The sequence below is a fragment of the Brucella anthropi genome (genome assembly GCF_046630315.1).
In the GTDB taxonomy this organism is placed as follows: domain Bacteria; phylum Pseudomonadota; class Alphaproteobacteria; order Rhizobiales; family Rhizobiaceae; genus Brucella; species Brucella anthropi_A.
The window spans coordinates 172,229-229,899 of the sequence record NZ_LQBD01000033.1 but is presented as its reverse complement, the minus strand read 5'-3'; the positions used below and the strand labels follow the sequence as shown (position 1 = coordinate 229,899).

The window sequence follows — 57,671 nt, the reverse complement described above, 5'->3', positions numbered from 1 at the left end:
GCTGTGCAAGGGGGATTCGCTCGGTGTCTTTCAGGTGGAAAGCCGGGCGCAGATGAACATGCTGCCGCGTTTGCAACCGCGTGAGTTCTACGATCTCGTCATCGAGGTCGCCATTGTGCGCCCCGGCCCCATTCAGGGCGACATGGTGCATCCTTATCTCAGGCGGCGAAACGGACAGGAGCCCGGCACCCTGCCGTCGCCTTCGCCGGAGCATGGACCGGCTGACGAATTGCAGCAGATACTCGGCAAGACCAGGGGCGTGCCGCTGTTTCAGGAACAGGCGATGCGCATTGCCATGGAGGCCGCAAAATTCACGCCCGAGGAAGCCAACCAGTTGCGCCGCGCCATGGCCACTTTCCGCAAGATGGGCACCATCCATACGATGGAGAAGAAGATGATCGACGGCATGGTCAATCGTGGCTACGACCGGACCTTTGCCGAAAACTGCTTCAACCAGATCAAGGGGTTCGGCGAATATGGCTTTCCCGAAAGCCATGCGGCAAGCTTCGCGCATCTGGTCTATATTTCCGCGTGGATCAAGTGCCATCACCCGGAAGTGTTTGCAGCAGCCCTTCTCAATTCCCAGCCCATGGGTTTTTACGCGCCCGCCCAGATCGTGCGCGATGCCCGCGACCATGGCGTGACGGTGCTGCCCGTCGATGTGAACTGCAGCCACTGGGATAATATTCTGGAGGATACGCTCGATATCCGACCAGCGCTGCGGCTCGGTTTCCGCCAGATCGACGGCTTTTCCAAACGGGACGCCGAGCTTCTGATTGCCGACCGGCAGGAGCCCTACCGCACCATCGAGGACATGCACCGGCGGCTGCGGCTCGACCGGCGCGCCTTCACGCTTCTGGCCGATGCCGATGCTTTCGGCTCGCTCGATATCGACCGCCGCGCCGCATTATGGGCGGTGCGCCGCCTGCCCAATGACGAAACGCTGCCGCTTTTCCGCGCCGCCGCAACCAGCGAACTGGCGGAAGAGCCGCGCACGAAACTGCCTGAAATGGCCGCATCCGAGCATGTGATTGCCGATTACGAGACGACGCGGCTTTCGCTGAAAGGGCATCCGCTGCAATATCTGCGCGAGGGGTTGGCGGCGGAAGGCGTTTCCACCTGCCGCGCCGTGCAGGAAGGTGCGGACGGACGCCGCATGAAAGTGGCGGGCGTCGTCACCGTGCGCCAGCGCCCCGGCAGCGCCAAGGGCGTGGTGTTTCTCACCATCGAGGATGAGACCGGCATCGCCAATATTGTCGTCTGGCCGAAGATCATGAAGGTGTTTCGCCGCGAAGTGATGGGCGCACGGCTGATCCATATCGAAGGCCGCATCCAGCGCAGCCCGGAAGGGGTGGTGCATCTGGTGGCGTCAAAATTGCAGGACCGTTCGGCGGCCTTGATCGAAATGAGCGGACGCGAAGCACAGCGCCTCGTCGCTCCATCCCAGATGGCGCATCATCCGCGAAATGTAAAAATCATGCCGAACTCACGCGACTTTCATTAGGATTCAGTTTCTGACGGCCTGCAAATGGCGTTTTGCAGGCCGTCAGAGCCGAAATAGACCGGGCTTCAGCTCCAGGCGCCGACAAAAAACACCGCACAATAATGCAGCGCCGCGCCCACCACGACAAAGCCGTGCCAGATGGCGTTCTGAAACCGCAGCCGCTCCCAGACATGGAAGATCACGCCCAGCGAATAGACCATGCCGCCAGCCGCAATCAGCCAGAAGACGGCGGGCGGCAGTGATTGCACCATCGTGTCATAGACCATGACGCCGCTCCAGCCGAGCGCCAGATAAAGCAGGATCGACAGCCGGTCGAAACGCCCCGGCATGAACAGTTTGAGCATGATGCCGACGAAAGCCACGCTCCAGACGAAGAGAAGCAGCGGCAGAGCGCGGTCGCCCATATGCATGGCGAAGGGCGTGTAGGTTCCGGCGATCAGAAGATAGATCGCCGAATGGTCGAACCGGCGCAAAAACCATTTGGTCGGGGAAACCGGCCAGATATTGTAAACCGCCGAAATGCCGAGCGCCGCCAGAAGGCTCGCGAGATAGACGCCGGATGAGATCAAGGTCGCTGCCGGCATGTTCGGCAGGAAATAGAACAGCATGGCAATCGCGCCGGCAAGCGCCAGCCCGACACCCAGCACATGGATGACGCCATCGGCCCACAATTCGGCCCGGTCATATTTCCATTTGACCGGGTAAGGCAGCCTTGCATTCATGAAATTTCCCTGTCGTCGGTTCCAGAGCGCCGCTCTGGTCCTTTGTTTTAACGCGCATCTTTTCCGAAAACCGTTTCACACTTTTCGGGATGCGCTCTCAACAGGAAACTGCCATCGCTTTGCAGCGTCAAGATGGCAGTTGGTCGATAGGAAATTTACTGCCCTGCCGGGGCGTAGGAAGCCTGGATCGGCGCAACGCCGGGGAGCGGCACGGAAGAGCCGGTCGGCAAGGATGCCTGCTCGATTGACGCAGCCGCCGCATCACGGGTCGGGCCGCTGCGCTTCCAGCTTCCGTCGAGGCCGGTTTCCTGCAACAGCCCCTTGCGCTTGGCATCGTAATAATAGCCGCGCGCATAATAGCGGACGGCCTGGCTCTCATCGCCGCCTGCGACCTTATAGGCGCCGGACAGATAACGAACCGCATATTTCAGATTGGTTTCCGCATCGAGCAGGCCCTTGGCCGAGCCCGTATAGCCCATGCCGCGCGCGGTCGGATGGCTGATCTGCATCAGGCCCCAATAGGGTCCGTTACGCGCACCCGGATTGAACCGGCTTTCGCGATGCACGACCCGGCGCACCAGGCGCTCCGGCACGTCATAGGCGACGGAATATTTGGTAATCAGCGCATCGAGATCTTCCGGCGCGTGATCCGGCGTCTCGAAGGCCATGTTGGCGGCAACGGAAGCAGGCGATGCGGCAGCCTGCGCACCGGCATAGGCCATCATCGGTTCGGACTGGCCGCGAATGCCGGGAATGGGAACGTTTGCCGGCAGGACCGGATCGGACGGATCGGTCACGGCGGCAATGGCCTGCGTTCCGGCAACTGCGCCCGCATCGGCGGTTGCGGTGCCTGCGGCCCCTGCCGTTGCGCCGGCGGCATTGCCTGTGGCGGCTGCGGCCTGGCCGGATGTATCGGCCTGCGTGATCAGCGCCGTCTTCACGGTCTTGCCGTCATTGGTGGTGTTGCAGGCGCTCAGCGCCACGGCGCAGCCAAGAAGCAGAAGGCCCTTGCGGGCAAAAGCGGCGGATGAAGAAGAAAGCGCGTAACGCATGACCGGACCCGTTCTCAGGAATCGAAATCTTGTTCGATGCGTTTTTCAAGCTCGACCAGATCATCCGGCAGCGGCAAACCACTGGCCCGCAGCGCATTGAGCTTTTCGCGAACCGTTTCGCGGATTTCATGAGCGTCTTGCGGCTGATTCACCATTTGCTCGAAAAGCAGCGCAATTTCCGCCTTGATGTCCTCGAATGCCATCCAGATCCTCTTGGCTTACACGGGCCTTGGCGGCCCGGCTCAGTCAGTCTTCTTTCGGTCGATGACAATCGTGTACCATGCAAAAGACGGCAAACGGAAGCGCTAAACGTCAGGCTGCCGCCAAAATGAATATTTCAAATGGTAACAAAAAGATTAACATGCTCACGAAGCACGCGGCAGCAGCATATCCATCGCATTGAAATCAAAAGCGAAAATCCCAAGATCGTCGAAGTCCAGACCGCCATTGGGATCGAAGAGATAAATGCTCATCCAGACGAGCGCGATCACAAGCAGGATTGCCACAATCATCAGAATCAAAAGGCGTCGCCCGAGCGCGGTCTTGCGACCCGCCCCTTCCGGCGGCTGTTTGGCCATAGTCAATTGCTGCCTTGTTCAATCGTCATTGGTCGCGTTCAGTTCTTCCGGCGGCGTGCCGTGTTCGGGTTCCGCCGACAGATAGCCCTCATGCACCAGCCATTTGCGCAGGATCAGCGTCATCGCCTCGGTCTGGTTGAGACCGGGATATTTTTCGGCGACAAAGCGCTCCAGAGCGTCGTGTACATCATCGGGAAGATAGGTGCTCATCGGGTCTCCTCCGCTTGTTTCAAACCACGGTTACGGACAGTTCCCCCACGCCCTCCACCTTGCCCTCCAGGCGGTCGCCGCGCTTCACCGGGCCGACGCCCGCAGGCGTACCCGTAAAGATAAGATCGCCGGGGCGCAGCTCAAAGAGCGACGACAGGTATGAAATGGTTTCCGCCACCTTCCAGATCATCTGGTTGAGGTCGCCCGACTGGCGCGTCTCGCCATTGACGGCAAGCGAGATCGCAGCCTTTTCCGGGTGGCCGATTTCCGACACCGGCACGATGGCCGAACAGGGCGCGGAATGGTCGAACGCCTTTGCGACTTCCCACGGGCGTCCGGCCTTCTTGGCCACCGCCTGCAAATCGCGGCGCGTCATGTCGATGCCGACCGCATAGCCATAGACATGGTCCAGCGCCGTTTCGACGGCAATGTCGCTGCCGCCGGTCTTCAGCGCCACCACAAGCTCGATCTCGTGATGCACGTCCTCGGTCTTCGGCGGATAGGGAAAATCGCCGCCTTCGATGACAAGGCAGTCCGGGTTTTTCTGGAAGAAAAACGGCGGATTGCGGGTCGGGTCGCCGCCCATTTCGATGGCGTGATCGGCATAATTCTGGCCGACGCAATAGATGCGGTGCACGGGAAAGCGCGCATCCGTTCCCTTCACAGGCAGAAAAGGCTGCGGGGGCGGCGCGAAAACATAAGTCGTCATGGGGAACTATTCCGGTCGGAAACTGATGAAGCGATTTTTGCCATCATGCAGACGCAGGCGCATCGCCGCAACCCTTGAAAGGCGCAATTCCCTATCTAACGACAAAATCCGCCTTGCGCGACCGCGCCTCCACGAGTTCGGCATTGGGAATATCGTTGGAAAGGGCGCGGTTCCGGGCCGTTTCCGCATCGAAGCCGAAGCTGAGCCAGCGATCGGTCAGGCGGCGCTCCAGTTCGGCAAAAGGCACGTCCAGATAGAGCGTCATGTCGAAGAAAGGAGCAAGCCGCGCCCATGGCTCCCCATCGAGCAGCAGGTAATTGCCCTCGACCAGAAGCACGCGATGTTCAAGGCCAACCACCGATGCGGCAGCGCGCGAAAGCTCCAGCGAGCGGTCGAAGACCGGGATGAAGACTTCGTCCTCGGCCTGTTTCAGACGCTGAAGCAAGGCCGCAAATCCGGCGCAGTCAAAGGTGGGGGGCGACCCCTTGCGGCTCCGCAATCCGCGCTTGTCGAGAATGGCATCGTCGAGGTGAAACCCGTCCATGGGCACGATGATGGAGGGCGTTTCGCCGCCCTTGTTGATGGCGCGGCGCAGATCGTCGGACAGGGTGGATTTGCCCGCGCCCGGCGGGCCGGCAATGGCCACGATCAGGCGTCCGCCGGTTTGCGCCAGCCGCGCAAGAATTTCCGAAGGCAGGGCTTCGCGCTCGATGGGCGTCATGTCCGGTTTCCGTGATTCGTCCTGTCAGCTTACCAGAAGCTCAAGCCGCTTCCTTCGGCCGCATCGCGCCGGTCATCAGGGCGACCGCATCCGACATGGAATATTCCTTCGGGTCGATGACCGTCAGGCGACGTCCGAGCCGGTGAATGTGGATGCGGTCGGCAACCTCGAACACATGCGGCATGTTGTGTGAAATCAGCACAATCGGCATGCCCCGCCGCTTCACGTCCTGGATGAGCTCCAGCACGCGGCGCGATTCCTTCACGCCCAGCGCCGCCGTCGGCTCGTCCATGATGACCACCTTGGAGCCGAAGGCGGCGGCGCGCGCCACCGCGACGCCCTGGCGCTGGCCGCCCGAAAGGGTTTCCACCGCCTGACCGATGTTCTGGATGGTCATCAGGCCCAGTTCGGACAGTTTTTCGCGGGCGATCTTTTCCATCGCGCCGCGATCCAGCATGCGGAAAAGCGAGCCGAGCGGTCCCTTGCGGCGGATTTCGCGGCCCAGAAACAGATTGTCGGCAATGGAAAGCGCAGGCGACAAAGCAAGGTTCTGATAGACCGTCTCGATGCCCGCCTGCCGCGCCTCCATCGGCGAATGGAAGCTGACGGGCTGGCCGTCGAGCAGGATTTCGCCCTCGTCGGGCCTGATCGCGCCGGAGAGCGCCTTGATGAGCGAGGATTTGCCCGCGCCATTGTCGCCGATGACCGCGAGGATTTCGCCCGGATAAAGGTCGAAATCGGCATGGTCGAGCGCGGTAACGCGACCATAGCGCTTGACCAGCCCCTTGGCCGACAGAACAGGCGTGGTGTTCGTTTTCATGCGGCAGCCTTTCTGATCCACTGGTCGATGGCGACGGCGGCGATGATGAGAACGCCGATCAGGAGATAGGTCCATTGCGGGTCGGTGCCCCACAGGCGCAGGCCCAGCGAAAACACGCCGACGATCAGCGCGCCGAACATGGTGCCCAGAATGGAACCGCGCCCGCCGAAGAGCGATATGCCGCCAATCACCACGGCAGTAATCGATTCGATATTGGCGAACTGGCCAGCGGTCGGCGACACGGAGCCAAGACGGCCAATCATCGCCCAGCCCGCAAGCGCGCAGATGATGCCGGCCAGCACATAGACCGACATGAGGATCGGCTTGACCGATACGCCGGAAAGCTGCGCCGCCTCCGGGTCGTCGCCGATGGCATATACATGCCGCCCCCAGGCGGTGTGGTTCAGCACATACCAGAGCAGCAGGACCAGAAGCACCATGGCGATGACGCCATAGGTGAAGACCGCGCCGCCGATGCGGATGCTCTCGCCGAAGAATTGCAGGATCGGCGCTTCCGCCGTGATTTCCTGCGCGCGGATCGTCTCATTGGCCGAATAGAGGAAGTTGGTGGCGAGGATCACCTGCCACATGCCAAGCGTCACGATGAAGGGCGGCAGGCGCACATAGGCCACCAGAAAGCCGTTGATGAAGCCGCAGAGCGCGCCGGTGGCAAAGCCGCAGAGAACGGAAAGTTCGGCGGGAAGCCCATAGCGGAAGGTGAACTGGCCCATCACCACCGATGACAGGACCATGATGGCGCCGACCGAAAGATCGATACCGGCGGTGAGGATCACCAGCGTCTGCGCCACGGCGATGATGCCGGTAATGGCGACCTGTTGCAGAATGAGCGTCAGCGCAAAGGCGGAAAAGAACTTGCCGCCAAGCGTGATGCCGAACACCAAAAGCGACAGGACGAGCACGATCAGCGGCACGGCGGCGGGATTGTGATGCAGGAAAGTCCGCATCCGGTAAAGCAGCGACCGGTCGCCTGCATCGAAGGAGGCGACATCGGCAGCGCTTTGCGACAACGTCTTTTCATAGTCCTGCATGGACTGTTTTTGTGCAGCGGAAGCCGCCTGTGGCTCACTCATCTCTGTCTCCTGCCCGCAGAAAGGGTCGGCAAATCATCCAATCTGCCGAGCCCGGATTTTGGAAAGGGGATCAGCCCCAGCACTTGTCGAGCGCGGTCTTGGTGTCGATGGACGGAACGCCTTCCACCGGCTTGTCGGTGACAAGCGACACGCCCGTATCGACAAAATCCTTGCCTTCGGTCGGCTTCGGCTTTTCACCCGTATCGGCAAATTTCTTGATCGCCTCGATGCCGAGTGCGGCCATCTGGAGCGGATATTGCTGCGATGTCGCGCCGATAATGCCTTCCTGCACGTTCTTGACGCCGGGGCAGCCGCCATCGATGGAAACGATCAGCACGTCCTTTTCGCGCCCCACGGCCTTCAGCGCCTCATAGGCACCGGCGGCGGCAGGTTCGTTGATGGTGTGGACGACATTGATGTTCGGGTCCTTCTGGAGAAGGTTTTCCATCGCGCGGCGTCCGCCTTCCTCATTGCCGTCGGTCAGGTCGCGGCCGGCAATGCGCGGATCGTCCTCGTCGCCCAGCCTGGTCTTGTCCTTCGGATCGATGCCGAAACCAGTGGCAAAGCCCTGGTCGCGCAGAACATCGACGCTCGGCTGCGATGCGGTGAGGTTGAGGAAGGCCACATGCGCGTCCTTGGCCTTGTCGCCAAGCGTTGCCGCCGCCCATTTGCCGACCAGCTCACCGGCGAGGAAATTGTCGGTGGCAAAGGTTGCGTCCGCCGCGTCGGCAGGCTCCAGCGGCGTGTCGAGCGCGATGATGAGCATGCCCGCATCGCGCGCCTTTTGCAGCGACGGCACAATGCCCTTGGTGTCGGAAGCGGTGATGAGAATGCCCTTCGCCCCATCAGCGATGCAGGTTTCAATCGCCGCGACCTGACTTTCCGAATCGCCGTCGATCTTGCCCGCATAGGTCTTGAGATTGACGCCAAGCTCCTTGGCCTTGGCGATGGCGCCTTCCTTCATCTTGACGAAGAACGGGTTGGTGTCGGTCTTGGTGATGAGGCACGCGCCGACATCGGCGGCATTGGCTGGTAGTGCGGCAGCGCCAAGCGCGAGGGCAGCAAAGGCTGCCGACAGAACTGTCTTCTTCATGAACTCCTCCCAGATTGAGCCGGTCCTCTTCCCCCGGCAGGGGAGAAGCAAAACACGGCTTCTAAACAGAGTCAATTAATAAATCCACTTGATTTATTAATATGCTGTGTCACTCTGGCAGCCAGAGGAGAGAAGCGAAAGAAGCTGGCGACAAGCCGCGAGCTTCATCCGTACCTGTCTTAAGCGATTGTTTTTATTTCATATCCCTGCAATGAGGGCTTTTTCTCCTTCGAGGATTGGTTTAGGAATTCCCGCACGCCATGGCCGCAATCCGATTGCATTCCATGGGCCGGAATCTGGGAGAGGCTATGGTCAGGCATAAAATTGAAGGCGAGCCGGTCAGCGGGTCTGCCGATATGCTTTCCGGAACGCCGGGTCCTGCCATGCTGCAATTTGCCGGGCCGGGCGCGAGCGTCAATCGCGGCTCCAACCAGATCGGCGTGCGCGCCTATAATGAGCGGCTGGTTCTGGCGCTGGTGCGCAGGCACGGCCAGCTTGCCCGCGCCGACATTGCCCGCCTCACCGGACTTTCGGCGCAGACCGTTTCCGTCATCATCCGCGCGCTGGAAAAAGACGGCCTCATCACGCAGGGCGAGCGCGTGCGCGGCCGTGTCGGCCAGCCATCCATGCCGATGCGCCTTGCCGCCGACGGGGTTTTTTCCTTCGGCCTCAAGATCGGGCGGCGCAGCGCGGAAATCATCCTGATGGATTTTCTGGGCACGATCCGCGAGCGGCGGCACATCACCTATCGCTGGCCGGTGCCCGATGACATCCGCAGCTTTACCCTCGACAGCGTCAACGCTTTCACCGCCGCGCTCGAACCGGCCAGGCGCGACCGCATTGCCGGGCTTGGCATTGCCCTCCCCTTCGAACTGTGGAACTGGGTCGAGGAAGTGGGCGCACCGGCTGAGGATCTGGATGCATGGCTCGGCGCCGATCTGGTCAGCGATTTCACCAGGGCGTTTTCGTTTCCGGTCTTCATCCAGAACGATTGCACGGCGGCCTGCGGCGCGGAACTGACCTTTGGCCGCGGACCCGAATTCACCGATTTCGTCTATTTCTTCATCGGATCGTTCATCGGCGGCGGCGTGGTGCTGAACAACACGCTCTATCCCGGCCGCACCGGCAATGCGGGCGCGCTCGGCTCCATGCCGATGCGGATGCGCAGCGCAGACGACAAGCGCGGCACAATGCAGCTTATCGATACGGCTTCGCTTTTCGTGCTGGAACGCATGTTGCAGGAAAAGAACATCTCATCCGACGATCTTTGGCTTTCGCCGGAGAATTGGCACAATTTCGGCGCACCGCTCGACGAATGGGTGGCGCTTGCCGCACGCGGGCTGGCCCATGCGGCGGTGGCGGCTGCTTCCGTGATCGACTTTCCCGCCGCCGTCATCGACGGCTGGCTGCCGGGCAATGTGCGCCACCGCATCGTGGAAGCGACCCGCGTGGAGCTTTCCTGTCTCGATTTGCAGGGCCTGCGCGCGCCGGAGATCATCGAAGGCAAGGTCGGCGTCCATGCCAAGGCGATGGGCGCGGCAAGCCTGCCGCTTTCCAACCGCTATCTGTTCGACCAGAGCGTGCTGTTCAAGGACGCGGGCTAGGCAAATTCGTGATGCCGGGCTGCAAAGAGCAATTTGTCTCACGTTCCGGTGCTCACCAGCATTCTCAGGTGCATAGCCTTATCCGAAAAGTCTGCAACTTTTCGGGGCTATGCTTGGAAGTACGCTGCGCTCCGGTACTCGAAAATCACTCTTTTCGCCACGGCCTGACGAATTTGCAACTGTAGTGCCAGCGCCCCTTCTGCACGACAAACACACAGTTTGTTATTTTCAATCAACAAGTTTGATATAGAACGGTCTCAAAACCGTTCTATCTGTTTATTTCTACGCAGTTTCGCACGGAAAACCGCTTCGCACTTTTCCTGAAACTGCTTATGTTGTCTTGCAATTACCGCAAATGCCAACACATTGACTGCTTCATTCATTGAACCGAACGGGAAGAACATGACCGTCAAGACGATTGCGACCACGCCATACCAGGACCAGCAGCCGGGCACTTCGGGCCTGCGCAAGAAGGTTCCGGTTTTCCAGCAGCCCAATTATGCGGAAAATTTCATCCAGTCGGTTTTCGACGTTCTGGAAGGTTTTGCGGGCAAGACGCTCGTGGTCGGCGGCGACGGACGTTTTTATAACCGCGAAGTGATCCAGAAGCTCATCAAGATCGCCGCCGCCAACGGTTTTGGCCGCATCATGGTGGGTCAGGGCGGCATTCTTTCCACGCCCGCCGCCTCCAACATGATCCGCAAATACAAGGCTTTCGGCGGCATGATCCTCTCGGCAAGCCATAATCCCGGCGGGCCGAAGGAGGATTTCGGCATCAAATACAATATCGGCAATGGCGGACCGGCGCCGGAAAAGATCACCGAGGCGATCTTCGCCCGCTCCAAGGTGATCGACCAATACAGGATTGCCGATGCGGCGGATGTCGATATCGACACGATCGGCACCACCCGGATCGGCGATACCGAGGTCGTGATTTTCGATCCCGTCACCGATTATGCGGAACTGATGGAAAGCCTGTTCGACTTCGACGCCATCCGCGCCATGATAAAAGCCGGTTTCCGCATGAAGTTCGATGCCATGCATGCCGTGACCGGACCTTACGCCAAGGAAATTTTTGAGCGCCGTCTCGGCGCACCGGAAGGCAGCGTGGTCAATTTCGTGCCGCTGCCGGATTTCGGCGGCCATCACCCGGACCCGAATCTCGTCTATGCCAAGGATCTCTATGATCTGCTGATGTCCGATCATGCGCCGGATTTCGGCGCGGCTTCCGATGGCGACGGCGACCGCAACCTCATCATCGGGCGCGGCATCTTCGTCACGCCATCCGATTCGCTTGCGATGCTGGCCGCAAACGCGCATCTGGCGCCGGGCTACAAGGACGGCATCAAGGGCATTGCGCGCTCCATGCCGACCAGTGCCGCCGCCGACCGCGTGGCCGACAAGCTCGGCATCGGCATGTTTGAAACGCCGACGGGCTGGAAGTTCTTCGGCAATCTGCTCGACAACGGCAAGGTGACGATCTGCGGCGAGGAAAGCTCCGGCACCGGCTCGGATCATGTGCGCGAGAAGGACGGCCTTTGGGCCGTGCTGCTGTGGCTTAACATTCTCGCCGTGCGCAAGCAAAGCGTGAAGGATATCGTCGAGGAACATTGGGCGCGTTTCGGGCGCAACTATTACACCCGCCACGACTATGAAGCGGTCGATTCCGACATCGCCAAAAAGCTGGTGGCCGACCTGCGCGCCGCGCTTGCGGGCCTGCCCGGCACGACCGTCAATGGCCTCACGATCGAAAAGGCCGACGACTTCGCCTATCACGATCCGGTCGACGGCTCGATCAGCGAGCATCAGGGCATCCGCATCTATTTCGAAGGCGGCGCGCGCGTCGTGCTGCGCCTGTCCGGCACGGGCACATCCGGCGCAACCATCCGCATCTATATCGAACGCTATGAGGCCGATACCGCCAACCACAATCTCGACACGCAGGAAACGCTGGCCCCGCTCATCGATGCCGCCGAACAGATCACGCAGGTGAAGAAGCGCAGCGGGCGGGCGGAACCGTCGGTGGTGACTTAGGGGAATAGGGGAATAAAAAAGAATCGGATAAGCTAAAGCAAGTTATTTTTAGCTTACTCCCTTACTCCCTTACTCCCTTACTCCCTTAATCAAAAACAATCTCCGGCGCTGCACGAGCGCCCTTGCCGCCCTTCATATTGCCCCAGACTTTCCGGGCGATCTCGCGATAGATTTTCGCGTGTTCGCTGTCGGGGTCCTTGACGGTGATCGGGGTTCCCGCGTCCGAATAGGCGCGCACATCCATATGCAGCGGCACTTCGCCCAGGAACGGCACGTCGAGACGTTCGGCTTCCCGGCGCGCGCCGCCATTGCCGAAAATGTCGTAGCGCGCGCCCGTGTCGGGCGCGATGAAATAGCTCATGTTTTCGACGATGCCGAGAAGCGGCACGTCCACCTTGCGGAACATGTTCAAGCCCTTGCGCGCGTCGATCAGCGCCAGGTCCTGCGGCGTCGAAACGACCACGGCACCCGCCAGCGGCACCTGCTGCGCCATGGTCAGCTGCGCGTCGCCGGTGCCGGGCGGCATGTCCACCACCAGAACGTCGAGTTCGCCCCAGGCCACTTCGCGCAGCATCTGCGTCAGCGCCGACATGACCATCGGCCCGCGCCAGATCATCGGCGTTTCCTCATCGACCATGAAGCCCATGGACATGACCTTGATGCCGTAGTTTTCCATCGGCTTCAGGATGCGGCCCTCAACCGTTTCCGGGCGGCCCGAAAGGCCAAGCAGGCGCGGCATGGACGGCCCGTAAATATCGGCATCCAGAATGCCGACCTTCAGCCCGTTGGCGGCAAGACCAAGCGCCAGATTGACCGCCGTGGTGGACTTGCCCACCCCGCCCTTGCCGGAAGCAACGGCGATGATCGCGCCGACACCCGGAATGCCGGGTTTTGCAGCCGGCCGCGGCGGCGCGGGATGGCGGTGCTGCGCCGGTGCGGCTGTAGGGCGCGGCTGCGGTTTGGGTGGCGGCGGCGCATCGTCGCTGGTGCGGCCGCCCTTCTTTTCCGCCGTGAGTGTCACCAGCGCGCCGGTGACGCCCGGAATTTCCTTCACGGTCTTTTCAGCGGCAAGGCGCATCGGCTCCAGCGCATCGGCGCGTTCCGCCGGAACCGTGATGGAGAAGAAAACCTTACCGTCGGCAATGAAGATATCCGATACCAGTCCGAGCGACACAACGTCGCTTTCGAAGTCCGGCCCGGTCACGGCCTTCAGCCGCTCCAGAACCTGTTCGCGTGTTACGCTTGCCATTTCACAGCGCCAGGAGGGTAAGGAAACGGCGAAACAAGGCCATCCATGGGGAGCAAGACGTCCTTGCCCCACAGCCTTATCGCCCCCTTGCCTTACCGCCCTGCTCCTTCATTGTTGCCTCATATCCAGTCCTGACATAATCAGCTTTCCAACCAAACGCCAAGAGTGCCTGCATATTTATTCCAAAGATTGGAGCAAACCATGGCCAAAGCCATTCACACGATGATCCGCGTTCTCGATGAGGAAAAATCCGTTTCCTTCTATAGCCGGGCTTTCGGCCTCGATATTGCCGAGCGCATCGATTTCGAAACCTTCACGCTGATCTATCTGCGCAATGCGGAAGCCGACTTCGAGGTCGAGCTCACGGTCAACAAGGGCCGCACGGAGCCGTACAATCCGGGCGACGGCTATGGTCATCTTGCGGTTGCGGTCGATGACGTGGATGCCGAACATGCCCGCTTCACGGACCTTGGCTTCAAGGTCGGAAAGCTCGTCGATTTCAAGAACAACGGCGTGCAGCTTGCCCGCTTCTTCTTTGCCGAAGACCCGGACGGCTACAAGATCGAGGTTTTGCAGCGCGGCGGACGCTATGTGTAGGGCGCCATTTCAAGCCCATCCTGAAAAGGGGAAATGCAGGAGGGGAAATCAGTCGGCGAGACTGATTTCCCTGTCAAGATTGCTCCCGCTTCCGCGAGACATGGTTTAGAAAAGCGGTTGCCCGGTCATTTCGTCCGGCCGGTCAATTTTCATAAGGGCCAGAAGAGTGGGAGCGACATCGGCAAGGATGCCATCGCGCAGCGATATACCCTCGGGAGCGCCAGACAGGATCGCCGGAACCGGATTGAGCGTATGCGCCGTATGCGGCGCGCCACTTTCAGGATCGATCATCGTTTCGCAATTGCCATGATCCGCGATCACCAGAAGCATTCCTCCGGCCCGGGCGACACTGGCCTGAACTGCGCCCAATGCCTTGTCAACCGTTTCCACGGCTTCGATAGCGGCCTCCAGATTGCCCGTATGCCCCACCATATCCGGGTTGGCATAATTAACCACCACAAGATCATATTCCCGACTGTCGATCGCCGCCGTCAGCTGTTCGGTGAGTTTTGGCGCAGACATCGAAGGTTGCAAATCATAAGTGGCGACCTTGGGAGACGGCACGATGGAGCGTGTCTCACCTTCAAAGGGGGGCTCACGCCCGCCATTGAGGAAGAAAGTCACATGCGGATATTTCTCTGTCTCGGCAAGGTGGATCTGCGTTTTTCCGGCCCTGGCCACAGTCTCACTCAAGCCGTTTCCCAGCGACTGTTTCGGGAACAGCGTGTGCATCACGACGTCAAGTTCAGCGCTGTAGGGCACCATCCCGATCGCCAGTGCAACGTCCGGCTTACGGGAAGGCTCAAAACCCCGGAAGTCCGGCAGAAGGAGAGCTGCCAGAATTTCCCGTACCCGGTCAGAACGGAAATTGGCACACAGAACAGCATCGCCGTCGCAAACGCCCTGATAATCACCGATAACCGTTGGTGTCACAAATTCGTCGGTTTCTCCGCGCTCCGCAGACTTAGCGATAGCATCTCCAAAGGACGCGGCCTGCTTTCCCTCTCCATCAACAATGGCGTCATAGGCCAGCCTGACACGCTCCCAACGATTGTCCCGGTCCATGGCATAATAACGCCCGCTCACTGTGACGATGGAAACCCCTTCGGGAAGGGCATCGTCGAGCTCTGAAAGAAAGGCTTCGGCCTGACCGGGCTGGGTATCGCGCCCATCGGTGATCGCGTGGATGACGGCTTGGATGCCGAGCCCATGCAGGGTCTTGGCCAATGCGGCAATATGATTCATATGCGCGTGCACGCCGCCAGGCGAGACCAGTCCCAGAATGTGGCAAACACCGCCGGTGCGCGAAAGCGTTTCGGGCAAGCCGCTTTCGGCGAGCAATCGGGACAGCCCTCCATTCGCCACCGCTGCATCGATGCGCGGCAGGTCCTGCATGACGATGCGCCCCGCGCCGATATTGAGATGGCCGACTTCCGAATTGCCGATCTGTCCCTCTGGCAATCCCACCGCAGGACCATGTGTTGTCAGAAATGCATGTGGGCAATTTTTCCACAAACGATCGAAGTTGGGCGTATTGGCTTGCAGCACGGCATTGCCATGCGCTTCTTCACGCCAGCCCCACCCGTCCATGATCATCAAGACCGTCGGTTTCCTGCCATTCACAATGGTCTGCATCAGATTATAACCATATCCCTGGAGCGGTTTTCCAGTATTTCGAGAAAAGCGCGCAGCTTGCGCGGCACGAAGCGGCTGCGCGGATAGAACGCTTTGATGACGCGCCGTGAAACGATTTCTTCCTCAAACAATGAAAGAAGCGCACCGGACTTCAACGCGGGACTGACACTATAAAGCGGCAGCCGCGCAATACCCACGCCCTTCAGCACCGCCATGACGATCGCGCTTTCAAAATTGGAATGCAAAATGCCATCGACCTGTACGGTCACGCTCCTGTCGCCTTCGCGGGCGCTCCATAAACGCGGATCGGGCTTCTGCGTCGTATGAATGAGACAATTATGTTGAACCAGATCCTGCGGCGCAGACGGTCGCGGATGGGTGGCAAAATAAGAGGGAGCCGCACAGATGACGTAGGGCGCAGGCCCGATCTTGCGTTCAAAAAGCCCGGTATGGAAGGATTCATCATCATCGAAATCACGACTGGCAACGACAATATCGACCCCACGCTCCATGGGATTGATCGAATTGGCCGAAATGGTCAGTTCAACCTTCACGGTCGGATATTGCGCATTGAAATCGAGAAGCGCCGAAGTGACGAGCGTCTGGCCGACACCAGGCGTCGAATGGACGCGCAATGTTCCAACCAGTTCGCCAGCCTGTCCGCTTGCATCGGCCTTGGCTGAATCGATTTCGGCCAGAATGCGAACGCAATGTTCAAAGAAAACCCGCCCGGCATCGGTCAGGAATACATGATGCGTCGAACGGTTGAGCAGCGATAGTTTCAACGCATTTTCGAGCTGCGTGACGTGCTTGCTCATATATGAGGGAGATTTGCCAAATAATTTTGCCGCCATCGTGAAGCTGCCATGCTGCACAACACGGGTGAAGATCACAATATCATTGAGATCAAGCCCATCAAAACTTGATCGCGTCGCATCAGAATCGTTAAGCATCTCCTGTCTATTGGCACAACTCTCCATGTCAGGCAATTCAGGAAAACAACAGCGATTTGATGACAACTGGAATGACCCCCGGCGGGGTGATGAACTCGCCCAGATCGACAAAATCAAGATCCTTCAGACGGACGCCGTCAATGGAAATCAGCGGGGCATTCAAGTCGACTTCCTTATCGAGAATCCGGCCGATCGTCTGCCCGACATCACCGTCAATCATCAGGACAAGCGGCTCTTCACGCACCCCATCCGATGCGGCAACCATCTTGATCGCTTTTGCCATTGCCAGCAGACGTGGATAGTCGGGCATACCGCTCCAGGAAAAGGCAAGCGCCAGCGTCCCGGAAAAGTCATGGCCCTGCCGCGCCGCCTTCTCCCTGAAGGCCGCCGCTATCGCCTCCGGGTCTATCTCCTCCGGCAGGGTCCGGCCCAAATGAATGACGGGAATATTATGCCGCGGCAATATGTCGGGGCAGTTCATATAAAGGGTCTTGCCGCTCACCTGAATGGTGAACTGCGAGGCACCGATCACGGTCGCGCGGATACGCTGGCCCGCATCCACAATCGGCACATCGATACGCGGCATCAATTGCGCGATGATTTGCCTGGCGAGAAGATGGGCAATATCGCCGTGATCGTTTTGCTCATACCCGAAAATATACTCCGACACACCGCCGGAGAAAGTGATGTAATCGGGCTGTATGGAACGTTCGAGCGGTTCGGTCAAAAGAAAACGTTCGCCCATTGCATCAAGCGGCGCACCGGTGATCTGGTCAACCACAAGCGATGCGAGGCGCTTCACGATGGCGATCTGGTTCTCGGCGCGGGCCATATTCGCACCCGTTGCCTCAATGCCCAGTTCTTCCGCCACCATACGGGCGGAATCGTCGATCCGCGTCCATGCACCTTCGTCGTCTTTTGCCAGCAGCCTGCCGCCGACCGCAAAGGCGGCGACATTGACGATTTCGCCCTTGTCGATAAGCGCCAGCTTGGTCGTGCCGCCGCCTATATCGACATGCAGCCCGCAACCATTGCGCTGGATGGAAAGTTCCGTCGCACCGGAGCCGTGGGCTGCCAGCATGCTTTCCAGCTTGTGGCCAGCCGTCGCGCAGACGAATCGTCCCGATTCACTGGCGAAGATTTCATCAATGGCCCGGGCATTGTTTTTCTTGATCGCCTCACCCGTCAGAATGACCGCGCCGGTATCGACCTGGTTTCTGGTATAGCCGGCGTCTTCATAGCAATGGCCGAAGAAATGGCGCAATTCACGCGCGTCGATCGTGCCATCCGGCAGGAAGGGCGTAAACAGGATAGGAGAGCGCCAGAGCACTTCCCGGTTGATGACCACGAAACTGCTGGACAGATCGTCCGTCCGGCGACGAAGCGTAATACGCGCAAACAACAGATGCGACGTAGAACTGCCTATGTCGATGCCGACCGTCAGCAATTCAACCGTTTCCTGTTTCCACAGCCAGTCGGAGAAACCCTGCTGGTCTTCTTCCGACCAGCCCGCATGTTCATGTTCAAAATCAAGGTCGTGCACGGGCCGCTCTCATCCTCCAAAACAATATATCGATCTCGAATAGGCGTCCCTGTCGGGATCAGCTTATATCAGCTTGCCGGACCGACCAGTAACGGCGTCCGGATTACGCCCTCCAGGGTTTTCGGATCAAGCGCCATGATTGCCGCCTCATCGAAAATATCGCCCATTGCGGAAGCAATGCCGGTCTTTTGCAGTTCCTCCAGAAATTTACGATGAACGCGCGGATCCTGATCCTCATACTCGATCTGACGGCCGCCATCCTTCACGGATGTCGCCCCTCCGCCTTCCGCGCTCTTCCGGCGCAGCGAGATGAACGGGTAGCGCCGGCTGCCAAGCGAACAGGCGACATAACGCGCCGGCTGATCGCAGGTATTGAAATGCTGATGGTACATCCAGAAGGGGGGCGTATACATATATCCGTGACGCCATGGAATTTCCTTGAATTCGGAATCGCCATCGTACCACATCAATGAATAACCTTCGCCGTCGACCGCATGAACATGGGTGCCGGCAGCGTGACGGTGTGCTTTCTTGTAACGTCCGACCGGCATTTGTGAAACATGCGAATGCATGGTGCCGTCTGCCAGGACGAAATTGACGTTGAGCGATCCCTTGCCGCGCCCTTCAAACTCGTAAAGCTTGAAACTGGTCAGATCGTGGACGAAATTGGTTTCCCAGATATTCTGGACCTTGCGCGCGGATTCAAGCCCATAGGAATAGAGCGCGCCTTCCCCGTCGAAATGCTTCTCGCCGCCGATGCGCTCTGCAAAAACGAAATCATTGGCGAAGACGAAATCGAGATTGTGATACAGATTGATGGTCAGCGGTGCATCGTTGGTGCACGAAAGGCGGACCGTCTCCTGGCCAGAACCGTTGTGGAACTGATACTGGCAATTCAGCGGAATGGCGAACAGAGCCTTGGGACCCCATTCAAAGGTACGTTGCGAACCATCAGGCAGCCAGACGGTCGTGGAACCATAGCCGGACAGAACATATACAAACATTTCATAGAGATGCTTGACCGGGCGGGTCTTCTTGCCGGGCAAGATCTCAATGACATAATTTGCCATGAAATCGCCCATGCCATGCGTATGGGCAAAGCAGCCTCGCGCCTCGTAGCGATCCCAGTCTCCGGTTTCCAGGCCGAGCAGATCATGTCCCAGGTCGAAATGGATGGGGATGCCCTCGCCCTGCGCCCAACTCTTGTAGGGATCGAGAAGGAATTTGGTGTGTCCGGGATCTGGCGTTGCGACCACATCGCCGGTCAGGGGCGAATTATTGGCTGTGCTGTTCATCTGATTCTCCCATTCCAGAACGGTTCCAGTTGAAACGGAAGTCCCGGAACCGCTCCCAATATTTGTTTCGTCGCATTTGCCTCACGCATCGAAGCGGGATCAGAAATCAGTCCACCGGACTGATTTCCCCGCAAGAACGGCTCCCGCTTTCGGGAGGCATGCTCCGGGAAATTATGGAAACTTCCCGTTCGCACTGGTAGTGCAATTCTGGAAAAAGCGTCTTCGCGATCGGTTATGAAGCCGCCTTATTCCACACCAAGCGCTTCCTTTATGACGGCGACGATTTCCGGTTTCTGCTGCAAGGCGGCACGAACGGTATTGCCGACGTCGTCGCCGATCTTCGGCTCGACCGGAAGAGACAGCTTCTCCGCCTTGGCTATGAGTTCCGGATCGTGCACGGCTTTGTCGTAAGCGTCCTGCAAGGCCTTGAGGCGATCCGCGGGGATGCCCGCCGGCCCGGCTGTCAGTCGGGAAATATTGCTCTGAGCCGCCACAAGCGCGATGACATTCTGTGCATTGGGATCGTTCGTCTGTGAAGACAATTGCGGCACATCGGTCTGTGTGCCGCCGATCTGGGCGATGATCTTGCCGTTGCCCTCGTCGAGAAACTGCTGGAAGGACGAGCGCGATCCGACCACGCCCTGAACCTCTCCGCGGAGCATGGCCAACTGGTCGTCGCCGCCATTATAACCGGAGATCACCTCAATCGGGAGATGAAGCGCCTTGACAAGCATGGTCGCCTCAATGTTCGAGGAACTGCTCTTGCCGGCAGTCGAAAACTTTACTGGCTCCTTGCTTTCCATCAACTGTTCAAAGGTGTCGATCCCCGCATCCTTGCTGACGACTATAACCCGCGGATCAGCGGCAGCCTTGCCGATCCACGACATCTTGCCCAGATCGAATTTAACGCCGGGGTCCCCTGCCAGCTGACTATAAATCAGACCCGTATTGAAAGTGCCGATCGTCAGGCCATCCGGCTCGGACCCGTAAACATAATTCGCCCCGATCAGATGGCCCGCCCCCGGCATGTTCTGGATTATGATTGTCGATCCTGGCAAATATTTCTGCATATATTGCGCAATCAGGCGAGCATTGGTGTCGTATCCTCCCCCGGGACCGGTGGCCACGATATAGTTGATCGTCTTTCCTTTGAAAAAATCGGCGCCCTGCCCCTCCTCGGCCAGTGCAGGCGCCAAGGCGATGGTGGCCAATGCCGCAACGCCCAGAAACATCTTGCAGAATTTTTGCATGTTATCTTACTCCTCCATTTCTATTCTCAGGCTATTCCCCTGCTTACGAAGCCGTTTCGAAACAGAACCCCAAGCGGCGCGGGGCGCACAAGCCGGCCGCGTTTCATCAATCGCATATGACGCGCTTCAAGCCCCTGTTTTCACGCATGTCTTTTGCCCATCGCAGCCGGATCGGAAATCGGTCGGGCGAATTGATTTCCCGCGAAGACGGTTCCCGTTCTTGGGGAAACGTTCGCTTGTCGGGCTTACTTCCAGCCAGACAAGGACTGGATTCCGTCGTTGGCGCAATTTTGGGGGAACGGGATTTGGTGTTTATCCGGTCAAACCCCAATATTCCTTCATCGCATCCTGCGGATGCCTTGCCCGTGGGCGAAAATACAGGGAGCGGTCGCCATTCAACGGACCGTTGCGAACCGCTCCCTCCGAAAAATTACTCGTTGGCTTGGGTTTCCTTCAAAATATCGACGGTCTGCGCATCCGCCGACAATGCCGTCTGCACAAGCCTGGCCACATCATCACCGATTAAGGGGGCCACCGGTAGTCCGAGGGTTTTCGCCTTCGCCCGATAGTCCGGATCTTCCGTTGCCGCGCGATAGGCCTCCCGCAACGCGCCAAGCTGATCGGCGGCAATGTCGGCCGGTCCGGCGGTCAGGCTTGTCAGATTGCTCTGCGAACCGATCAGCTTCACAACGGCCTGCCCGGCCGGGTCGCTGATGAGTGAGGACAGTTGCGGAACATCGGTTTGTGTTCCACCAATCTGGGCAATGATCCGCGCCTTGCCTTCATTGACGAGCGGCTGCCATTCCGAGCGCGAACCAAGCACGCCCTGCGTCTCGCCACGAAGCATCGCCAGCTGATCTTCATTGCCGTTATAGCCGGAAACAATTTCGACCGGCAGTTTGAGCGTCTTGACGAGCATCGTTGTTTCCATCATCGATGCCGTGCCCTTGCCGGGCGCTGAAAACTTGATGGGCTGTTTCAACGCCTGAAGCTGATCGAAATTTTCAATCCCGCTTTCCGTCGACACGATAATGACGCGCGGATCGGCTGTTGCCTTGCCGATCCAGGACATTTTGCCCAGATCGAAACGGACGCCCGGATCCTTTATCAACTGTTGATAAATCAGGCCGGTATTGAACGTGCCGAAGATCAGCCCATCCGGTTTCGAAGCGGAAATATAATTGGCGCCGATCAGATGGCCTGCCCCGGGCATGTTCTGGACGATGATGGTCGAGCCCGGCAGATATTTCTGCATATATTGCGCGATCAAACGGCCATTTGTGTCATAAACACCGCCGGGCGATGTTGCGACGATATAGGTGATCGTCTTTCCGTTGAAAAACTCTGCGCCGCCATTCGCCATTGCGGCATTGGGGGCTATGGCACCGGCCAGAGCCGAAATCGCAACGGCGATCCGCATCATGATATGTTTCATCTTCTTGAATTCTCCTCCCTATATTCCCACGGTTCTCCAGGGACGGGACAATATTTCCGCATGGCAAACGCCCGCTCCCCGCGCGTTTGCCATGCCATGATTCACGCGGCCGCGAAGCCGAATTTTGCCATCAGCAAAGGCGTCAGGAAGCCCGGATGCAACTGGATGTGAAGCAGCATGGCAAATGCCAGATAGAGAACGAGCGTCGCTCCAACGGCCAGGGAAATGGCCAGCCGCCAGGAAACCCTGGCCTGCTGCCTGAGGAATATCAAGAGAAGGGCCGGCACGCTGACATAATACCCGAAAAGCAGGATACAGACGATGAAGGCAACGAAGAAAGCCCACATCACCAGTTCCTGACGCACCGTATGCGGCCCGAACTCCGGCAACTCCTCGACTGCCGGCACGGCCACGTCAACCCCGACGGGATGATCGAGGCCGGCACGCGGCGCACCGTGGAACGTGCTCTTTGGCGAGCTGAGAAGATCAACGGCGAGTTGGATGAGACATAAGGCGACACCGGGTATCGCGACAATGAGCGGCATCATGCGCGCCTTGGCGGGATAGCCCATCGCAAGGGTGATCGCGACTGCAAAAAACAGCAGCATCACAACCGTCAGCCAGGTGGAGAAAGTAAATCGCTTCATCATGCGCCTGCTCCTGCATGTGCCGGACGTTTGGCGGCTACGAGATTCTTATAGAAGGCATACGCCATCAGGGCGACGATAATGCCAATGAGGACCAGCGACAGCGGGCGCATGAAGAAGGAGTAACCCCATAATTGCAGCGCCTGATGCAGCGATGCTTCCGCCTTGCTGCCCAGGACAAGCCCGATGACGAAAGGCGAGCGCGGCCAGCCAGCGCGCTGGAAGCCATAGCCCAGTAGACTGAAAAGCCCCAGTATCACCAGATTTTGCCACTGTACGTCGCTCACATAGCAGCCGATGGTGATGAAGATCAGAATGAACGGCACCAGAATCCGGCCATCCACGAAAGTCAGAACTGCAATCCAGCGGCAGGAAAAAAGCAGCAGGAGCACGGCAATGAGATTGCCGACCACCAGCGCCCAGATCAGCGTCCAGACGAGATCGAGATGCTCGGTCACCATCAGGGCACCCGGCTGAATGCCAAGGATGAGGAATGCGCCCAGCAGAACAGCCATGCCGGAGCTGCCGGGAATGCCGAAGAACAGCGTTGGAAGCAGAGAGCCCCCTTCCTTGCCGTTACTCGCCGTTTCAGGCGCGATAACGCCTTCGATCGCGCCCTTGCCGAACCGCTCCGGTGTCTTGGAACTTTGCACCGCATGACCGTAGCAGAGCCATGCCGCCGTCGATCCGCCCAGCCCCGGAATCATTCCGATCACCGCACCGATCACCGAGGTCCGCAGCACAAGCCACCAATGACGCGGCACTTCCATGACGCCGGAAAGCAATTGCCTGTACGAGAAACCGCTGTCCATGGAGACGGCCGAGATCGAGCCCCCCTTGGTTGCAAGCGCAATCATTTCCGGTACGGCAAACATGGCCAGCACAGCCGTCACGAGGCTCACGCCATCCCATAGAAACAGCATATCGCCAGCGTAACGCGCCGTACCCGTGATCGGATCCATACCGATCGTGGAAAGCATCAGGCCATAGCAGCCAACGATCAGTCCTTTCACGATCTTGTTGCCGCTTGCCAGAAATGCGATGAAACTTATGCCCAGCAGCGCGATGAGAAAGAATTCTGCCGGGCTGAACATCAGAATGATTGGCTGCAGCACCGGGATCATGAGGGCGAATACGGCCGCTCCGATAATCCCGCCGACCCCCGATGCGGTGATGCTCGCACCAAGCGCCCGTGCCGCCTGCCCCTGTTTGGCCAGCGGATAGCCGTCGAGCGTGGTTGCCGCGTCGTCGCCATCGCCAGGAATGCCGAACATGATGCTGGAAATCTGTCCGCTGGTGCCGTTGACCGCGTGGAGGGCGAGCAGAAACACGGCACCGCCAACCATATCCATACCATAGACGAACGGTATCGCCATCGCTATCGAGAGCTTGCCGCCGATGCCTGGCGTAATCCCCACAAGCAAGCCGCAAACGACTGCAATCAGCATGAGTCCCATAATATGAGGCGAGCTTACAAGACTGTAGAGCGCCCCAAACATAACCTGGATCATTTAAGGTATTTTCCTCCTCCGACGGGTACGCCAATCTGGCTGTATGGCCGTCAGGCAACTGTCGGTATGCTCCTCATACCGCCGACATTGCCATCTCCTCGTAACAGCTTTCTGCCGTTTGTTTTCAAGTTAGGTGTGGCCCGATAATTTTGTCCAAAGCAAAAAATTATGTGCAGATAAGCTAATTTCGCGTGGCCTCAGAAATCGGATAGAAATCACCGCCCCCGGAAGGGGCAAAGCGGGCGCACTCGCCGCCCAAACGATTCCGGCCCAAATGATTCCGGCCGAAACGAAGCCGGCGCACCATCCCTGCCCGTTTGTTTTCGCGCATATCTTTTGCCCGAACCCGATCACCGCTTTTGGGAGATATGCATCAGATAAAACCCATATTACCCAGACAAAAATACAGCACACCGATCGCGCCCAGCAGCGGGTACGCTCCTATTCTTGTCATCATGAGCAGGAAGGCGGCCAAAGCTATCGTTGCGATCTCAAGCGGAGAGAGACGGGCGGACGAACTGACGGTGTAGATGCCCGCGAAAATAAGTCCAAGCGCCACGGGCGCGAGACCTTTTTCGACGGCAATCCCCCATGGGCGCGTGCGAACGCGCTCCCAATAGCTGCCAACGATGCACAGAAGAACCGATGACGGCAGGAATATCGCACAGGCCGCGAGAAAGGCGGCGAAAAGCCCGCCAATATCCCATCCGATCAGCGCGACGATCAACGTGCCCGGCCCCGGCGCAGAGCGCGAGATTGCGTAAAGATCGGTAAAGCGTTCGCTGGTCAGCATATGCTGGCTATCGACCAATTGATGCTGAAGGCTTGCAACAATGGTCTGCCCCCCTCCGAAAGAGACAAGCGATAGCGGGATGCACAGCAAGATCAAATTAAGGAGCTTGCCGTCATCCACGGGGCTTGTCCTTTTCAAGGCAGTAAATGGCCGCGACACTTGCGGGAATAACACAAACAACCACTGTCACGAGCGGCCATTGGAGAACCCCGACTGCGGTAAAGACGGCCACAGCGATGAGGATCGGCACGATTCGACCGTTCAGGCGCCGGGAAGTCTTCAACCCCATCGTCAGGCTCGATGCGATGCCCATGCAGGCAAGCCCCCGCAGGATTGCCTGGGCCTCCGGGTAAATGCGAAGCCATTGGTAAAGCGCGCCGAGGACGAGAATGACTGCGAAGGCCGGAAAAACCATGCCAACAAGCGCGATGGCTGCGCCAGTAATGCCGCAAAGCTTCAGTCCGATGTAAACAGCAAGGTTTACAGGATTGGCGCCAGGCATGATCTGGGCAACGGTCAGGGTTTGGAGGAATTCGGAATCATTCATCCAGCCACGGCGTTCGACGATCTCCCGATGCGTCCATCCAGACATCCCGCCGCCGAAAGACGACGCGCCAAGGCGCAGAAAAGAAGCGAGCAGGGCCAGCGGGGAGATAGGATCCGGCCGCGCCTCTCGCTTTAACGTGTTAGCTGACTGGTCCATCGCCCCTCCTGTCATGGGATTGGTCTGCCTGGCTGGAGACAGGATATAAAAGTGCGTGGGCGTGGAAAAAGTCCACGCCATTTCCGATTAGTGCCGGAATAAGAAAAACTTAATAACCACCCATATGCCATCATATGCGTGCTATGCCGGAAACAGCCTCAAGCCCGGCATTCAGGCTTTCAAATGTTCAGGTCAATGGTGCCGGGCATATCCTTCAAAAGGCCGAACCGGCTTCAGGAGACGTGCCTGGGACCAGGGGCTGATGCGTTTGCATTCCGGCGCCTTCCCATCGGCGGCAGATGTTTCTCGCTGAAGCATGGCCCGGGCTCCCCTCCAAAGACGCAGCTTCCCGTTCGCGCTGCATCCTTTGCGCGCCCCGGAATGCGAAGCGCGCTGACACCACACATCGATAAACTTGCACAAGGTGATTGACCCGCCGGGGATTTGCAGTATTCTACTTAAAAAAGAACATCGTTCCGTATAAAGGAACAACAAGCAGCAATCAAGCTCCGGAGAATGCTAAAATGGCCGAACCACTGGTGTTGCGGACAGCGATCGGCAAACATGCCCACGCCAAGCCGTTGAAGGATGGACGTGTCCAATCAAATCGGGTTCGCCTTGAATTTGAGGAATTCGATCCGTTGCCGAAAGCTTTCCGCACCATGGTTCGCGGTGATGGGCTTGATCTGTCTGAAATGGCGATCATCACGCATTTGCTGGCTTACCATTACGGCAAGCCGATCACGGGCATCGCCGTACCGCTGTGGAGCCGCCTGCCGGCCACGAATCTGGTTTGCCCCACCGATTCGCCCGTTGCCGATCCACGTGACCTTGAAGGCCATAAGGTCGGGGTGCGCGCCTATGGGCAAACATCGGGGGTCTGGGTGCGAGGCATCCTGCAGCATGAATTTGGTGTCGATCTCAACAAGATCACCTGGGTCACGATGGAAGATTCGCACCTTGCTGAATATGAGGACCCGTCGATCGCGGTTCGCAACACCTCGCCGCTGGCCCTGCGGCCCTTGATGATGGCGGGGGAGCTGGCCGCAATCATGGGCGAGCGCGAAGTCGACCCTTCCGGCATACGCACTGTCATCCCTGATGCTGAAAGCACGGCGCGGACGTGGACTGAACGCACCGGCATTATGCCCATCAATCATGTTCTGACGGTCAAGACCGCGCTTGCGCAAGAATATCCCTGGCTCCTGGGCGAATTGTTCGAACTTTTCGACGAAGCGCGCCGCGTAGCGGAGCAGGAAGACGGCGCCGCCCCGCCTCCCGCCTATGGGCTGGAGGCAAACAGACATTCGCTGCAACTGGCCTTCGACTATTCCGCCGAACAGCTGATCACGCCGCGCGTCTACGATGTGGATGAGCTCTTTCCGAAATTTTGATCCGCCGGACACCGAGCCGGTTCAATACGCCTGCAAGCAGGCCGTATCCGAAGGACGACACTATGATTATCGACATTCACGGCCACTATACGACCGAGCCGCAAGCCCTCCACCAATTCCGCGACAAGCAGCTTGCCGGTCTTGCCGACCGCATGCGCCGGCCCACGAGCACGGATCTTGGCATTACCGATGAAATGCTTATCCAATCCGTGCAGCCGCAATTAAAGCTCCAGCGCGAACGCGGCAGCGACCTGACGATCTTCTCCCCGCGCGCGGCCGGCATGGCGCACCATGTCGGCACCGAAGCGACCGGCATTGAATGGACGAGGATTTCAAACGACCTCATCTATCGGATCTGCACATTGCTGCCTGACAATTTCGTCGCCGTCGGGCAATTGCCGCAGCATCCCGGCGCGGCTCCGAAAAACTGCATCCCGGAACTGGAGCGCATTGTAAACGAGCTGGGCTTCGTAGGCGTGAACCTCAATCCCGATCCTTCGGGAGGCTACTGGACAGGAACGCCGCTGACCGACCGGGAATGGTATCCGCTCTATGAAAAACTCTGCGAACTGGACGTTCCGGCGATGATCCATGTCACGTCGTCGTGCAATGCCTGCTTTCACCATACCGGCGCACACTACATCAACGGCGATACGACCGCCTTCATGCAGCTTCTCCAGGGCGATCTGTTCAAGGATTTCCCCACGCTAAAATTCGTCATCCCGCACGGCGGCGGCGCTGTGCCGTTCCATTGGGGCCGATATCGCGGCCTGGCGCAGGAATTGAAGAAGCCCCTTCTTTCGGAACATCTTCTCAATAACGTCTTCTTCGATACCTGTGTCTATCACTATCCCGGTATCGAACTGATGACCAGGGTCATCCCGATCGGCAATATCCTGTTTGCTTCGGAAATGCTGGGAGCGGTCAAGGGCATCGATCCGGAAACGGGCCATCATTACGATGATACCAAGCGCTATATCGATCAGCTCGAAGGGCTCGACGAGGCAGGCCGCTACAAGATTTTCGAGGGCAATGCGCGGCGGGTCTATCCGCGGCTCGATGCCATTCTCACCAGACGCGGGCATCCGGGACGCGCGGTCTGACGCGCGAGCCGGAAAGGCGGTTGGTCAGCAGCACATTTCGTCGTCATAGGAAAGAATTGCATTCTTCATCCAGTATGGCGGCAAGTCGTCCTCACTGACTTCGACAACGCGCTTGAACAGCTTGAACTGGTGCCGCCGATCCGGAGCGGTCCAAAAGGCAACAACCGTTTCCAGCGGCGGGCATCCGGGCAAACCGCAAGCGATTTCCGAAACCATGACGGCATCCTCCTCCCGCAGCGAAAAACGGTGCCGTGTCCAGCCTTTCAGGCGGCGCACGGCCTGGAGATGTTCAGGAGGAATGGAAGCGGATCGAAGCATGGTCTGACCTGAATTCGCGGGGAATGGCCCTTGGTAAACGATGCGCAGCTTCCGTCAAAGCCAATTCGAACAAAGCGGGCCGGAATATGCCGGCATCCGCAGACAGATGAAAGGAAGAAGATATGACACAACAGGTTCTCGCGGCCGTTCGCACCGGGCCAAGCCAGCTGGAAATGCGGGAGTTTCCGATGCCGGAAATTCCCGAAGACGGCGCGCTGCTGAAGATGGAAGTCGCCGGCATTTGCGGCACGGACGTCAAGCTGTTCAGAAAACCGCCCAGCAATGTGCCAACCATCATGGGCCATGAGAATATCGGCTATATTGCAAAGGCCGGGCGCGAATTCACCCGCCGCAAGGGTTTTAAGGAAGGCGATCTTGTTTTTGTCGAACATTATGTGATGTGCGGCAAGTGCGAATGGTGCCATCGCGGCCAGTACCGCCATTGCGAAAACACCGACTGGCGCAAGAACCCGGAGGGCATCCGTTACGGCTATACCTCAGCCGAACGCGCCCCACATCTTTGGGGCGGCTTTGCCCAATATGTTTATCTGCCATGGAACGCTGTCGTTCACCACGTTCCCAAGGGCGTTTCGCCGGAGCTTGCCGGTCTTGTCACGCCGATGGCCAACGGCATTGAATGGTCGCTGTTTGATTCCGGCGTCGGCTACAATTCGACCGTGTTGATCCAGGGGCCCGGCCAGCAGGGCCTGTCGCAAACCGTAATCTGCAAACAGGCGGGCGCTTCGCTCATCATCGTTACCGGGACGGCCAAGGACGCAGCACGCCTTGAGGTGGCCAGGAAGCTCGGCGCGGACCATGTCATCAATGTGAGCGAAGAAGATCCGCTCGCGCGCATCATGGAGATCACCGGCGGCAAGGGCGTGGACGTTTCGCTCGATTGTACGGCAGGCGCGGGTACAATTCCGATCACGCTCGGCATTGAAGCCCTGAAGCGCAAGGCCGGCACGATCCTGGTGCAAGGTGAACTGAAAGAGTTCCCGAATTTCCCGCTTGAAAAGATGACCGTCAAGGCCATTACCATGAAGAGCGCCCGCGGCCACAGCTACGAAGCGTGCGAGCTTGCCCTGCAGCAGCTCGCCTCGGACCGCTTCCCGCTCGATCTCGTCACCACGCACAAATTCGCACTCAAGGACGCAGCGCTTGCCATCGAGTCGGTCGGCGGCAACGGCGTGCCGAATGTCATTCATGCATCGCTTATGCCTTGGGAATAAGGGGGACCACAACGATGACTTTGGGATTTAGAATTCTCCAGCGCCGCCGACGCGTCGCGACCGCGATCGCCGATCGATTCCGCGACGTGCCGGTTGCATGCGTCAGCGACGTCATGAACCGCATGAATTCCGCGGGCGCGGAGCTTCGCCCGATGCACGCATCGGGCGTGCTTGCGGGAGTGGCTTTCACGGTGCGGGTGCGCCCCGGCGACAATCTGATGATTCACAAGGCCCTGCTGATGGCGGGCCCCGGCGATGTGATCGTGGTCGACGCGGGCGGCGACCTCACCAACGCGCTTATCGGCGAGATGATGCTCACTTATGCGCGCGCCATCGGCGTTACCGGCGTTGTGATCAACGGAGCGGTACGCGATTATGGATGGATCAAGGCCGGCACCTATCCGGTCTTTGCCGCCGGGGTCACGCATCGCGGTCCCTACAAGGACGGTCCGGGCGAAATCAATGTGCCGATTTCGATCGGTGGCATGGTCATTGAGCCCGGCGATCTCATTCTGGGCGACGACGACGGTTTGATCTGCGTGCCTTTCGATCAGGTCGAACAGGTCTACGCAAAGGCAAAAGCGAAAAACGAGGCGGAAATGAAAACCGTCGCCAATACGCTTTCAGGCAAGCTCGACCCCAAATCCTGGGTGGACGAAAGCTTGCGTGAACTCGGCTGCGAGGGGGTATGACGTGACCATAGCCACGACAATCATTGATGGAATAACCACACGTTACGAAGTTTTGGGCGAAGGGCCGCCCTTGCTGATGTATGCGCCGGGCGGCCTGGATGCCACCATTGAAAAATGGCGCACGCAAGGCATTTATGCCGATCTGCAATTTCTGGAGGAATTATCCAGACACTTCACTTGCATCACTTTTGACCGGCGCGAATGCGGCCTTTCCGGCGGCCGTGTCGAACGGGTGGATTGGTCGGATTACGTGCGCCAGGGCAAAGGCCTGCTGGAGCATCTGGGCCATGAGAAAGCCTTTCTCATGGGAGGCTGCATGGGATGCAGCGTCGTTGCAGCCTTTGGCGTTGCCCACCCCGAGATGGTCATGGGGATGGTTCTGTTCTGGCCGGTCGGCGGCGCACGCTATCGCCTGTCGGGGCATCAGCGTTTTGCCGAGCATCTGGCTTTCGTCAACCAGAACGGTCTTCAGGCTGTGGTCGAGCTGGCAAAATCCGGTACGAAGCCTTTCGGCGCCGATCCGCGCAGCGGCCCCTGGGTTTCGGTTCTGCGCCACGATGAGGGATTTGTCAGAAATTACCTCGCGCTGGATGTCGATCGCTACAAGGCCATCGTCGCGGGCATGGCCCGCACACTTTACGATCGCGACACCGTGCCCGGCGCCGAACCCGAGGATCTGCTCTGCCTCGACAGTCCGGCGCTCATCATTCCGGGAGCAGACGCCTCCCACGCAACATCGGCAGCGCGCTACCTGCAGGAATGCATTCCCGGCTCGCAATATTGGGACGTGCCGGTTTCCGCTCAAAGCCGGACCGACACCAATGCGCGGGTGATCGAATTTCTAAAGTCCGGCATCTAGAGCATTTTCGAACCAAAAGTGCAAAGCGCCTACGCGGGGAAATCAGTCCACAGGACTGATTTCCGATCCCGCTTCGATGCGGAGGAAAATGCGACAAAACAAACAGTTAGAGCGGTTCCCCCCTTCGGGAGACAAGCTCTCACAAGCAGGCGTCAGCACATCCGAAATATGCCATGCAGCTTCCCGCTGCATGGCATTTTTGTTTTTCCAATGAAACCGACAAAAAAAGCGCCAATCCGCAGGAGCGGACCGGCGCCTTGCACCACATTGTTCTTTCAGGGAATCAGATCAGTCCCGACAGCAACCCCACGCCGGCGAGCGAAACAACCGCACCGGCGACACGCAGGGCGGCCTGGCCGAAGCGGGTGACAGCCGCGCCGAAGAACAGGCCCGACGCGTGCAGGAATGCCGTCGCAACCATGAAGCCAATTCCGTACTCAAGACCGGAAGCATCCAGCGGCATTTCAGTGCCATGCGCGTGACCGTGGAAAACCGCGAACAGGCCGGTGACGCCCATGGCGACGGCAACCGACGGACGCCAGCCGAGCGCAACAGCCAGACCGAGGACGACAAGGGAAGCTGCAATGCCAGCTTCGACGAATGGCACGGCTATGCCTTGCATACCCAAAAGACCGCCGACAGCCATCATCGCTATAAAGCTGGCCGGCAGCAGCCAGCGCGCGCGTCCACCGAGCATGAAGGCAAAACTGCCGACCGCACCCATCGCCAGGATATGATCCAGACCAGTCAATGGATGTGCAAAGCCCTGCGTGACATCCGCAACATGATTAAGGCTCGGATGAGCAAAAGCGGCACTAGGCAAGAGCGCGGCTGCAATCGCCGCAAGGCCGCGTTTCGTTGATAGTTTCATCTCACATTCCTCTGATTTTCAAGAACCCAGACAGGTTATAATTGCTTCATCCGAAGCCAATATCGCGAAAGATTAGCCAGCCGGAGCACGCTCCCGAAAACTGCGATATTTCTCGGAAAGGAAGCCCAGGCGAGAGCGAGAACGAGACAGCGATATGAAAAATATTCCGCCCTGATTGCGAGGATCGGATATGCCGCAACGAAAGTAAATTTTATTCTCTTTACGCAGCGTTTAAGTTTTTTTAATGTGACTGCACCATGCAGAATATAACTCTTCGACAATTGAAGTCGGTGCTTGCGATTGAAGCCCATGGAAGGATTGTTGCCGCTGCGCAGGCCATCGGCCTGACGGCGCCTGCGGTAACACTGCAACTCAAGCAGATCGAGGAGGTCATGGGAATCTCGCTCTTCGAGCGCACCTCCCACGGCATGCTGCCAACGCAAGCGGGCAGCGCGGTGCTGGCGGCAGCAAAGGAGATTGAACAGCGCCTTGCCGCTCTCGGCCAGGAGATTGATGCGTTCAAGGGCGTCAAGCGCGGTCGTATTTCAGTCGGGGCGGTTTCCACCGTGAAATATTTTGCCGAACCGATGGCCGCAGCCTTTGCGAAAGCCTATCCCGATATTGATCTGGAACTGTTCATCGAACGGCGAACCGATACGGTGGAGCGCCTCAGAAGCCGGACCATCGACGTTGCCCTGTTCGGCAGGCCACCGCGCGATTTTTCGGTGCGCGCAACTGTTTTCGGCGAACATTCATTCGTCGTCGTGAGTGCGCCAAACCATGAACTGGTGGGCCGGCAGGCTATCTCCAAGCAGGAGATTGCCCGTCAGCATTTCTTCCTCAGAAGCCCGGATGCGGGGACGCGCGTTTTCTTTGAAAAATTCATGTGCGACATTCCGGGGCGTTCTGCGGGACCGAATACCGAAATGGAGTCAATCGAGGATATCAAACAGGCCATCATGGCCGATGACAGCGTGGCCTTTCTGGCGACGCACAGTGTCGCGGCCGAAGTGCGGGCCGGCAAGCTTGCCGTATTGGATGTCGAAGGATTGCCACTGCGCAGACAATGGTTTTCCGTCACCCGCGCCGATCGCCTCAAAACACCGGTCATCACCGCGTTTGAAGCTTTTCTGTCCAGTGAAGGACGGAATTTTCTGCCCGACCTGTCAGGGACGGAAGATATGGGAAACTGAGGCGCGTCGCATTTTGATGCATCACGCCTTGCAGATGCCCGACCGCCCTGCGGAGCTGACCAAATCCCGATGGACGAAGCGCATCGGGATTTGGTATCAGATCACGTAGCTTTCCATTGTTTCCGGAGCAAAAATATCTTCCGGCTGCAACAGCCGCTTCGACAGCCCCTGTTCGCAGGAATAGCGCAGGAATGTCTCAAGCACATGCCGATTGGCCTTGAAGCCATAGCTCCAGTAATCCACGCCCATGGTGCGGCGGGCATCTTCAATATGCGCGCTTAACCAGGGCAGCATGACTTTCAGCGCCGCCGTTTCCGTCAAATCGCGATAGGCGCGGTGCTGCGCTTCGACAAATGCCTTGTAAAGCGATTGGGCGATCCAGCGATTGGCCTCGTAGAGTTCCCGCCGGATAACGACCGTGTGCATGATCGGAAAGATGTTCGTCTTGCGAAAATAGGCTCGCTCGATCTCGACAAAATCCTCGAACAAGCGGCGCACATGGCCTTTGGGTCCATTATAGGACGAAGGCTTGCGGGCTGTATAAAGCGCGTCGATCTCGCCATTGCACAACATGGCGGAAAGGGTCTGTCCTGGACCGATACGTTGCAGGCGGATATTTTGCGGCAGATCGAGGGGCAGCTTTTCCGGCCTGTCGGGCTGTTCCTCGCCGCCGCTGTAATAGGTCACATCGTCGACCTTCACGCCATATTCATCGGATAGAATACCCCTGATCCACACCGGCGCGGTCATCTGATATTCCGGATTGCCGATCCGCTTGCCGATCAGATCTCGTGGTTCGTGGATGCCGGCATCGGCATTCACATAGATCGAAGAGTGCCGGAAAAAGCGCGATGGGAAGATCGGGATCGCGACGAAGGGCCGCTCCGGCGCGAAACAGGACATGACATAGGATGACAATGACATTTCAGCAATGTCGAATTCCCGATGTCGAAGCATACGAAAGAACGTTTCCTCGACCGGCATGTTCAGGAACACAAGATCGATACCGTCAGGCGCCACCGTTTTGTCCATCAGTGGACGCACGCGGTCATAATCCCAACAACCGAAGGAAAGGCGAAGCAAAGAACTCAGAGGAAGCTCCCTAGCGGGTTTTTACATGATGAGGCTTCGGTCTCCGGTTCGGAACACGATTCCATGCCGTGTTTCGTTGAGACCGAATGCAGTGTGTCCAAATGGTGTAATGCGCCGGCATAAATGTCCAAGATAAAACCACGCGCTTTCATCAAACGGATTTTGTTGGCTGGCTCCTGATGTCGAAGTCGATGGGCGTCGCATAGGGGCCGAGTTCCGTGATCAGCCTGCCTGCCATGCGATGGACAAGATCAAGGAACACGTGCTCGTCTGCAAAGCTGCGATGGGCCGGATGCGCAAAATAAAGGGTGCGCTTGACGGGCGGACGCGTAATCCGGCGGGCGGCGATCTGCCCGTTCTTCACTTCTTCGGCAACGATCCCATATGGCATGATGCTCTGGGCAAGACCGTGCAGCACAAGTGTCTTCAGGGATTCGTTCGACTGGACCTGATAGGCAATCTTGAGATCGACGGAAAGGCGCGATGCTGTCTCGTCGACGCGCCGCCAGATGATATCCCGGTTGGAAACCAAAGCGAGATCACCGGCCACAGCCTCGCGGAATGTGATGTCTCCGGACTGCGGGCAGGCAGTCGACGCGGAGACATGCAGCAATTCCTCTTCCATCACGGCGATGCGTCGAATGCCCGAACTCGCCTCGATATCATAGGCGAGCACATAATCGAGCTCACCGCGCTCCAGCGCATCGACGAGCAGAAAGCTCAGCTCCTCCACCACTTCGAGCGCAACGCCCGGAAGCTGTTCATTCGCCCCCAGCAGCAGTTCCATGCCGATCAGCTTCAGGATGCTTGGCGTCGCGCCGAAGCGGATCCGTGTGCGTTCGCCACCCAGCGCAATCAAATCGCGCCGGGTCTCCTCGACCTTCTGCAAGATTTCGATCGCGCGTTCATAGAGGAATTTTCCGGCCGCCGTGGCGCTGACCCCGCGCGAATGACGGTCGAGAAGCTGCACTTGCAGGCTATCTTCCAGATTGCGTATCTGTATTCCAAGAGCCGTCTGCGCGAGGTTGAGCTGTTCAGCCGCCCGCGTGATATTGCCCACCTCGACGACTTTGACGAAATAGCCCAGCTGCCGCAGCTTCATGCCATATCCCAGCATTCCCTGTGCCTTATCAATAAAACTGGTCGAAGTGAATCTGGACTGACGGAACATTGTATTCGATCAGCATTTTCTGAATGGCCTGCCCCATCAGCGGCGGACCGGCGAAGTAGATCTCGCTGGAAGCAAGGCGATCCGCAAAAAGCCGCGCGGCCAGATCATGCACGAAGCCGCGCTCGCCCGACCAGCCGGCGTCCTCGCCCGAAACGACCGGATGGTAATGAATGGTCGACCCAAAGCCCGGCAGTTCCGCCAGCATGTCCTCGCCGCAGATGTCGGCGGCGGTGCGTCCGCCGTAAACGAAATCAATACGTCGTCCGGCCATGTTTTTTGCGCTTGCGGCCGCGCGCGCCACGGAAATCATCGGGGACAGGCCGGAGCCGCCGCCAAGGCAGATGATGTCCCGTTCTGCCTCCTCGCGGAAGTAAGCCATGCCGTAAGGTCCGTCGACGCCAATACGATCCCCGACAGTCAGTTTCTCGAACAGCCTGGTCGTCGCGGAGCCATCGGGCACCCGTCGAATTTGAAAATGCCATTCACCCAGACCGTCTTCCACATTGGCCATGGAATAAGCACGCTTGCCTTCCACTCCGGGAATATCCAGAAGCGCATATTGCCCGGCCAGAAAACCAGCCGGACGATCCAGTTTCAGGCGGAACTCGCGTATGTCATGGGTGATGTCGCGAATCCCGACCAGCACGGCAGACTGGTCGACCGGCGGAAAGCGGCTTTCATATTGCGGCATCAACCGGAGCTTGACGACACAATCGCCGATCGGACGCGCCTGACAGCCAAGCCGGCGCCCACGCTCGCGGTCGCGCGCGCTCAGGCCCGGCGCATCTGCTCTCAACTCTTCGATCTCGCCCTCAAGAAGGTCGAAGCGGCAATTGCCGCACGATCCCACATTGCATTCATAAGGAAATCCCAAACCGGCGCGGATGGCCGACCGCATGATGGTGTCGCCATCCGCGCAATTCCATTGAATATCGTTTCCCTTGAGGGCAATCGTCGGCATTTCAAACTTCCTGATCGTGTAGGTCATGATGGGCCGCCGCATAGCCAAGCCGGGAAGAAATGGCCGCGGCGGCTTCCAGCAACGGTATTGAGAAATTTTCCACCGCCTGCATGGACAGGCGTTGCGATGGTCCGGCTATACCGACGGCACCGATAACGGCGCCGCTGGCATTGCGCACCGGCGCGGCGATGGCGCGAACGCCCGGCTCGTTTTCTTCATCTTCAATGGCGAAACCGCGTTGACGCACCAGATCGAATATTTCCCTGATCCGTGCCGGATCGGTCGTGCCTTTCGGCGCGCGTCGGACCAGGGGGGCGGCAAGCATCGCATCGATAGTTGACTGGGGAGCAAACGCATAGATAGCCCTGCCGACCGCGCTGCAATGCGCCGGCTTGCGCGCACCGAGATCGGATTTGATCGCAAGCGCCTGGGGGCTCTCCAGATCGTAAACATGCATGATCATCCCATCCACCGGCACGCCGAGGATGATGGTCTCGCCCGTCAATTTGCGCAGATCGAAAAGATAGGGACGCGCCTCGTTGGACAGGTCCATCCGGCGACGCACCAGGGCACCCAGCGCAAACAGGCCGACACCCAGCCGATAACGCTCCGTTTGCGGATTCTGTTCGAGAAGTCCTTCGGCTACCAGCGTCACGGCGAGGCGATGAACAGTACTTTTTGCAACCTTCAATCGCTTTGCGAGTACGCTGACACCGATCTCCGCTTCATCTTCGGAGAAAATCTTCAGAAGGCGCACCGCCGTCGCCACAGACGACAGACGGTTTCGCTTGGCGACGGCTTTTTGTGATGGGGCAGGCTTCTTTCCGGCTGCATTCATAGAGCGATTATCCTTTTAACAGTTGAGCAGCCTAGGCTTAGGCTGAATCACCGAACCAAGCTAACTCTTTGTTTCCCTGCGTGACCGAAAACAGGATCGGTTCCCGGATCTTGCTGGACGCGCTTCCGGGACACACGCATACCATGAACGCTACTTCGCCCTCACCGGATCAGATCGACGCTCCGATTGTCTGTTCCGAAGCCCGGCTCTGATCCGAAAACTGTTTCACGCCTTTCGGGATGCGCTCCGTCACACGCGAAGCGCGTGCAGCATTTCCTCCACATAATCGGCGCCGCCCGATACAACCAGCATCGGCGCATAAGGGCGCATGGCCGTCAGCGTGGAAGCCGCATCCTCCTCGGAAGCGGCTCCGGGATCGAGCACCAGACCGGTGATCGTCTTGTTGCGAACAAAACAGGCCGTGCCGATCACTTCTGCCGCATGGGCTTTGACGCCGGCCGTTATCAGCATCACGACAATGTCGGCCCCCTCGACTTCGTCGACCAGGCTGGCACGATTGCCATTCAAATCTTCGAGCAGCGCATCGACATGCAGCATTTGCAGGGAATCGCTCACACCCTTTGATTCGACATACCGAAAAAAACGCGCATGCCCCGTGCTTCTGGTGGCAAGACTGCGCAATGTGGCCTCACTGGCCGCATCCAACGCAATGATACGCGACTGGCGAGGCTTCGAATTCGGGTAAGGTATGCGGAAGCGGGCCTCCTCCGCGGTGCTGAAGCGAGCGCTTTCACTTCGTCCGAGTTGCATTGCTTGATCTCCGGAATGGTTGGGCCGGGCCCCCGGCGTCCTGCCGGGGGCCATTCGCACGTCATACGCTCGTATGCGCCTTGCCCTCGATGACCGTCAAAGCCTCTTCGGCCACGTCGAGATAGGATTTGTCGGCGGGCAGCACGATAGCTGCCGAACGCATGCGATGATGAGCCGGATCGACACCGGGCGGAACGGTCCCCTTGTCGCGCAGCGCGCGTGCCGCCTTCATCAGGCGGTGGCGCGCCATGATGATGCCATTGTCCGTCGAAACAAGATTTTCTTTCTCACGATCGACGATCGGCCCCATGCTTTCCTGCAAGGAAGCATCCTGCATGGCAATCCCCGCGACGCCGGAATAAGTGATGCCCTTGCGCTGGGCCTCGCGGTCCATCAGATAGTCGTTGTCCTTGTTGGCAGCGGGACGATAGGTGCCGGGAACATAGGCGACATGGATACCATGGCCGTCGATCATCGCCTGGCGCTCTTCCTTCGTCAGGGCGCGATCCGGGCGATAGTCGAAACTCCAGGCCCAGCAGTTCTCGTCATCGATCGGAATCCAGAAGTGGCCATGAACCGGATGATTGCCGCGCGGCGGCACCATCGTGAAGGACGGCATGACCCACGGCGTCACCCGCCAGTAATAATGACCGGCCTCCGCATTGCGGCGTGCGCCGATATAGAGGCCGCCTGCGTGATCCGTGACCTCGAAGAACGGGCGGGCGTCGGACATATTGTATTTGTTGCCGGCTGCCCCCTTGAACAGCGGATCGCTGTTCAGGCTGCCGCTGTGCAGCCAGGACACGTGGCTCGAATCGATGCCGCCTTCCATAGCCTGCAGCCAGTTGCATTCCTGCCAGCGCTTGGAGGTGAATGTCTGTTCGGCCGGAACCAGCGCAAATTCCCATTCAGGATGCGGCGGTTCCTTCTCCGGCGCGCCCATATAGGTCCACAGAATATCGCCGATCTTGATAAGCGGATAATTCTTCAACTTGACCTTGTTGCAATAGCCGCTCTCCGCCGGTTCGGACGGCACATCCACACATTGGCCGGTGCGGTCATATTTCCAGCCGTGATAAGGGCAGCGGATACCGCCCTCCTCGTTGCGGCCAAACCACAGCGACACCCCGCGATGGGCGCAGAACTCATCAATGAGACCATATTTGCCTTCGCTGTCGCGTATGGCAAGCAGGCGCTCCCCAAGCAGCTTCACCCGCACGGGCGCACAGTCATTCTCCGGCAGCTCCTCCGCCAATAATGCCGGAATCCAGTAAGAGCGAAACATCTCGCCCATCGGGGTTCCGGCATCGGTTTGCGTCAAAAGATCGTTCTGTTCTTTCCTGAGCATTCTATTTCCTCCTGCAATCGGACCTGGCCGCACCCGCCTCCACGGCACGCCTCCATTTGCCCCTGTCCCAAGGCAACGATTTGGAGGTTGACGTTATCGAATGATGCGCTATTTTATATTTCTGTTCCTTTATACGGAACGCTGTTTCTGTTTAAGACAATATCCACATCGAAAGTCCTCGTCAAGCCGCGAGGCACGCACAAGTCCAGGAGGAGATGAAATGGCCGCCGAGTTGACCAAGATCAGATTATGCTCAACGAACGATGTCGATTGGGATAGCGCCATTCGCGTGGATGAAGGCGAGCTTTCACTGGCGGTTTTCAACGTCAACGGCACGTTCTACGTCACGGATGACCTTTGCACGCATGGTCCAGGTTCGCTCTCGGAAGGCTATCTGGACGGCCATACGATCGAATGCGATTTTCACAATGGCGCCTTCGACATCCGCACCGGAGAGGTGGTGGCGCCGCCATGCATGCTTCCGATCAAGACCTACAAGGTCATCATCGAAAACGACGACGTGATGATCGAGATCTGATCCCGAAGCCTGATGCACGATCCCTCGCGGCGGACCAGAAAGACATTCTTTCCGAAAACGCACTACCGCGTGATCATGCCTCTGCTATCGTCCCGGCTACTTTACGACACATAGGAGACCACAATGCACCAGGACCCCCTCGGCGGAGGCACCGGCACCCATTGGCACGAACCGGCAGGCACGAAGAAGGCTGGTTTTGGAGAATTCAAGAAGCAGCCCACCCCTTATGACCGCTTCATGGAATCCGAAGGCATCCCGGTTTTCCGCGATCTTGGCGTTTCCAATGTCAAGAACCTGCCCCTGACGCCCTGGAAGCGCACAGGCGGCCGCGGCACCTATATCCAGCTTTACGGCACCGAAACCAAATGGGGTTGCCATCTGGTGGAAGTTCCGGCAGCAGGCGCCCTGAACCCCGAAAAGCATATGTATGAGGAAATCTACCTCGTTGTGGAAGGGCGCGGCTCAACGGAAGTCTGGCTGGAAGGCGAAGGCAAGAAACACGTTTTCGAGTGGCAGGAAGGTTCGATGTTCTCGATCCCGATGAATGCCATGCACCGCATCGTCAACGCCACCAACAGCCCGGCGCTGCTGCTTGGCGGAACGACGGCCCCAAATGTTCTGAACCAGATTCAGAATGTCGAAGCCGTGTTCAACAATCCCTTCGTCTTCCGTGACCGCTTCTCGGGCGCGGACGATTTCTACAAGTACCGCGAGGAGATCGAGCCGGATCCGGTGCGCGGCCTTGCCATGCGCCGCACCAACTTCCTGCCCGATGCGGTCAATTGCGATCTTCCGCTCGATAACCGCCGTTCGGTCGGCTATCGCCGCGTTGAACCATTCATGACCAACAACGCCTTCTATTACTGGATCGGCCAACACGAAAACGGCCGTTATTCCAAAGCCCATGCCCACACTTCGGCGGCAATCCTGATCTGCCTCAAAGGCGAGGGCTATACCTATACCTGGCCGGAAGAATGCGGCGTCAATCCGTGGGAGACAGGCAATGCGCATCGCGTGCGCCGCCTCGACTACGGCCAGTATGGCATGGTCACGGCGGCCCCCGGCGGCGCGCGCTGGTATCACCAGCATTTCAGCGTTTCGAAGGAGCCGTTCCGCCTCACCGCCTGGTTCGGCCCGCATAATCCAGGCCGCGATCCTGGCGCGCCCGGCGAAAAGCATACAGACTACACCGCGATCAATGTCAATGAAGGCGGCACAGCCATTCCGTACTGGATGGAAGATCCATATATCCGTCAGGAATATGAAGCGCTTCTGAAACAGAATGGCGTTGAAATCCGCATGAAGCCGGAATGGTACGAAAAGCCGGCCGACACGACAGCGAAACTTTCCACCGTCGTCTGATCCATGTCCGACACCGAGGAAGAACAGGGCGGCCGGATATTTTTCTCCAATATCGGCCGCAGCATGGAAGTCGAGGACGAAATCGTGCTTACCAGCGTGGGCATCGATATCGGGTCCTCGACCTCCCATCTCGCTTTTTCGCGTATCGTGCTGGAACGGCTCGATACGCGCTACATGGTGGTCGAACGCACCCTTCTGCATCAGTCCGATGTTCTGTTGACGCCCTATAGCGGCGACAACGAGATCGATGCGGAACGCCTTGGCGCTTTCATCCGCGAACAATATTCCGCGGCCGGGCTGAAGCCTGACGATATCGATACGGGCGCGCTCATCCTGACGGGCGTGGCGGTGCGCCGCAGCAATGCCCGCGCCATCGGTGAAATTTTTTCCGCCGAAACCGGAAAATTCGTTGTCGTCAGCGCCGGCGACGGGCTGGAGACAACCCTTGCCGCCTTCGGTTCCGGCGCGGTGGCGCGATCGGCAAAAGACCAGTCGCTGGTGCTCAACGTCGATATTGGCGGGGGCACGTCAAAGCTGGCCATATGCGAAAAGGGCGCCATCAAGCATATCAGCGCCATTGATATCGGCGCCAGAATCATCGCTTTCGATGAAGCCCGGCGGATCAATCGCATCGAAGAAGCAGGGCTTCATTTTGCCCGAAAAGCCGGCATTGCGTTGGCACCCGGTCAAGTTCTCCGCCAAGAGGATGCAGCCCGGATCGCCGACATCATGATCGATACGCTTTTTGAGGCGATGCAGGGCGGGGAAATGCGGGGCGAAACCGCAGCGCTGCATCGTCTGCCGGTATTGCCGCAAGGCACGTTGCCCGACATCGTCATGTTTTCTGGCGGCGTTTCGGAATTCATCTATGCCGAAGAGGCCCAGAGCTTCAGCGATCTTGGCCCGCTGCTTGCTGCCGGCATCCGCAAAAAGCTCGACGCATGGCCGCCGAAGCTGGAGCGTCCGCAGCAAGGTATCCGTGCAACCGTCGTTGGCGCATCACAATATACGGTGCAGGTCAGCGGCAGCACCATCTATGTCGAACCGCTGGCAATGCTGCCCATGCGCAATATTCCCGTCATCAAGCCGGCATTCGCCTTTGATGAAGAAATCGCGCCCCTGGGCGTTGCAGAGGCCGTGAGGGAAGCACTCAAGCGGCTGGATCTTGAGCATGGCGACAGCCCGGTCGGGGTTTGCTACGAATGGAAGGGATCCGCAAGCTATCGCAGGCTGGATGGTTTCTGCCGCGGCATCATCGACGGCCTTTCATCCGTACTCGGCAGGGGACACCCGCTGGTTCTGGTCGGCGAGGGTGACATTGGCGGCCTTGTCGGCATGCACTGCAAGCAGGATGCAGGGCTTGCCAAGGTGGTGTCTATCGACGGCATCGCGCTCGATGAATTCGATTTCATCGACATTGGCGCCATGCTGGAGACATCAGGTGCCGTTCCGGTCGTCATCAAATCGCTGGTCTTCCCCAATCTGCAACTCGGACAGGAAGGTTTCGACAAGCCGGCCGATCGCAACCGCTAGAGCATTTTCGAGCCAAAAGTGCGGAGCGCCTACGCGGGGAAATCAGTCCACTGGACTGATTTCTGATCCCGCTTCGATGCGTCGGATAATGCGACGAAACAAATAGTTAGAGACGCATCAGCTTCCGACAGGGTTTCCGGCCTTCGGATTGATGCAGTCAATGAATGGTTGGAAATGAGCACTCTTCGTTATTTCGCCTGGCCCCTGGTCTTCACGGTACTAGGCCTTATCGCTGCCCTTTGGCTTGGCTACGCATCCAGCGGCACTTTTGGCGGCATGGTTTCCGCCTTCATCGTCTGCGGGATTCTGGCGGTTCTGGAAATTTCGTTGTCCTTCGACAATGCAATCGTCAATGCGCGCATCCTGCGCGACATGTCGCCCCTGTGGCAACGCCGTTTCCTGACCTGGGGTATCCTCATTGCGGTTTTCGGCATGCGGGTGGTGTTTCCTCTCGCAATCGTCGCCGTCGCGATGTGGACCGATCCGATTTCGGCACTGAAGCTTGCCATCTGGCATGCTGACGACTATGCCCGCATCATCTCGGACGCCCATACGGGCATCGCGGCATTCGGCGGCACTTTCCTCCTGATGGTCGGCATGAAGTATTTCTTCGACGTCGAAAAGGATGTGCACTGGATCAGGGCGATTGAAAGCCGGATGTCGAAGTTTGCTTCGATCCAGGGCATCGAAATCGGCGTGGCGATAGCGCTCATTCTCTTTTTCTCCTACCAACTGGATGGCGAACATTCGCATCAGTTCGTTACCGCCGCGCTCTTCGGTCTTCTGACCTTTCTTGCCGTCGAGGGGCTTGGCGAGGTCCTTGATGCGACGCAGGAGCAGATGAGCATGGTTCATCGTGGCGGCCTGAGCGCCTTCATCTATCTGGAAGTACTGGATGCCAGCTTTTCCTTCGATGGGGTTATCGGCGCTTTTGCACTGACAACCAATCTGTTCATCGTTGCCATCGGCCTCGGTATCGGTGCATTCTACGTGCGTTCCCTCACTGTAATGCTGGTTGAGCGCAAGACGCTCAACCAGTATCGCTATCTCGAACATGGCGCATTTTATGCCATTCTGGTGCTGGCAATCATTATGTATGCACAGACCTTGACCCACATCCCGGAAGTTGTGACCGGTCTTCTTGGCGCCGTGCTGATCGGCCTCTCGCTGGTCTCATCGCTCAATTATAATCGCGCCAACCCGGACTGGCAGGAAGAGACGGCCGCATAGACCATAATCTCAGACATTTCGGATAGGCCGTGACCCGGCGCGTCGCCGCTCCCATTCAAAAATTAGCGTGCAGCCATATTGTTTTCTTGAATGTACATTTAACAGCATAGGCTCTAATACTCTTAGAAGGAACATCGTTCTCCATAAAGGAACGATGAGCGCTGCTTGGAGAGCTGCCAGTTCTCCGTTCTCATGGGAGGGAACATGAAAAAGCTCGTTTGGAGCACAGCCATCGCTGCGTCTGTTGTTTTCAGCTGCCTGACGGCCCGCGCTGAAAATACCGCCACGGTCAATATCGGCCTTGTCAATTCAAACAGCGATGTCGCTTTCTTTATCGCAGACAAGAAGGGCTATTTCCGCGACGAGGGAATTGACGCCAAGTTCATTCCCTTCGATGCCGGAGCGAAGATGGTGGCGCCTCTCGGCGCGGGACAGCTTGATGTGGCGGCGGGTTCTCCGTCAGCCGGTCTTTACAATGCCGTTGCGCGCGGCATCGGAATCAAGATTGTCGCTGATAAGGGTTCGACGCCGCCTGGCTATGGTTATCAGCCGCTTCTTGTCCGCAAGGAGCTGATCGACACCGGCAAATTCAAAAGCCTGGCCGATCTGAAAGGCATGAAGGTCGCCGGCAGCGCCAATGGCAGTGCGTCGACCTCGACCATGAATGCGCTGCTGGAGAAGGGCGGACTGAAATCGTCCGACGTCGAACGTCTCTATCTCTCGTTTCCCCAGCATGTCATAGCGCTGGAAAACGGGGCTGTAGACGCGGCCTTGACGACCGAACCCTCCGCGAGCGAAGCGGTGCGTCGCGGTTCTGCTGTCCGTTTCATCGGAGATGACGAGATCTACCCCGACCACCAGCTGGCGGTCGTACTTTACTCCACCGATTTTGCCGATAATCGCCGCGATGTGGCCGAAGCCTTCATGCGCGCCTATATCCGCGCCGCCCGCGATTATAATGACGCGCTTTCCAACGGCAGGCTGGCAGGGGCGAAAGCCGGTGAGGTCATCTCGATCCTGACGGAATATACCTCGATCAAGGACCCGGAATTCTATCGCTCGATCGTGCCGCAAGGAACCGATCCGGACGGCAAGCTGAATGTCGAAAGCCTGCAAAGGGATCTCGACTATTTCAAATCCGAGAAGCTGATGCAGGGGGACGTCGCGCTCGACAAGATCGTCGACACATCCTTTGCCGAAGCCGCCGTCAAGGTTCTTGGCCCGTACCAACCGCAGAAATAAAGCAGAAACACACAATGACAATACACTCTCCTCTGCCTGACCCCGCAGAGGCGGCAAAGGATATTTCCGTCAAAATTCGCCTGAGCGGACTGACCAAATCCTTTGACACGCCTTCCGGCACGATGACCGTGCTGGACAATGTTTCGCTCGATATTGAAGAGGGCTGCTTCTTCATGATCGTGGGCCCGTCGGGCTGCGGCAAGACCACGCTGCTGCGCATTCTCGCCAATCTTGAGACGGCAACATCGGGCACGGTGGAAGTCAGCGCGCCTGCGCAAAACCGACCGAGCAATTCCATGGTGTTTCAGGGAGATTCGCTGTTCCCGTGGATGACCGTCTGGGACAATGCCGCCTATGGCCTCAATCTGCGCCGTGTTCCGAAGGCCCAGATCAGGGATGTCGTCGGCCATTATCTGGAACGCACTGGAATGACGCGGTTTGCGCAGTCCTACCCGCATCAATTGTCGGGCGGCATGCGCCAGCGCGTTTCAATCGCCCGCGCATTCGCCAACGATCCGGACATTCTGCTGATGGACGAGCCGTTTTCCGCACTCGATGAGCAGAACAAGATATTGCTGCAGGAAGAGTTGCTGCGCTTGTGGGAAGAGACGCACAAGACCGTACTCTTCATTACCCACAGCGTGGACGAAGCAGTAACGCTGGGCGACCGCGTCATGATCATGTCGGCGCAACCGGGCCGGGCCAAGCAGATCATGAAGGTGCCCTTTGACCGCCCGCGCTCCGTTCTGGAAATGCGCGCCCGCCCGGAATATGGCGAGTTCGTCTATTCCATCTGGGATCAGCTCAAGGAAGAAGTGCAACGCGCCCGCACCCTGGCAGGGGAGAAAAAGGCATGACCATCGCAACCGACACGACACGGACGGTGAAAGTCTCAACACATCGCAGCAAGAAGATGTCCGCCACCAGCCGCGACCGGATCATCAGCATCGCCTCCCCGATTGTCCTGCTCATGATCTGGGAACTGGCCGCCAGAGCCGGTCTTGTCGACCAGCGCTTCTTTCCGGCTCCGTCGAAAATCTTCGACAGTTTCCTCAGCCTCGTCAGGGATGGTTCGTTGTGGGAGCATACATCGACGACCGTGATACGCCTCTTTTGGGGGGCCCTTTGCGGCGGCATCCCGGCGCTCATCATCGGCGTCGTCATCGGTCTGTCCCGACCGCTGAAAGCCGTGGTCGATCCGCTCATCGCCGCCACCTACCCGATTCCCAAAAGCGCGATCTATCCGCTGCTTCTCCTCATCTGCGGGCTTGGCGAAGCATCCAAGATCACCATGGTTGCGATTGGCGTCTTTTATCCCGTCCTGATCAACACCGCGACCGGGGTGATGGAGATCAACAAAATATTCCTCGATGTAGGGCGCAATTTCGGCGCCAGTCGCTGGCAGGTCTTCACGACGATCGCATTGCCGGGTGCGGTGCCGCACATCATGAGCGGGATCAAACTCGGAATTGGACTTGGCCTGATGCTCATCGCGATTGCTGAAATGATCGGCTCCAAGAGCGGCCTGGGCTACATGATCTGGAATGCCTGGGAACTGCTATCGGTCGAACAAATGTATGTCGGCCTGCTGGTGATCGCCCTTCTTGGGTATATTCTTTCCGTCGTCCTGACCGAAATCGAGCGCAAGCTCGTGCCGTGGAAACAGGCCGCGCGATAATTTGAGGGTGGATGCGAACAGCCCCGGGATCTGTCGGCGAACCAAATGCAGTTCGAGGCGCTTTTCCCGGGGCAGACCAGCGCAAGGTCAAGGCAGCAGCCGTCGAACACAGCGGAAGCCGAGATGGCCGGCGGTTGTGTCGATGGCCTGGGCATGGCGGGCCGCGGGCCTGTAGCGCTGGCAATAATTGGGCGCACAAAGATAGGAACCGCCCTTGATGACCTTAGCCTTCATCGCGTTCTTCGGCGATTTGCGGCAGCAGCTTTTGGCCGGCACCTGCCCGCCGGTCCTGTATTCATCGGACGTCCATTCCCATACATTCCCGATCATGTCGTAAAGGCCATATCCATTGGCTGGAAAACTGCCGACCGGGGAGGTTCGCGCAAAGCCGTCCTCAAACGTATTCACAAACGGAAATTTGCCCTGCCACGTAATGGCCATGTGTTTACCGTCGGGCATAAGGTGATCGCCCCAGGCGAATTCCTTGCCGTCCAGTCCGCCCCGTGCCGCAAATTCCCACTCCGCTTCGCTGGGAAGCGTTTTTCCGACCCATTCGGCATAGGCCAGCGCATCTTCAAAAGCGATGTGAACGACGGGATGGTCTCCCAGTTCTTCGATGGAGCTGCCCTGCCCCGTCGGATGTTTCCAGCAGGCGCCCGGAACCATCTTCCACCAGCTTTGCGGCCCTTCCACCGCAGTTCCGGGGAAAGGCTGGGTGAACACGGCAGAACATGGCTCGACCATGCGGCCGGCAATGGCGGGGTGAGGATGCGCTCTCTCGGCGAAGGTCGTATAGCCGGTGGCGGCGATGAACTGGGCAAACTGGGCATTGGTGACGGGATAGCGGTCGATGGCGAATGCCGAAACCTCCACCATGCGCAGCGGGCGCTCTTCGGGATAGTACTGTTCCGACCCCATCCGGAAACGGCCACCTGGAATGTGAACCATATCCTCATCCATCCATGCCACCGGGTCCTGTTTCATCATATTTCCTCGAAATAGCCGTTCCGAAAGCCGCGTTTTGGCTCTCGGAACGGTTTTGCCGTCAGTGCGATTGCGCGATATGGGACGGGCGGAAAAGATATTCCCGCTCATTGGTGTAGATCATCTGCGGCGCCAGCCCCTTGTTCCAGTAGATGCCATAGCGCTGGATGCAGGCATCCCAATCGGACTTCAGCTCCTTCAGCTTGTCCGGATTGTCGGCGGCGAGGTTCGTGCGTTCGGATGGATCGGCCTTGATATTGTAGAGTTCGAAATCACCCGTGCCCCATGGTTCGTTGCTGTGCGCGAGCTTCCAGCTGTCTTTCCAGACCGCGGCCCTGCCGAAAAGCTCGGTACACACGGCCGCGTTCTGGGGACGCGCGACCGCATCCTTTCCCGAAAGCCATGGAACCAGCGAATAGCCCGTGGGAGGCGCAAGCGCGATGCCGTCGCGCCGGGCCGGGGCGGACGCACCCGCGATCTCAAGCAGGGTTGGCGCTATATCGGTCACATGCACGAACTGATCCGACCTGCGCGCAGGCTCCCATTTACCATAGGCGATGAATGCCGGGGCGCGCGTTCCGCCCTCATAGGTATAGCCCTTCATCATGCGAAAGGGGGTCTGGCTGACGGAGGCCCAAGCCGGGCCATAGCCGAAATAGGAGCCTTTGCGGCCCAGATTATCAAAGGAATTGTCGAAGTTGCGTTCGATCCATTCGCGGTTCTTTCCGGCGAGGATGCTTTCAGGCAGGCTGCCTTCCGCGCCATTGTCGGAGAAGAAGACAAAGATCGTATTGTCGTAACGCCCGGTGTCCTTCAGATGCTTGACGAGACGACCGACATTCTGGTCGATCTCGTGAATCATCGCGGCATAAACCTCCATCTTGCGCGCCTCGACGGTCTGCTGCTTCCGGTCGAGTTCGGACCAGTGCGGCCACAGATCCGGTGCGGGATTGGCTTCCACATTGTCGCCGATGAGCTTCATCGCGCGCATCCGCTTGAGCCTGGCCGCACGGATGGCTTCATAGCCCGCATCATATTTGCCCTTGAACAGCGCAATCGATCGATCCGGGGCCTGAAGCGGCCAATGCGGGGCCGTGTAAGCCAGATAACCGAAAAACGGACTGCCATTGTCACCGGAATCGATCTGCCTGATCAACTGCGTCGTGAAATAATCGGTCGTGTAGGTGAAATCCGCCGGCAGATCGATGGGCTTGTCATCCATCGTATAATTGGCTTTGGCAAATCTCTCGGCCATGCCTGTCTGGTCGAAATGATGGGCGCCGCCATTGAGCATGGCGAAGGATTTTTCAAATCCCTTGTCATTGGGAAGCTGTCCCGGCCTGGAACCCAGATGCCACTTGCCCGCCATATAGGTGTGATAACCGGCATCGCGCAGAACCTGGGGAAGGCTCATCACGCGGTTGTTCAGGAAGCCCTCATAGCCGGGACGGCCCTTCTGCTCGTCCAGAATTTCTTCAGCCATGCTTCCCAGACCCGCCAGATGATTGTCCGTGCCGGACAACAGCATGGAGCGGGTGGGCGAACAGGTGGGCGCAACGTGAAAATTGGTCAGCTGCACGCCCGACCGGGTGAGCGCATCGAGATTGGGCGTCGCAATCTCGCTGCCAAACGCCCCTATGTCGGAATATCCCATATCGTCGGCAACAATGACGACAATATTGGGCCTGTTCGCCTGCGCGGCTTTTTCCTGAGCCAGGCCTGGCCCGGCCATAGCTGTAGATAGGGCCGCAGATAGGGCCGCAGACAGGGCCGTAGTCGTGAGCCCCAAAGCAGCCCATCTCAATGTCTTCAGTCGGGTGATCTTCAAATGCCTTCCTCCTTCGTTCGGGGGAGCAGCACAATCGGACGCAATCCACCGGGCCGCATTGCCAGACGCAAACGCAATGCGCGTGGAAATGCACGATGGAACCGGAATTGCGGCAAGCGATCCTGTCATATCAGCAATGGCAACAACCGTTACGCACCCTGTCACCATGCGCTGGATTGCTTCGGGTTCTCCTCCCCGAAAGGAACTGTAATCCAGGGACACGCGCGTAGCATGATATATGCCCCGCAATTTATACCATTACGTTATATTAGCAGCGCGATTCATGGGCGGCGGCGCTCAGGCCCGCCACAAATTGTTCTGTTCGTGCTGCATGATGGCCTGCGACAGGTTTCTGAATTCGGTTTCGACATAGCGCCGCAGCCTGCGAACCGCGGGCCGTTCGGCATCGCCCTGCCTGAAAAGAATTCCCAGGCTGCGTTCGGGATGTCCGATGCGTATTGAAAGGGCGGCAAGCGTCTGCTGGCGCCGCGCCATGAAGACCACCGAATAGGGCAGGACGGTCAGCGCATCCGACTGTGCAAGTATCGTCGTGATCGAGGCCAGCGAGCCGCCCGAAAACGATATCTTGAAATCCTTCATGCCGATTTCGGTCAGGATATGCCGCATATCGCGATAAAGCGGGCTGGATACGGGCGGCGCGATCCAGGGATAGCTGCTGAGGTCGGAAAGTTTTACATGGCCTTTCTTGCTGAGAAGCGGATGCATCGCGCCGCAGGCAATGACATTGCGCCCCGGCATGACCGAAATGAACTCGAACCCGCCGGGAAGCGCGTCCGTATTGATGGGGCAGATCGCCAGGTCCAGCGTTCCGGCGCTCAGACCATCCATCAGTTCCGGCGCATAGGCATAGGATTGCTCGATGCGAATTTCCGGGTGGCTCTGCTGGAAACCGGCGAGGATGGACGAGATGACCCCATCCATGAAGATGGGCGTGCCGCCCAGCCGCACAATGCCGCGATGCCCCGCCTTATAGGTCGCCACGATCGCCGACGCGGTCGCGCTGGCGCTCAATATCTTGCGGCCTTCCGCTGCCAGCGCCAGGCACAGTTCAGTCGGCACCAGCGGACGCCGGCTCTTTTCGAACAGGGGCGCGCCTATGCGCGCTTCCAGCATCACGACAGTGCGCGAAACGCTGGGCTGCGTGCGGCCGATGGCGTTTGCCCCCTCGGTCAGCCCGCCGTGGTCGATGATGGATGCGAGGATTTCCAAATGCCTGGGATCGATCTTCATAACATCATGTTATGTTACAAATCATAAAACTGATCAATATGGTATGTTGTTCGCATTATCCTGCAAGCGTCCGATCATTGCAGGAAGGCTAACCGTGTCACCATTCCAGTCACGCTTTACAGCGCAATTCCTTCCAAGCCGCGTCCGCTTCGGCAGCGGTGTCCGTCATCAGGCCGGCGAGGAGATCGCCCGCCTCGGCTGTTCGCGCGCATTGATCCTGTCCACGCCGCAACAGGCCGATCTCGCCATGGAGATCGCGCAGGAAGTCGGCGACAGCGCGGCCGGCATTTTCACCCGCGCGGTCATGCACACGCCGGTTTCCGTCACCGAGGAAGCCGTCGCCCATGCGCGCAGCGTGCGGGCCGATTGCGTGCTTTCGGTCGGCGGCGGCTCCACGACGGGGCTTGGCAAGGCCATCGCCTGGCGCACCGACCTGCCGCAGATCGTGATACCCACCACCTATGCCGGATCGGAAGCGACGCCCATTCTGGGCCAGACCGAAAACGGCATCAAGACGACGGTTTCGGACCCGAAAATCCTGCCGGAAGTCATCCTTTACGATGCCGAACTCGTCAAAACCCTGCCGGTCGGCATGACTGTCACCAGCGCCTTCAACGCGATGGCGCATGCGGCGGAAGGGCTTTACGCCCAGGACCGCAACCCGCTTTCGACGCTGCTTGCCGTTGAAGGGCTCAAAGCTTTCGCCAATGCGCTGGAAACGGTGGCGGAAAGCCCGGCCGACCTGTCCGCGCGCGGCCAGACGCTTTATGGCGCATGGCTGTGCGGAACGGTGCTGGGCCAGGTGGGCATGGCGCTGCATCACAAGCTCTGCCACACGCTGGGCGGTTCGTTCGATCTGCCCCATGCCGAAACCCACACGGTCATCCTGCCGCATGCCATCGCCTTCAATGCGCAGGCCTCGGCGGCGGAACTGGCGCCCATCCGCGAAATTTTCGGCGGCAATAATGCAGGCCGCGCACTTTATGACTTTGCGCGCAAGCTGGGGGCGCCGCTTGCCTTGCGCGATCTCGGCATGAAGCGCGAGGATATTGCGCGCGCAGCCGAACTGGCCACGCAGAAGCCCTATTGGAACCCGCAACCCATCACGCAAGACGACATTGAAACAATGCTCGAAGCTGCCTGGGAAGGTCTTCCGCCGGCCTTTTGACCATTTGGGAGCCGCATCGGTTTTTGGGAGGAAACCATGACGATAACACGCCGCCTGCAGCGCTGAAACGGCCGCCGATGTGTTGGCCGCGTGCGAGCGATCCGACCAGCGCGGATCCGGTTGCGGAAGCCATCCGCGCAACCAGGCTCGATACGATTGTCGGACCGGCATCCAGCTTTTTCCAATTCGCCGCCACCTGACGGGTGGCTCACTTGATAGACATCCAGACGCCGGGGAGGAATAAACCATGGCCGATATCAACACAGACGTTCTCATTGTCGGCACGGGGCCGGCCGGTTCCGCCACTGCCGCATTGCTTTCCACCTATGGCATCAAGAACCTTATCATCAATCGTTATGGCTGGCTGGCCAACACGCCGCGCGCCCACATCACCAATCAGCGCACGATGGAAGTGCTGCGCGATCTGGGCCGCGACGTGGAAAACGAAGCCTATATGCACGCTTCCGGCCAGGACCTGATGGGCGAGAACATTTTCTGCGAAAGCCTTGCGGGAGAAGAGATCGGCCGCATGAAGAGCTGGGGCACCCACCCGCTTTCAAAGGCCGAGCACCAGCTTTCCTCCCCCACGCAGATGAACGACCTGCCGCAAACCTTCATGGAGCCGCTGCTGTTCAAGGCCGCCTGCTCACGCGGATCACAATCGCGCATGTCGACCGAATATCTCAGCCACACGCAGGATGAAACCGGCGTCACCGTGACCTGCCTGGACAAGCTGACGGGCAAGGAATTCACCGTTCGCGCCAAATATCTGGTCGGTGCGGATGGCGGCAATTCCAAGGTTGCAACCGATGCCGGCTTGCCGTTTGAAGGACAGATGGGCGTTGGCGGCTCGATGAACATCCTGTTCCGGGCCGACCTCTCGAAATATGTGGCGCACCGGCCTTCGGTCCTCTACTGGGTGCTGCAGCCGGGCGCCGATGTGGGCGGCATCGGCATGGGGCTTGTCCGCATGGTCAGGCCGTGGAACGAGTGGCTCATCGTCTGGGGCTATGACATCAACAAACCGGCGCCCGTGGTCGACGAAGCCTTTGCGACCGGCGTGGCGCGCCAGCTCGTCGGCGATCCCGATCTGGATATCGAGCTGATCTCCGCCAATACATGGACGGTCAACAATATGTACGCGACCAGGATGCAGAATGGCCGCGTCTTCATCATGGGCGATGCCGCCCACCGCCACCCGCCGTCGAACGGCCTGGGTTCGAACACGTCCATTCAGGACGGCTTCAACCTGGCATGGAAGCTGGCGGCGGTGCTGAAGGGCGAGGCAGGACAGGCTCTGCTGGACACCTATACCGTCGAGCGCGCGCCGATCGCCAAACAGATCGTGACCCGCGCCAACAAGTCGATTGCCGAATACGGCCCGATCTTTGAAGCGCTTGGCATGAAGGAAGGCACGGACCTCGACAAAATCAAGGCTTCGATGAGCGCGCGCTGCGGGGCGAGCGCCACGGCTGAAAAGCAGCGCGAGGCGATCCGTCAGGCCATCGCCTTCAAGAAATATGAATATGATGCGCATGGCGTCGAAATGAACCAGCGCTACAAGTCCTCCGCGATTGTGACGGACAATCAAATGGAACCGGCCTTCGAACTCGATGCGGAACTGCACTACCAGCCGACGACCTGGCCCGGCGCGCGCGTGCCCCATGCCTGGCTCTACGACCAGCACGGCAACAAGCTTTCGACGCTGGACATAACCGGCAAGGGCCGCTTCACGCTCCTCACCGGCATTGCCGGCGAAGCCTGGGCGGAAGCCGCCGCCGAAGCCGGAAAACGGCTTGGCATCGATATCGCGGTGCATGTCATCGGCCCGCGCCGCGCATTGGTGGACTATGAAGGCGCGTGGACGCTGGCGCGCGAAGTGACCGAAAGCGGCGCCGTTCTGGTGCGGCCCGACCATCATGTCGCATGGCGTTGCGACGACCTGATCAGCGAAGCTGCGGACAAGCTCTTTGACGTCCTGTCGTCCATTCTTGGCAGGAAGACCGCCTCTCGCGTCGACGTAGCGGCCTGACCGCCGTTCCGGCGTGTCCCGACAGCCGTTTCGGGGCACGCTCACCGGGGCAGAACGAGCGCGCGCAACCATCTGGAGGAGACCATGGATAAAGCTGCCATCGATTATTTTTCCGAAGAGAATTCCGTCAATGTCGTGAACCGGCGCATGGGGGCCGAGGCCGATCCGCGCCTGGCGCGCATCATGTCGTCCCTGGTGAAGCATCTGCATATGTTCATCAAGGACGTTGAACTGACGGGGGCTGAATGGGATACGGCCATTGCCTTTCTGACGCGCACCGGCCAGATGTGCGATGACAGCCGGCAGGAATTCATCCTGCTCAGCGACGTGCTCGGCGTGTCGATGCTCGTGGATGCGATCAATCATCGCCGGCCTTCGGGCGCGACGGAAAACACGGTGCTCGGCCCTTTTCACGTTGCCGGCGCGCCTGAATATCCGATGGGCGCCAATATCAGCCTCGACGGCAAGGGCGAGAGCTGCCTTTTCACCGGCTCTGTGCGCGATCTTGACGGGAAGCCCGTCGAGGGCGCCCTCATCGATGTGTGGAGCGACAATGCGGATGGCTATTATGACGTCCAGCAGCCCGACATTCAGCCGAAATGGAACAATCGGGGCATCTTCAGAACCGGCGCGGACGGCAAATATGTCTTCCGTGGCGTGCGCCCGGTTTCCTATCCCATCCCCGACGACGGCCCGGTGGGCCAGATGCTCGGCGCGCTTGGCAGGCACCCCAACCGGCCCGGCCACATGCATTTCATCGTCACCGCGCCGGGATATGAAAAAATCATCACCCATACATTTGTCGGCGATGACGAATGGCTGAAATCCGATGCCGTTTTCGGCGTAAAAAGCTCTCTCATTGCCCATATGGAACCAGGCGAACCAGGCGATACCGCGTGGAAATCGGTCTTCGATTTTGTTGTGACAAGGGAGTAAGGGCAGTAGGGCAGTAGGGCAGTAGGGCAGTAGGGCAGTAGGGCAGTAGGGCAGTAGGGCAGTAGGGCAGTAGGGCAGTAGGGCAGTGAAGAATATGGTGGGCGCGGTCATGCGCAACCAAAACATACTCCCCTACTCCCTTATTCCCCTATTCCCTTAACATACTGCCTTATTGCCCTACTGCCCTACTGCCTTATGGACTATTTGTCCTGTGGCAAAGACGGCTCGCATAGGCTAGTTAGATTCGGCTTGAATGGAGAGGCTTTGAGTTGAAGACGAGCATCGGCCACTATCGGATGTCTCTGGCGATACGCATCTTGAGCGTATTCGCCCTGATGTTCATTGCCTTTGCCCACAAGCCCGTCGATCTCGGCGTGCCCGACAGCTATCAGCTTGCCCAATACCAATTGCCGGATGGCAGCTATCCGGTGCTCTGCATCGGCGACCACGGCTCCGACCCGGACAATCAGGGTAACGACAAGCATCTCAGCAATACCAGTTGCGAAGCCTGCCGGATTTCGTCGGCTTTTCTGTGTCCCGCACCCGCCGGGTCCACCGGCGCGGCCCCGCATATCGCCATGGCCGACGGCATCGTGCCGCCACAGCCCATCCTGCGCCGCAACGCCTATCCCCCGTCGGCCCCGCCGCAAGCGCCACCCCTCGCCTGAATAGTCATCGTTTGAGCGAATGCGTTTTCGGATCGCATTCGGCCATGAAACGCGCCCGAACCCGGTTTCCCGCAAGCTTTGTTTCGGCGTGCATGCCAATGATTATTCAGGTTTGAAACAATGAAGACTTATCACCTTTTCGCCTCCGCCATCTCCGTGGCCGCACTGTGCGCTTGCGCCGGCATGGCCAATGCCCATTCCTCCCTCGACCAGAGCGAAGCCAGCGCAGGCGGCTTCTACAAGGCAACCTTGCGCATACCGCATGGCTGCGACGGAAAAGCCACGACCAAAGTGACGGTCGAGCTTCCCGAAGGCTTCATTTCAGCCCAGCCGCAGGTCAAGCCCGGCTGGAAAATCGACACCGTCAAGGGCGATTATGCCAAAAGCTACAAGGTGCACGGCAAGGACGTGACCTCCGGCGTCAAGCAGGTGACGTGGAGCGACGGCAATCTGCCAGGCGACTTCTATGACGAATTCACCGTCGTCGGCCAGATCGCCAAATTCGACAAGGATACCACCCTCTCCTTCCCCGTGACCCAGTTCTGCGGAAGCGATGCATCAGTCGCCTGGACCGAAATTCCCAAGGACGGCCAGAACCCGCACGACCTGAAACACCCCGCACCCCAATTGCATGTGATCGCAGCAGCCGCCGATAATGGGCATGGTGGACATGACGGCCACGGCGGAAATGAAGCGCATGGCAAGATGGGCCAGATGGATCAGGCCTCCATGCAGGCCGCTGCCCCGACGAAGCTCGGCGATCTCGAAATCACCGGCCCGTTTGTGCGCGCCATGGTTCCCGGCGCCAAGGTCGCAGGCGGTTTTCTCACCATCGCCAATGACGGCAAGGATGCCGACAGGCTGGTGGCCGTCACCGCCAATGGCGTCAAGCGCGTCGAAATCCACGAAATGACGATGCAGAACGACGTCATGAAGATGCGTCAGCTTGAAGGCGGCCTGGCCATCCCCGCCGGTAAAAGCGTCGTGCTGAAATCCGGCGGCTATCACCTCATGTTCATCGAACCGGAGAAGCCATACAAGGAAGGCGACACCGTGCCGGTCACGCTGGAATTCGAAAAGGCCGGAAAGGTCACGATCGATTTCCCCGTCACAGCCCAAAGCGGCCAGAAGCGCGGCCAAAAAGGCGGAAATCATTCGGGTCATTAGAGCAGGCCAAGGCATTTCCGGTAAACCGCGCACCATCTGCGCTGTTTCAGGATCTGCATCAAAGCCCGCTCGCAAGGCCCCCCTTTAGAGCGGTTCCTGCTTTAACAGAATCGCCGGAACCGCTCCAACTCTTTGTTTCATCGCATTTTTCGACGCAAAACCGTTTCACGCTTTTGGCTCGAAAATGCTCTAGCAAAGGGGCGAATGATCCGCGCACTCTCTCCTTCGCGCATTATGCGCCCGTTTGCCGCAACCGCTGAACCCCCGCAGCGGTTGCGTTCCCTTCAGAAGGCTGTAAACATGATCATAAAAGTCTAGAATAATTCTAAATGATTGAAATATAATATTATTTTAAAGCGGAGGAATTGACTCCAGATGAATTTTCAGGCTTTCATGCATGGTGCAGATTTTAAAACCTTTGATGTCTGGGCCTTGAACCCTTTCGATTGGAGGACCCTATGA

The 57,671-nt window shown here is 58.6% G+C and carries 55 protein-coding genes (2 of these 55 running past the window's edge); 23 read left to right on the top strand and 32 right to left on the bottom strand.

Annotation, left to right across the window (positions count from 1 at the left end; translation table 11 throughout):
* A protein-coding gene (locus tag AVM02_RS14800) for an error-prone DNA polymerase (RefSeq protein WP_411507678.1) crosses the window boundary here: on the top strand, nt 1-1,504 show its final stretch. It extends 1,730 nt beyond the left edge of the window; the window shows 1,504 of its 3,234 coding nt (coding positions 1,731-3,234); its start codon lies beyond the left edge, outside the window; it ends in the stop codon at nt 1,502-1,504.
* 65 nt (nt 1,505-1,569) lie between these two features.
* Here AVM02_RS14800 and trhA read toward each other — a convergent pair whose 3' ends face one another.
* From trhA to AVM02_RS14750, 10 genes are all read right to left on the bottom strand, one after another.
* Entirely contained in the window at nt 1,570-2,226 is a 657-nt protein-coding gene (gene trhA / locus AVM02_RS14795; RefSeq protein ID WP_411507677.1) for a PAQR family membrane homeostasis protein TrhA, read from the bottom strand.
* A 155-nt stretch (nt 2,227-2,381) separates the two neighbouring features.
* Nucleotides 2,382-3,278, bottom strand: a complete 897-nt coding sequence (locus tag AVM02_RS14790) for a transglycosylase SLT domain-containing protein (RefSeq protein WP_411507676.1) — start codon at nt 3,276-3,278, stop codon at nt 2,382-2,384.
* A 14-nt stretch (nt 3,279-3,292) separates the two neighbouring features.
* Nucleotides 3,293-3,481, bottom strand: coding sequence for a hypothetical protein (locus AVM02_RS14785; protein ID WP_121981380.1), 189 nt, complete (start codon nt 3,479-3,481; stop codon nt 3,293-3,295).
* A 162-nt stretch (nt 3,482-3,643) separates the two neighbouring features.
* Complete coding sequence (locus AVM02_RS14780; protein ID WP_411507675.1) at nt 3,644-3,856, bottom strand: hypothetical protein; 213 nt, start codon at nt 3,854-3,856, stop codon at nt 3,644-3,646.
* Between the two features lie 18 nt (nt 3,857-3,874).
* Nucleotides 3,875-4,066, bottom strand: a complete 192-nt coding sequence (locus AVM02_RS14775; protein ID WP_411507674.1) for a hypothetical protein — start codon at nt 4,064-4,066, stop codon at nt 3,875-3,877.
* Nucleotides 4,067-4,085: 19 nt separating this feature from the next.
* Nucleotides 4,086-4,775 carry a fumarylacetoacetate hydrolase family protein gene (locus tag AVM02_RS14770; protein WP_411507673.1) on the bottom strand — a complete coding sequence of 230 codons (690 nt, stop codon included), beginning with the start codon at nt 4,773-4,775 and terminating at the stop codon, nt 4,086-4,088.
* A gap of 91 nt (nt 4,776-4,866) precedes the next feature.
* Nucleotides 4,867-5,496 carry a nucleoside/nucleotide kinase family protein gene (locus tag AVM02_RS14765; protein ID WP_411507672.1) on the bottom strand — a complete coding sequence of 210 codons (630 nt, stop codon included), beginning with the start codon at nt 5,494-5,496 and terminating at the stop codon, nt 4,867-4,869.
* A gap of 40 nt (nt 5,497-5,536) precedes the next feature.
* Complete coding sequence (locus AVM02_RS14760) at nt 5,537-6,316, bottom strand: ATP-binding cassette domain-containing protein (protein ID WP_411507671.1); 780 nt, start codon at nt 6,314-6,316, stop codon at nt 5,537-5,539.
* Complete coding sequence (locus AVM02_RS14755) at nt 6,313-7,407, bottom strand: ABC transporter permease (RefSeq protein ID WP_411507670.1); 1,095 nt, start codon at nt 7,405-7,407, stop codon at nt 6,313-6,315. The genes AVM02_RS14760 and AVM02_RS14755 overlap by 4 nt, the downstream gene beginning before the upstream one ends.
* A 70-nt stretch (nt 7,408-7,477) precedes the next feature.
* Nucleotides 7,478-8,500 carry a sugar ABC transporter substrate-binding protein gene (locus tag AVM02_RS14750; RefSeq protein ID WP_411507669.1) on the bottom strand — a complete coding sequence of 341 codons (1,023 nt, stop codon included), beginning with the start codon at nt 8,498-8,500 and terminating at the stop codon, nt 7,478-7,480.
* A 308-nt stretch (nt 8,501-8,808) separates the two neighbouring features.
* Here AVM02_RS14750 and AVM02_RS14745 point away from each other — a divergent pair, with 308 nt between their 5' ends.
* A complete protein-coding gene (locus AVM02_RS14745; RefSeq protein WP_411507668.1) occupies nt 8,809-10,104 on the top strand; it encodes an ROK family protein in 1,296 nt (431 codons plus the stop codon).
* 402 nt (nt 10,105-10,506) lie between these two features.
* Nucleotides 10,507-12,138 (top strand): alpha-D-glucose phosphate-specific phosphoglucomutase, encoded by a 1,632-nt coding sequence (locus AVM02_RS14740; protein ID WP_411507667.1) that lies wholly within the window; start codon nt 10,507-10,509, stop codon nt 12,136-12,138.
* An 85-nt stretch (nt 12,139-12,223) separates the two neighbouring features.
* Here AVM02_RS14740 and apbC read toward each other — a convergent pair whose 3' ends face one another.
* Complete coding sequence (apbC, locus tag AVM02_RS14735; protein ID WP_411507666.1) at nt 12,224-13,387, bottom strand: iron-sulfur cluster carrier protein ApbC; 1,164 nt, start codon at nt 13,385-13,387, stop codon at nt 12,224-12,226.
* A 201-nt stretch (nt 13,388-13,588) separates the two neighbouring features.
* On the opposite strand from apbC, the gene AVM02_RS14730 reads away from it, so the two are divergent.
* Nucleotides 13,589-13,984, top strand: coding sequence for a VOC family protein (locus AVM02_RS14730; protein ID WP_411507665.1), 396 nt, complete (start codon nt 13,589-13,591; stop codon nt 13,982-13,984).
* A 105-nt stretch (nt 13,985-14,089) separates the two neighbouring features.
* On the opposite strand, the gene gpmI is transcribed toward AVM02_RS14730, so the two are convergent.
* From gpmI to AVM02_RS14680, 10 genes are all read right to left on the bottom strand, one after another.
* A complete protein-coding gene (gene gpmI / locus AVM02_RS14725; protein WP_411507688.1) occupies nt 14,090-15,607 on the bottom strand; it encodes a 2,3-bisphosphoglycerate-independent phosphoglycerate mutase in 1,518 nt (505 codons plus the stop codon).
* An 11-nt stretch (nt 15,608-15,618) separates the two neighbouring features.
* Nucleotides 15,619-16,572 (bottom strand): LysR substrate-binding domain-containing protein, encoded by a 954-nt coding sequence (locus AVM02_RS14720; RefSeq protein WP_411507664.1) that lies wholly within the window; start codon nt 16,570-16,572, stop codon nt 15,619-15,621.
* A gap of 37 nt (nt 16,573-16,609) precedes the next feature.
* Complete coding sequence (locus tag AVM02_RS14715; RefSeq protein WP_411507663.1) at nt 16,610-18,115, bottom strand: ethanolamine ammonia-lyase reactivating factor EutA; 1,506 nt, start codon at nt 18,113-18,115, stop codon at nt 16,610-16,612.
* A 68-nt stretch (nt 18,116-18,183) separates the two neighbouring features.
* The gene (locus AVM02_RS14710) at nt 18,184-19,410 is read right to left on the bottom strand and encodes a hypothetical protein (RefSeq protein ID WP_411507662.1); all 1,227 of its coding nucleotides are present in this window, start codon (nt 19,408-19,410) and stop codon (nt 18,184-18,186) included.
* A 245-nt stretch (nt 19,411-19,655) separates the two neighbouring features.
* Complete coding sequence (locus tag AVM02_RS14705) at nt 19,656-20,660, bottom strand: Bug family tripartite tricarboxylate transporter substrate binding protein (protein ID WP_411507661.1); 1,005 nt, start codon at nt 20,658-20,660, stop codon at nt 19,656-19,658.
* A gap of 430 nt (nt 20,661-21,090) precedes the next feature.
* Entirely contained in the window at nt 21,091-22,095 is a 1,005-nt protein-coding gene (locus AVM02_RS14700) for a Bug family tripartite tricarboxylate transporter substrate binding protein (RefSeq protein WP_411507660.1), read from the bottom strand.
* Nucleotides 22,096-22,196: 101 nt separating this feature from the next.
* The gene (locus AVM02_RS14695) at nt 22,197-22,745 is read right to left on the bottom strand and encodes a tripartite tricarboxylate transporter TctB family protein (protein ID WP_411507659.1); all 549 of its coding nucleotides are present in this window, start codon (nt 22,743-22,745) and stop codon (nt 22,197-22,199) included.
* Nucleotides 22,742-24,190: a tripartite tricarboxylate transporter permease gene (locus AVM02_RS14690; protein ID WP_411507658.1), complete on the bottom strand. Its 1,449-nt coding sequence runs from the start codon at nt 24,188-24,190 to the stop codon at nt 22,742-22,744. The genes AVM02_RS14695 and AVM02_RS14690 overlap by 4 nt, the downstream gene beginning before the upstream one ends.
* Before the next feature lie 436 nt (nt 24,191-24,626).
* A complete protein-coding gene (locus tag AVM02_RS14685) occupies nt 24,627-25,166 on the bottom strand; it encodes a chromate transporter (protein ID WP_411507657.1) in 540 nt (179 codons plus the stop codon).
* Nucleotides 25,159-25,830 (bottom strand): chromate transporter, encoded by a 672-nt coding sequence (locus AVM02_RS14680; protein ID WP_411507656.1) that lies wholly within the window; start codon nt 25,828-25,830, stop codon nt 25,159-25,161. Before AVM02_RS14680 ends, AVM02_RS14685 begins: the two co-directional genes overlap by 8 nt.
* A gap of 347 nt (nt 25,831-26,177) precedes the next feature.
* Between AVM02_RS14680 and AVM02_RS14675 the strand changes: the two genes are divergently transcribed.
* The gene (locus AVM02_RS14675) at nt 26,178-27,143 is read left to right on the top strand and encodes an ABC transporter substrate-binding protein (protein WP_411507655.1); all 966 of its coding nucleotides are present in this window, start codon (nt 26,178-26,180) and stop codon (nt 27,141-27,143) included.
* A gap of 62 nt (nt 27,144-27,205) precedes the next feature.
* Nucleotides 27,206-28,246 carry an amidohydrolase family protein gene (locus AVM02_RS14670; protein ID WP_411507654.1) on the top strand — a complete coding sequence of 347 codons (1,041 nt, stop codon included), beginning with the start codon at nt 27,206-27,208 and terminating at the stop codon, nt 28,244-28,246.
* Nucleotides 28,247-28,270: 24 nt separating this feature from the next.
* Here the strand turns inward: AVM02_RS14670 and AVM02_RS14665 are convergent, their stop codons facing one another.
* Nucleotides 28,271-28,564 (bottom strand): hypothetical protein, encoded by a 294-nt coding sequence (locus AVM02_RS14665; protein ID WP_411507653.1) that lies wholly within the window; start codon nt 28,562-28,564, stop codon nt 28,271-28,273.
* A gap of 122 nt (nt 28,565-28,686) precedes the next feature.
* Between AVM02_RS14665 and AVM02_RS14660 the strand changes: the two genes are divergently transcribed.
* Genes AVM02_RS14660 through AVM02_RS14650 form a run of 3 tightly spaced genes read left to right on the top strand, consistent with a single transcriptional unit; the run spans nt 28,687 to nt 31,347 of the window.
* On the top strand, nt 28,687-29,796 hold the full coding sequence (locus AVM02_RS14660; RefSeq protein ID WP_411507652.1) for a zinc-dependent alcohol dehydrogenase: 1,110 nt from the start codon (nt 28,687-28,689) through the stop codon (nt 29,794-29,796).
* A 14-nt stretch (nt 29,797-29,810) separates the two neighbouring features.
* Nucleotides 29,811-30,488 (top strand): RraA family protein, encoded by a 678-nt coding sequence (locus AVM02_RS14655; protein WP_411507651.1) that lies wholly within the window; start codon nt 29,811-29,813, stop codon nt 30,486-30,488.
* 1 nt (nt 30,489) lies between these two features.
* Nucleotides 30,490-31,347, top strand: a complete 858-nt coding sequence (locus AVM02_RS14650) for an alpha/beta fold hydrolase (protein WP_411507650.1) — start codon at nt 30,490-30,492, stop codon at nt 31,345-31,347.
* A gap of 283 nt (nt 31,348-31,630) precedes the next feature.
* On the opposite strand, the gene AVM02_RS14645 is transcribed toward AVM02_RS14650, so the two are convergent.
* Entirely contained in the window at nt 31,631-32,218 is a 588-nt protein-coding gene (locus tag AVM02_RS14645) for a HupE/UreJ family protein (protein ID WP_411507649.1), read from the bottom strand.
* 257 nt (nt 32,219-32,475) lie between these two features.
* Here AVM02_RS14645 and AVM02_RS14640 point away from each other — a divergent pair, with 257 nt between their 5' ends.
* A complete protein-coding gene (locus tag AVM02_RS14640) occupies nt 32,476-33,411 on the top strand; it encodes a LysR family transcriptional regulator (RefSeq protein ID WP_411507648.1) in 936 nt (311 codons plus the stop codon).
* A 96-nt stretch (nt 33,412-33,507) separates the two neighbouring features.
* On the opposite strand, the gene AVM02_RS14635 is transcribed toward AVM02_RS14640, so the two are convergent.
* The 6 genes from AVM02_RS14635 to AVM02_RS14610 form a co-directional block, all read right to left on the bottom strand.
* Nucleotides 33,508-34,443, bottom strand: a complete 936-nt coding sequence (locus tag AVM02_RS14635) for an ABC transporter substrate-binding protein (RefSeq protein ID WP_411507647.1) — start codon at nt 34,441-34,443, stop codon at nt 33,508-33,510.
* Nucleotides 34,444-34,654: 211 nt separating this feature from the next.
* Entirely contained in the window at nt 34,655-35,605 is a 951-nt protein-coding gene (locus AVM02_RS14630; protein WP_411507646.1) for a LysR family transcriptional regulator, read from the bottom strand.
* 28 nt (nt 35,606-35,633) lie between these two features.
* Entirely contained in the window at nt 35,634-36,662 is a 1,029-nt protein-coding gene (locus AVM02_RS14625; protein ID WP_411507645.1) for an FAD-binding oxidoreductase, read from the bottom strand.
* Complete coding sequence (locus tag AVM02_RS14620; RefSeq protein WP_411507644.1) at nt 36,637-37,473, bottom strand: IclR family transcriptional regulator; 837 nt, start codon at nt 37,471-37,473, stop codon at nt 36,637-36,639. Before AVM02_RS14620 ends, AVM02_RS14625 begins: the two co-directional genes overlap by 26 nt.
* Before the next feature lie 249 nt (nt 37,474-37,722).
* Complete coding sequence (locus AVM02_RS14615) at nt 37,723-38,049, bottom strand: hypothetical protein (RefSeq protein WP_411507643.1); 327 nt, start codon at nt 38,047-38,049, stop codon at nt 37,723-37,725.
* Nucleotides 38,050-38,305: 256 nt separating this feature from the next.
* On the bottom strand, nt 38,306-39,592 hold the full coding sequence (locus tag AVM02_RS14610; RefSeq protein WP_411507642.1) for a Rieske 2Fe-2S domain-containing protein: 1,287 nt from the start codon (nt 39,590-39,592) through the stop codon (nt 38,306-38,308).
* 220 nt (nt 39,593-39,812) lie between these two features.
* Between AVM02_RS14610 and AVM02_RS14605 the strand changes: the two genes are divergently transcribed.
* The 7 genes from AVM02_RS14605 (at nt 39,813) to AVM02_RS14575 (ending at nt 47,175) form a co-directional block, all read left to right on the top strand.
* On the top strand, nt 39,813-40,130 hold the full coding sequence (locus tag AVM02_RS14605) for a non-heme iron oxygenase ferredoxin subunit (RefSeq protein WP_411507641.1): 318 nt from the start codon (nt 39,813-39,815) through the stop codon (nt 40,128-40,130).
* A 123-nt stretch (nt 40,131-40,253) separates the two neighbouring features.
* Nucleotides 40,254-41,492: a cupin domain-containing protein gene (locus AVM02_RS14600; RefSeq protein ID WP_411507640.1), complete on the top strand. Its 1,239-nt coding sequence runs from the start codon at nt 40,254-40,256 to the stop codon at nt 41,490-41,492.
* A gap of 3 nt (nt 41,493-41,495) precedes the next feature.
* Nucleotides 41,496-43,025: an ethanolamine ammonia-lyase reactivating factor EutA gene (locus AVM02_RS14595; RefSeq protein WP_411507639.1), complete on the top strand. Its 1,530-nt coding sequence runs from the start codon at nt 41,496-41,498 to the stop codon at nt 43,023-43,025.
* Between the two features lie 174 nt (nt 43,026-43,199).
* Nucleotides 43,200-44,255, top strand: coding sequence for a DUF475 domain-containing protein (locus tag AVM02_RS14590; RefSeq protein ID WP_411507638.1), 1,056 nt, complete (start codon nt 43,200-43,202; stop codon nt 44,253-44,255).
* Nucleotides 44,256-44,459: 204 nt separating this feature from the next.
* Complete coding sequence (locus AVM02_RS14585; protein ID WP_411507637.1) at nt 44,460-45,497, top strand: ABC transporter substrate-binding protein; 1,038 nt, start codon at nt 44,460-44,462, stop codon at nt 45,495-45,497.
* A 14-nt stretch (nt 45,498-45,511) separates the two neighbouring features.
* Nucleotides 45,512-46,354, top strand: a complete 843-nt coding sequence (locus AVM02_RS14580) for an ABC transporter ATP-binding protein (protein WP_411507636.1) — start codon at nt 45,512-45,514, stop codon at nt 46,352-46,354.
* Nucleotides 46,351-47,175 carry an ABC transporter permease gene (locus AVM02_RS14575; protein WP_411507635.1) on the top strand — a complete coding sequence of 275 codons (825 nt, stop codon included), beginning with the start codon at nt 46,351-46,353 and terminating at the stop codon, nt 47,173-47,175. Before AVM02_RS14580 ends, AVM02_RS14575 begins: the two co-directional genes overlap by 4 nt.
* Before the next feature lie 87 nt (nt 47,176-47,262).
* Here AVM02_RS14575 and AVM02_RS14570 read toward each other — a convergent pair whose 3' ends face one another.
* The 3 genes from AVM02_RS14570 to AVM02_RS14560 all read right to left on the bottom strand — a co-directional run bounded on the left by AVM02_RS14570 (nt 47,263) and on the right by AVM02_RS14560 (nt 51,238).
* Nucleotides 47,263-48,162: a formylglycine-generating enzyme family protein gene (locus tag AVM02_RS14570; RefSeq protein ID WP_411507634.1), complete on the bottom strand. Its 900-nt coding sequence runs from the start codon at nt 48,160-48,162 to the stop codon at nt 47,263-47,265.
* A 58-nt stretch (nt 48,163-48,220) separates the two neighbouring features.
* A complete protein-coding gene (locus tag AVM02_RS14565; protein ID WP_411507633.1) occupies nt 48,221-49,891 on the bottom strand; it encodes an arylsulfatase in 1,671 nt (556 codons plus the stop codon).
* 393 nt (nt 49,892-50,284) lie between these two features.
* The gene (locus AVM02_RS14560) at nt 50,285-51,238 is read right to left on the bottom strand and encodes a LysR family transcriptional regulator (protein ID WP_411507632.1); all 954 of its coding nucleotides are present in this window, start codon (nt 51,236-51,238) and stop codon (nt 50,285-50,287) included.
* 94 nt (nt 51,239-51,332) lie between these two features.
* On the opposite strand from AVM02_RS14560, the gene AVM02_RS14555 reads away from it, so the two are divergent.
* The 6 genes from AVM02_RS14555 to AVM02_RS14530 form a co-directional block, all read left to right on the top strand.
* Entirely contained in the window at nt 51,333-52,406 is a 1,074-nt protein-coding gene (locus tag AVM02_RS14555) for a maleylacetate reductase (protein ID WP_411507631.1), read from the top strand.
* Between the two features lie 247 nt (nt 52,407-52,653).
* Complete coding sequence (locus AVM02_RS14550; protein ID WP_411507630.1) at nt 52,654-54,438, top strand: FAD-dependent oxidoreductase; 1,785 nt, start codon at nt 52,654-52,656, stop codon at nt 54,436-54,438.
* Nucleotides 54,439-54,522: 84 nt separating this feature from the next.
* Entirely contained in the window at nt 54,523-55,374 is an 852-nt protein-coding gene (locus AVM02_RS14545) for an intradiol ring-cleavage dioxygenase (RefSeq protein ID WP_411507629.1), read from the top strand.
* 296 nt (nt 55,375-55,670) lie between these two features.
* Complete coding sequence (locus tag AVM02_RS14540; RefSeq protein ID WP_411507687.1) at nt 55,671-56,042, top strand: hypothetical protein; 372 nt, start codon at nt 55,671-55,673, stop codon at nt 56,040-56,042.
* A 120-nt stretch (nt 56,043-56,162) separates the two neighbouring features.
* Nucleotides 56,163-57,209, top strand: coding sequence for a DUF1775 domain-containing protein (locus AVM02_RS14535; protein ID WP_411507628.1), 1,047 nt, complete (start codon nt 56,163-56,165; stop codon nt 57,207-57,209).
* Nucleotides 57,210-57,667: 458 nt separating this feature from the next.
* Nucleotides 57,668-57,671, top strand: partial view of a hypothetical protein gene (locus AVM02_RS14530; protein ID WP_411507627.1) — the beginning only. 182 nt of this gene lie beyond the right edge of the window; only the first 4 of its 186 coding nucleotides appear in the window; the start codon lies at nt 57,668-57,670; its stop codon lies beyond the right edge, outside the window.

Bases quoted from the DNA above. Each gene is read 5' to 3' on its own strand.
- AVM02_RS14665 (WP_411507653.1), bottom strand. From the start codon at position 28,564: ATGCTTCGATCCGCTTCCATTCCTCCTGAACATCTCCAGGCCGTGCGC.
- AVM02_RS14605 (WP_411507641.1), top strand. From the start codon at position 39,813: ATGGCCGCCGAGTTGACCAAGATCAGATTATGCTCAACGAACGATGTC.
- AVM02_RS14625 (WP_411507645.1), bottom strand. From the start codon at position 36,662: ATGACCTACACGATCAGGAAGTTTGAAATGCCGACGATTGCCCTCAAG.
- AVM02_RS14545 (WP_411507629.1), top strand. From the start codon at position 54,523: ATGGATAAAGCTGCCATCGATTATTTTTCCGAAGAGAATTCCGTCAAT.
- AVM02_RS14770 (WP_411507673.1), bottom strand. From the start codon at position 4,775: ATGACGACTTATGTTTTCGCGCCGCCCCCGCAGCCTTTTCTGCCTGTG.
- AVM02_RS14730 (WP_411507665.1), top strand. From the start codon at position 13,589: ATGGCCAAAGCCATTCACACGATGATCCGCGTTCTCGATGAGGAAAAA.
- AVM02_RS14785 (WP_121981380.1), bottom strand. From the start codon at position 3,481: ATGGCATTCGAGGACATCAAGGCGGAAATTGCGCTGCTTTTCGAGCAA.
- AVM02_RS14560 (WP_411507632.1), bottom strand. From the start codon at position 51,238: ATGAAGATCGATCCCAGGCATTTGGAAATCCTCGCATCCATCATCGAC.
- AVM02_RS14620 (WP_411507644.1), bottom strand. From the start codon at position 37,473: ATGAATGCAGCCGGAAAGAAGCCTGCCCCATCACAAAAAGCCGTCGCC.
- AVM02_RS14655 (WP_411507651.1), top strand. From the start codon at position 29,811: ATGACTTTGGGATTTAGAATTCTCCAGCGCCGCCGACGCGTCGCGACC.
- AVM02_RS14755 (WP_411507670.1), bottom strand. From the start codon at position 7,407: ATGAGTGAGCCACAGGCGGCTTCCGCTGCACAAAAACAGTCCATGCAG.
- AVM02_RS14570 (WP_411507634.1), bottom strand. From the start codon at position 48,162: ATGATGAAACAGGACCCGGTGGCATGGATGGATGAGGATATGGTTCAC.
- AVM02_RS14565 (WP_411507633.1), bottom strand. From the start codon at position 49,891: ATGGCCGGGCCAGGCCTGGCTCAGGAAAAAGCCGCGCAGGCGAACAGG.
- AVM02_RS14550 (WP_411507630.1), top strand. From the start codon at position 52,654: ATGGCCGATATCAACACAGACGTTCTCATTGTCGGCACGGGGCCGGCC.
- AVM02_RS14535 (WP_411507628.1), top strand. From the start codon at position 56,163: ATGAAGACTTATCACCTTTTCGCCTCCGCCATCTCCGTGGCCGCACTG.
- AVM02_RS14575 (WP_411507635.1), top strand. From the start codon at position 46,351: ATGACCATCGCAACCGACACGACACGGACGGTGAAAGTCTCAACACAT.
- AVM02_RS14630 (WP_411507646.1), bottom strand. From the start codon at position 35,605: ATGAAGCTGCGGCAGCTGGGCTATTTCGTCAAAGTCGTCGAGGTGGGC.
- AVM02_RS14600 (WP_411507640.1), top strand. From the start codon at position 40,254: ATGCACCAGGACCCCCTCGGCGGAGGCACCGGCACCCATTGGCACGAA.
- AVM02_RS14610 (WP_411507642.1), bottom strand. From the start codon at position 39,592: ATGCTCAGGAAAGAACAGAACGATCTTTTGACGCAAACCGATGCCGGA.
- AVM02_RS14705 (WP_411507661.1), bottom strand. From the start codon at position 20,660: ATGCAAAAATTCTGCAAGATGTTTCTGGGCGTTGCGGCATTGGCCACC.
- apbC (WP_411507666.1), bottom strand. From the start codon at position 13,387: ATGGCAAGCGTAACACGCGAACAGGTTCTGGAGCGGCTGAAGGCCGTG.
- AVM02_RS14635 (WP_411507647.1), bottom strand. From the start codon at position 34,443: ATGGACAAAACGGTGGCGCCTGACGGTATCGATCTTGTGTTCCTGAAC.
- AVM02_RS14775 (WP_411507674.1), bottom strand. From the start codon at position 4,066: ATGAGCACCTATCTTCCCGATGATGTACACGACGCTCTGGAGCGCTTT.
- AVM02_RS14640 (WP_411507648.1), top strand. From the start codon at position 32,476: ATGCAGAATATAACTCTTCGACAATTGAAGTCGGTGCTTGCGATTGAA.
- AVM02_RS14760 (WP_411507671.1), bottom strand. From the start codon at position 6,316: ATGAAAACGAACACCACGCCTGTTCTGTCGGCCAAGGGGCTGGTCAAG.
- AVM02_RS14710 (WP_411507662.1), bottom strand. From the start codon at position 19,410: ATGAACAGCACAGCCAATAATTCGCCCCTGACCGGCGATGTGGTCGCA.
- trhA (WP_411507677.1), bottom strand. From the start codon at position 2,226: ATGAATGCAAGGCTGCCTTACCCGGTCAAATGGAAATATGACCGGGCC.
- AVM02_RS14595 (WP_411507639.1), top strand. From the start codon at position 41,496: ATGTCCGACACCGAGGAAGAACAGGGCGGCCGGATATTTTTCTCCAAT.
- AVM02_RS14540 (WP_411507687.1), top strand. From the start codon at position 55,671: ATGTCTCTGGCGATACGCATCTTGAGCGTATTCGCCCTGATGTTCATT.
- AVM02_RS14780 (WP_411507675.1), bottom strand. From the start codon at position 3,856: ATGGCCAAACAGCCGCCGGAAGGGGCGGGTCGCAAGACCGCGCTCGGG.
- AVM02_RS14585 (WP_411507637.1), top strand. From the start codon at position 44,460: ATGAAAAAGCTCGTTTGGAGCACAGCCATCGCTGCGTCTGTTGTTTTC.
- AVM02_RS14720 (WP_411507664.1), bottom strand. From the start codon at position 16,572: ATGCTTAACGATTCTGATGCGACGCGATCAAGTTTTGATGGGCTTGAT.
- AVM02_RS14590 (WP_411507638.1), top strand. From the start codon at position 43,200: ATGAGCACTCTTCGTTATTTCGCCTGGCCCCTGGTCTTCACGGTACTA.
- AVM02_RS14750 (WP_411507669.1), bottom strand. From the start codon at position 8,500: ATGAAGAAGACAGTTCTGTCGGCAGCCTTTGCTGCCCTCGCGCTTGGC.
- AVM02_RS14645 (WP_411507649.1), bottom strand. From the start codon at position 32,218: ATGAAACTATCAACGAAACGCGGCCTTGCGGCGATTGCAGCCGCGCTC.
- AVM02_RS14790 (WP_411507676.1), bottom strand. From the start codon at position 3,278: ATGCGTTACGCGCTTTCTTCTTCATCCGCCGCTTTTGCCCGCAAGGGC.
- AVM02_RS14580 (WP_411507636.1), top strand. From the start codon at position 45,512: ATGACAATACACTCTCCTCTGCCTGACCCCGCAGAGGCGGCAAAGGAT.
- AVM02_RS14765 (WP_411507672.1), bottom strand. From the start codon at position 5,496: ATGACGCCCATCGAGCGCGAAGCCCTGCCTTCGGAAATTCTTGCGCGG.
- AVM02_RS14700 (WP_411507660.1), bottom strand. From the start codon at position 22,095: ATGAAACATATCATGATGCGGATCGCCGTTGCGATTTCGGCTCTGGCC.
- AVM02_RS14660 (WP_411507652.1), top strand. From the start codon at position 28,687: ATGACACAACAGGTTCTCGCGGCCGTTCGCACCGGGCCAAGCCAGCTG.
- AVM02_RS14740 (WP_411507667.1), top strand. From the start codon at position 10,507: ATGACCGTCAAGACGATTGCGACCACGCCATACCAGGACCAGCAGCCG.
- AVM02_RS14745 (WP_411507668.1), top strand. From the start codon at position 8,809: ATGGTCAGGCATAAAATTGAAGGCGAGCCGGTCAGCGGGTCTGCCGAT.
- AVM02_RS14695 (WP_411507659.1), bottom strand. From the start codon at position 22,745: ATGATGAAGCGATTTACTTTCTCCACCTGGCTGACGGTTGTGATGCTG.
- AVM02_RS14690 (WP_411507658.1), bottom strand. From the start codon at position 24,190: ATGCTGATTGCAGTCGTTTGCGGCTTGCTTGTGGGGATTACGCCAGGC.
- AVM02_RS14680 (WP_411507656.1), bottom strand. From the start codon at position 25,830: ATGGCGTGGACTTTTTCCACGCCCACGCACTTTTATATCCTGTCTCCA.
- AVM02_RS14670 (WP_411507654.1), top strand. From the start codon at position 27,206: ATGATTATCGACATTCACGGCCACTATACGACCGAGCCGCAAGCCCTC.